Annotated in this window: 46 protein-coding genes, 1 tRNA gene and 1 pseudogene (1 of these 48 only partly in view); 21 read left to right on the forward strand and 27 right to left on the reverse strand. The window is 62.8% G+C overall.

Annotated elements, in window-relative coordinates; translation table 11 throughout:
- A protein-coding gene (locus tag EFD56_RS05345) for an NADP-dependent oxidoreductase (protein ID WP_126904878.1) crosses the window boundary here: on the forward strand, nt 1–83 show its final stretch. 922 nt of this gene lie to the left of the window's left edge; only the last 83 of its 1,005 coding nucleotides appear in the window; its start codon lies beyond the left edge, outside the window; the stop codon is at nt 81–83.
- A gap of 28 nt (nt 84–111) precedes the next feature.
- On the opposite strand, the gene EFD56_RS05350 is transcribed toward EFD56_RS05345, so the two are convergent.
- From EFD56_RS05350 to EFD56_RS05365, 4 genes are all read right to left on the reverse strand, one after another.
- Nucleotides 112–693, reverse strand: coding sequence for a TetR/AcrR family transcriptional regulator (locus tag EFD56_RS05350; protein WP_126904912.1), 582 nt, complete (start codon nt 691–693; stop codon nt 112–114).
- A gap of 264 nt (nt 694–957) precedes the next feature.
- Complete coding sequence (locus tag EFD56_RS05355; RefSeq protein WP_126904879.1) at nt 958–2,235, reverse strand: DUF892 family protein; 1,278 nt, start codon at nt 2,233–2,235, stop codon at nt 958–960.
- A gap of 358 nt (nt 2,236–2,593) precedes the next feature.
- Nucleotides 2,594–3,067, reverse strand: coding sequence for an RbsD/FucU family protein (locus EFD56_RS05360; RefSeq protein WP_037143085.1), 474 nt, complete (start codon nt 3,065–3,067; stop codon nt 2,594–2,596).
- Nucleotides 3,051–4,298 (reverse strand): ROK family transcriptional regulator, encoded by a 1,248-nt coding sequence (locus EFD56_RS05365; RefSeq protein WP_126904880.1) that lies wholly within the window; start codon nt 4,296–4,298, stop codon nt 3,051–3,053. Before EFD56_RS05365 ends, EFD56_RS05360 begins: the two co-directional genes overlap by 17 nt.
- A 328-nt stretch (nt 4,299–4,626) precedes the next feature.
- On the opposite strand from EFD56_RS05365, the gene EFD56_RS05370 reads away from it, so the two are divergent.
- The 7 genes from EFD56_RS05370 (at nt 4,627) to EFD56_RS05400 (ending at nt 11,558) form a co-directional block, all read left to right on the forward strand.
- On the forward strand, nt 4,627–5,646 hold the full coding sequence (locus tag EFD56_RS05370) for a sugar ABC transporter substrate-binding protein (protein WP_004676423.1): 1,020 nt from the start codon (nt 4,627–4,629) through the stop codon (nt 5,644–5,646).
- Between the two features lie 152 nt (nt 5,647–5,798).
- Nucleotides 5,799–6,863, forward strand: a complete 1,065-nt coding sequence (locus EFD56_RS05375; RefSeq protein WP_037143092.1) for an ABC transporter permease — start codon at nt 5,799–5,801, stop codon at nt 6,861–6,863.
- Nucleotides 6,864–6,865: 2 nt separating this feature from the next.
- A complete protein-coding gene (locus EFD56_RS05380) occupies nt 6,866–7,648 on the forward strand; it encodes an ATP-binding cassette domain-containing protein (protein WP_016734905.1) in 783 nt (260 codons plus the stop codon).
- A complete protein-coding gene (locus EFD56_RS05385) occupies nt 7,645–8,277 on the forward strand; it encodes a nucleoside triphosphate hydrolase (RefSeq protein ID WP_126904881.1) in 633 nt (210 codons plus the stop codon). The genes EFD56_RS05380 and EFD56_RS05385 overlap by 4 nt, the downstream gene beginning before the upstream one ends.
- Before the next feature lie 144 nt (nt 8,278–8,421).
- Complete coding sequence (gene pyrC / locus EFD56_RS05390; RefSeq protein WP_126904882.1) at nt 8,422–9,468, forward strand: dihydroorotase; 1,047 nt, start codon at nt 8,422–8,424, stop codon at nt 9,466–9,468.
- A gap of 171 nt (nt 9,469–9,639) precedes the next feature.
- A complete protein-coding gene (locus EFD56_RS05395; protein ID WP_126904883.1) occupies nt 9,640–10,818 on the forward strand; it encodes a GGDEF domain-containing protein in 1,179 nt (392 codons plus the stop codon).
- A gap of 203 nt (nt 10,819–11,021) precedes the next feature.
- Nucleotides 11,022–11,558, forward strand: coding sequence for a glyoxalase superfamily protein (locus EFD56_RS05400; protein ID WP_004676430.1), 537 nt, complete (start codon nt 11,022–11,024; stop codon nt 11,556–11,558).
- 389 nt (nt 11,559–11,947) lie between these two features.
- Here the strand turns inward: EFD56_RS05400 and EFD56_RS05410 are convergent, their stop codons facing one another.
- Nucleotides 11,948–12,430 carry an anthrone oxygenase family protein gene (locus EFD56_RS05410; RefSeq protein ID WP_126904885.1) on the reverse strand — a complete coding sequence of 161 codons (483 nt, stop codon included), beginning with the start codon at nt 12,428–12,430 and terminating at the stop codon, nt 11,948–11,950.
- A gap of 95 nt (nt 12,431–12,525) precedes the next feature.
- Here EFD56_RS05410 and EFD56_RS05415 point away from each other — a divergent pair, with 95 nt between their 5' ends.
- The 3 genes from EFD56_RS05415 (at nt 12,526) to EFD56_RS05425 (ending at nt 14,928) form a co-directional block, all read left to right on the forward strand.
- Complete coding sequence (locus tag EFD56_RS05415) at nt 12,526–13,176, forward strand: TetR/AcrR family transcriptional regulator (protein ID WP_126904886.1); 651 nt, start codon at nt 12,526–12,528, stop codon at nt 13,174–13,176.
- Between the two features lie 75 nt (nt 13,177–13,251).
- Nucleotides 13,252–13,941: an orotate phosphoribosyltransferase gene (locus EFD56_RS05420; protein ID WP_010005115.1), complete on the forward strand. Its 690-nt coding sequence runs from the start codon at nt 13,252–13,254 to the stop codon at nt 13,939–13,941.
- A gap of 60 nt (nt 13,942–14,001) precedes the next feature.
- The gene (locus EFD56_RS05425) at nt 14,002–14,928 is read left to right on the forward strand and encodes a carbohydrate kinase family protein (protein ID WP_126904887.1); all 927 of its coding nucleotides are present in this window, start codon (nt 14,002–14,004) and stop codon (nt 14,926–14,928) included.
- 295 nt (nt 14,929–15,223) lie between these two features.
- Here EFD56_RS05425 and otsA read toward each other — a convergent pair whose 3' ends face one another.
- From otsA to EFD56_RS05440, 3 genes are all read right to left on the reverse strand, one after another.
- Nucleotides 15,224–16,630 (reverse strand): alpha,alpha-trehalose-phosphate synthase (UDP-forming), encoded by a 1,407-nt coding sequence (otsA, locus tag EFD56_RS05430; RefSeq protein ID WP_126904888.1) that lies wholly within the window; start codon nt 16,628–16,630, stop codon nt 15,224–15,226.
- 567 nt (nt 16,631–17,197) lie between these two features.
- Entirely contained in the window at nt 17,198–18,823 is a 1,626-nt protein-coding gene (gene pgi / locus EFD56_RS05435; protein WP_126904889.1) for a glucose-6-phosphate isomerase, read from the reverse strand.
- A 137-nt stretch (nt 18,824–18,960) separates the two neighbouring features.
- A complete protein-coding gene (locus EFD56_RS05440) occupies nt 18,961–20,661 on the reverse strand; it encodes a long-chain fatty acid--CoA ligase (protein ID WP_126904890.1) in 1,701 nt (566 codons plus the stop codon).
- Nucleotides 20,662–20,923: 262 nt separating this feature from the next.
- Between EFD56_RS05440 and EFD56_RS05445 the strand changes: the two genes are divergently transcribed.
- Complete coding sequence (locus EFD56_RS05445) at nt 20,924–21,316, forward strand: PRC-barrel domain-containing protein (RefSeq protein WP_004668843.1); 393 nt, start codon at nt 20,924–20,926, stop codon at nt 21,314–21,316.
- A 98-nt stretch (nt 21,317–21,414) separates the two neighbouring features.
- Here EFD56_RS05445 and EFD56_RS05450 read toward each other — a convergent pair.
- The 7 genes and pseudogenes from EFD56_RS05450 to EFD56_RS05480 all read right to left on the reverse strand — a co-directional run bounded on the left by EFD56_RS05450 (nt 21,415) and on the right by EFD56_RS05480 (nt 28,650).
- Nucleotides 21,415–23,869: pseudogene (locus EFD56_RS05450) on the reverse strand (glycoside hydrolase family 2 protein).
- Nucleotides 23,870–23,936: 67 nt separating this feature from the next.
- The gene (locus EFD56_RS05455) at nt 23,937–24,332 is read right to left on the reverse strand and encodes a VOC family protein (protein ID WP_126904891.1); all 396 of its coding nucleotides are present in this window, start codon (nt 24,330–24,332) and stop codon (nt 23,937–23,939) included.
- Between the two features lie 44 nt (nt 24,333–24,376).
- Entirely contained in the window at nt 24,377–25,126 is a 750-nt protein-coding gene (locus EFD56_RS05460; RefSeq protein ID WP_126904892.1) for an ABC transporter permease, read from the reverse strand.
- On the reverse strand, nt 25,123–26,067 hold the full coding sequence (locus EFD56_RS05465; protein WP_004668850.1) for an ABC transporter ATP-binding protein: 945 nt from the start codon (nt 26,065–26,067) through the stop codon (nt 25,123–25,125). The genes EFD56_RS05460 and EFD56_RS05465 overlap by 4 nt, the downstream gene beginning before the upstream one ends.
- Entirely contained in the window at nt 26,064–27,230 is a 1,167-nt protein-coding gene (locus EFD56_RS05470) for an ABC transporter permease (RefSeq protein ID WP_126904893.1), read from the reverse strand. Before EFD56_RS05470 ends, EFD56_RS05465 begins: the two co-directional genes overlap by 4 nt.
- A 58-nt stretch (nt 27,231–27,288) precedes the next feature.
- A complete protein-coding gene (gene osmF, locus EFD56_RS05475) occupies nt 27,289–28,197 on the reverse strand; it encodes a glycine betaine ABC transporter substrate-binding protein OsmF (RefSeq protein ID WP_064826861.1) in 909 nt (302 codons plus the stop codon).
- Nucleotides 28,198–28,383: 186 nt separating this feature from the next.
- A complete protein-coding gene (locus EFD56_RS05480) occupies nt 28,384–28,650 on the reverse strand; it encodes an acetyltransferase (RefSeq protein WP_225882841.1) in 267 nt (88 codons plus the stop codon).
- On the opposite strand from EFD56_RS05480, the gene EFD56_RS05485 reads away from it, so the two are divergent.
- Nucleotides 28,618–29,847 (forward strand): LysR family transcriptional regulator, encoded by a 1,230-nt coding sequence (locus EFD56_RS05485; protein ID WP_126904894.1) that lies wholly within the window; start codon nt 28,618–28,620, stop codon nt 29,845–29,847. The two genes, EFD56_RS05480 and EFD56_RS05485, sit on opposite strands and share 33 nt — an antisense overlap.
- Entirely contained in the window at nt 29,844–30,572 is a 729-nt protein-coding gene (locus tag EFD56_RS05490; protein ID WP_126904895.1) for a copper homeostasis protein CutC, read from the forward strand. Before EFD56_RS05485 ends, EFD56_RS05490 begins: the two co-directional genes overlap by 4 nt.
- A 318-nt stretch (nt 30,573–30,890) precedes the next feature.
- Here the strand turns inward: EFD56_RS05490 and EFD56_RS05495 are convergent, their stop codons facing one another.
- The 7 genes from EFD56_RS05495 to EFD56_RS05525 form a co-directional block, all read right to left on the reverse strand.
- Nucleotides 30,891–31,907, reverse strand: a complete 1,017-nt coding sequence (locus EFD56_RS05495) for a zinc-binding alcohol dehydrogenase family protein (RefSeq protein ID WP_126904896.1) — start codon at nt 31,905–31,907, stop codon at nt 30,891–30,893.
- Between the two features lie 64 nt (nt 31,908–31,971).
- A complete protein-coding gene (locus EFD56_RS05500; RefSeq protein WP_126904897.1) occupies nt 31,972–32,946 on the reverse strand; it encodes an ABC transporter permease in 975 nt (324 codons plus the stop codon).
- 27 nt (nt 32,947–32,973) lie between these two features.
- Nucleotides 32,974–34,527 (reverse strand): sugar ABC transporter ATP-binding protein, encoded by a 1,554-nt coding sequence (locus tag EFD56_RS05505; protein WP_126904898.1) that lies wholly within the window; start codon nt 34,525–34,527, stop codon nt 32,974–32,976.
- Between the two features lie 119 nt (nt 34,528–34,646).
- Nucleotides 34,647–35,636 (reverse strand): ABC transporter substrate-binding protein, encoded by a 990-nt coding sequence (locus EFD56_RS05510; RefSeq protein ID WP_004676002.1) that lies wholly within the window; start codon nt 35,634–35,636, stop codon nt 34,647–34,649.
- Between the two features lie 206 nt (nt 35,637–35,842).
- Nucleotides 35,843–36,292: an RbsD/FucU family protein gene (locus tag EFD56_RS05515; RefSeq protein ID WP_004676000.1), complete on the reverse strand. Its 450-nt coding sequence runs from the start codon at nt 36,290–36,292 to the stop codon at nt 35,843–35,845.
- Nucleotides 36,293–36,302: 10 nt separating this feature from the next.
- Entirely contained in the window at nt 36,303–37,322 is a 1,020-nt protein-coding gene (locus tag EFD56_RS05520; protein WP_126904913.1) for an aldo/keto reductase, read from the reverse strand.
- A gap of 38 nt (nt 37,323–37,360) precedes the next feature.
- Nucleotides 37,361–38,863 (reverse strand): UxaA family hydrolase, encoded by a 1,503-nt coding sequence (locus EFD56_RS05525; protein WP_037143136.1) that lies wholly within the window; start codon nt 38,861–38,863, stop codon nt 37,361–37,363.
- On the opposite strand from EFD56_RS05525, the gene EFD56_RS05530 reads away from it, so the two are divergent.
- From EFD56_RS05530 to EFD56_RS05545, 4 genes are all read left to right on the forward strand, one after another.
- Nucleotides 38,856–39,050, forward strand: a complete 195-nt coding sequence (locus tag EFD56_RS05530) for a hypothetical protein (protein ID WP_126904899.1) — start codon at nt 38,856–38,858, stop codon at nt 39,048–39,050. The two genes, EFD56_RS05525 and EFD56_RS05530, sit on opposite strands and share 8 nt — an antisense overlap.
- A gap of 75 nt (nt 39,051–39,125) precedes the next feature.
- Nucleotides 39,126–40,025, forward strand: a complete 900-nt coding sequence (locus EFD56_RS05535; protein ID WP_064842203.1) for a GntR family transcriptional regulator — start codon at nt 39,126–39,128, stop codon at nt 40,023–40,025.
- A 179-nt stretch (nt 40,026–40,204) separates the two neighbouring features.
- The gene (locus tag EFD56_RS05540) at nt 40,205–41,332 is read left to right on the forward strand and encodes an MFS transporter (protein ID WP_126904900.1); all 1,128 of its coding nucleotides are present in this window, start codon (nt 40,205–40,207) and stop codon (nt 41,330–41,332) included.
- A gap of 88 nt (nt 41,333–41,420) precedes the next feature.
- Complete coding sequence (locus tag EFD56_RS05545) at nt 41,421–43,370, forward strand: ABC transporter ATP-binding protein/permease (protein WP_126904901.1); 1,950 nt, start codon at nt 41,421–41,423, stop codon at nt 43,368–43,370.
- Between the two features lie 113 nt (nt 43,371–43,483).
- Here EFD56_RS05545 and EFD56_RS05550 read toward each other — a convergent pair whose 3' ends face one another.
- A complete protein-coding gene (locus EFD56_RS05550; RefSeq protein WP_126904902.1) occupies nt 43,484–44,974 on the reverse strand; it encodes an MDR family MFS transporter in 1,491 nt (496 codons plus the stop codon).
- A gap of 226 nt (nt 44,975–45,200) precedes the next feature.
- The gene (locus EFD56_RS05555) at nt 45,201–45,569 is read right to left on the reverse strand and encodes a hypothetical protein (protein ID WP_126904903.1); all 369 of its coding nucleotides are present in this window, start codon (nt 45,567–45,569) and stop codon (nt 45,201–45,203) included.
- Nucleotides 45,570–46,110: 541 nt separating this feature from the next.
- On the opposite strand from EFD56_RS05555, the gene EFD56_RS05560 reads away from it, so the two are divergent.
- Nucleotides 46,111–46,296 carry a hypothetical protein gene (locus EFD56_RS05560; RefSeq protein WP_126904904.1) on the forward strand — a complete coding sequence of 62 codons (186 nt, stop codon included), beginning with the start codon at nt 46,111–46,113 and terminating at the stop codon, nt 46,294–46,296.
- Between the two features lie 487 nt (nt 46,297–46,783).
- Here EFD56_RS05560 and EFD56_RS05565 read toward each other — a convergent pair.
- A tRNA-Thr gene (locus EFD56_RS05565) sits at nt 46,784–46,859 on the reverse strand.
- 121 nt (nt 46,860–46,980) lie between these two features.
- Complete coding sequence (locus EFD56_RS05570) at nt 46,981–47,940, reverse strand: NAD(P)H-dependent flavin oxidoreductase (RefSeq protein WP_126904905.1); 960 nt, start codon at nt 47,938–47,940, stop codon at nt 46,981–46,983.
- Nucleotides 47,941–48,227: 287 nt separating this feature from the next.
- On the opposite strand from EFD56_RS05570, the gene EFD56_RS05575 reads away from it, so the two are divergent.
- A complete protein-coding gene (locus EFD56_RS05575) occupies nt 48,228–49,427 on the forward strand; it encodes a hypothetical protein (RefSeq protein WP_012482553.1) in 1,200 nt (399 codons plus the stop codon).
- 71 nt (nt 49,428–49,498) lie between these two features.
- Here the strand turns inward: EFD56_RS05575 and ppk2 are convergent, their stop codons facing one another.
- The gene (gene ppk2 / locus EFD56_RS05580; protein WP_010020420.1) at nt 49,499–50,380 is read right to left on the reverse strand and encodes a polyphosphate kinase 2; all 882 of its coding nucleotides are present in this window, start codon (nt 50,378–50,380) and stop codon (nt 49,499–49,501) included.
- Between the two features lie 228 nt (nt 50,381–50,608).
- On the opposite strand from ppk2, the gene phoR reads away from it, so the two are divergent.
- Nucleotides 50,609–51,829, forward strand: coding sequence for a phosphate regulon sensor histidine kinase PhoR (gene phoR / locus EFD56_RS05585; protein WP_126904906.1), 1,221 nt, complete (start codon nt 50,609–50,611; stop codon nt 51,827–51,829).
- Nucleotides 51,830–52,081 lie beyond the last annotated feature (252 nt).

Consider the following 52,081-nt stretch of genomic DNA (forward strand, 5'->3'; position numbering starts at 1 on the left):
CGTTTGAAAAGACTGGAGATGCGCTCGCCTATGTCGAGACCGGGCGTGCCAAGGGCAAGGTGGTCATCGCTGTCGCGAATTGACGAACGTCGCGCCGGCGGATACGTGGCCCTATCGTTGCCACATCCGGTTCTCAATGGCGTCGCGGCAATCCGCGCGGCAGGCGTCGAGCAGTTCGTCAGCCAGCGGGGAATCGTCCGGGCAGGCCCTCGAAAGCACGATGGCGCCAACGGCCTGAGCGAGAATGGCGATGGCTTGCGCGCGCCCCTCGGCGCCGGAAGGATCACGTTGCGCAATGCCACCCTCCACGGCGCGCACCAGCTTGTCTATTCCTGCAGCGAAAACGGCCTTGGTTGTCTCAGGCTGTCGGGCGGCATCGCAACTCAGTGCTGCGGCCGTGCACCCCTGGCCGCGCCCATCCCGGTGATCGCGTGCGAGATAAAGCTCCATGACGTCGAGGACGTCGTAACCGGCATAGCGCTGCAAGGTCTCGTTCAACCCGTTCTCGGTCGATTCGGCGATCAGTTCCTCCTTGGAGCGGAAGTGATTGTAGAAGCCGCCATGGGTGAGCCCCGCGCGCTCCATCAATTCCGCGACGCCCACGCCATCGAATCCACGCTCGCGAAACAGCTCTGACGCGGTGGCGATAATCCGGTCGTAGTTTTCCTGCTTCTGTTCCTTGGTGATCCGCACGTCACAGTCCTTTCCACAGCCATTTCCAGCTTTGATGGCGACGGTCATTATAGCTTACTTATTGATGATGCGCATCATTAATATGGTCGGTCAAAAACGGCATCCCGTTGTGACGGTGACGCACTTCATGCAGATGGCACCGCGTGCTTATTACGGGCGGTGCCATCTTCAGCAACTTTGAATGCGAGAAAAAGCGCCTCTCGGCATTGGCCTCAGACCGTTGCCGCGTCGTAGGTGGCAGCCACGTTCCTCGCTCCGCAACGGCTAAACTGTCACAAGGACGCTACTTGGCATTCTCGCCGCCGACATCAGAGGTTGGGCAACCTGATCCAGCAACTGGCCGGCATTCTGCTCTTCACCCAGCGACAGCGTTAGCAATTGAGCGACCGCCGGCTGCCCTAGTTGAAGTGCCATATTGCGAGCGGTGGTGTAGGCGGCAATCTCATAGTGTTCGACCCGCAATGCCGCTCCGATCAAAGACAGATCAGCGGGAGCGTCTTCCTTTTTCTTGCCTTCCGCCATCACTTCCTCGCCTTCCTCCACCAGGCCGGCCATGCCCTTGCATGGCTTGGCGCGAGCCGAGGTGCCAAGGATGCGCAGACATTCGTTCAAACGCTCGACCTGCGCCTCCGTCTCCGCAAGATGGTTGCGCAGCAAGGTCTGGAGCTGCTGCGTGCGCGCGGCTTTCTGCATCTTTGGAAGCGCCTTCAACAGCTGCTTCTCCGCATGCAGCAGGTCACGGAGCTCGTCCACAAGGACTTCCTGAATCGCTTCTGCTCCTTCAGGGGGAGCGCTTTGAGCGCGGATTGCCCTTCCGCCGTTTTCAGCGCCCGGGAGATCCTGGAAGGCCGGCGCCTCCACGAATTCCCAGGGTTCTCCTTCATTCCATGGACCGCGGCTGTCAACCTCACCCAAATCCCCTTGACCCGTGGAATCGTTGAAGAACTGATCGACCAGTCCTGCTGTCGGCGCAATCCTGCCGACGCTCAGCGGCGGCTTGCCCATGCTTTCGAGGGCCAGCGCGAAAGCACGCATATGGGTGATCTCTCTCGTCATCAGGAACTGTAGGGCATCCTTGGTTCCCGGATCGCGGCAGAAGTCGATCAGGCGTTCGTAGACGATCTTGGCGCGTGCCTCCGCGGCTATATTGCTTCGCAGATCCACATCCAGCTCGCCTGTTATTTTCAGATAATCGGCAGTCCAGGGGTTTCCCATTGAATTGAAAAGGTTCACGCTACCGCCGCCTGCAATGGCGATCAGCGGGTCGGCTTCCGCCTCCTCTCTGACTGACTTCAGCGGCTTGAGGTGCATTCTCGCAAGAGTACCGACGATCTCGAGGTGGCTGAGTTCTTCGGTCCCGATGTCCATCAGGAGGTCCTTCCGACCGGGATCCTCGCAATTCAAGCCTTGAATGGAGTATTGCATGGCCGCCGCGAGTTCACCGTTTGCGCCGCCGAACTGCTCAAGCAGCATATTGCCGAATTTTGGATCAGGTTCGTCAACCCGAACGGTATACATGAGCTTTTTTACGTGGTGATACATTGGGGTTCCTCCTGGATGGATGGCGACTAACCGACCTATCGCAGGAATGTTCCCCATCGGTGGCTGCTGCCGGCGCATCGGGTTGCGTCCTCATCAGCCCACACCGGTCGGTGCCGCTTCGGAGGCAGGCATGCCTGTGCGGACGTACCCCATGATAAGGAGCCCCATCAAATGCTGGCTTCCTCGACGGGATCATCGATACTCGCGCAGCAAATAGGGCGTGGGAATGCGGACAGCCGCGGCTGGCCGGATCGGCAGCTGAGCATCTTCGGCGTGGCTCAGCACGGATTGTGAGCGCCGCGCGTCTAGGCAGACGCGCAGCGAAATCGTGGCTTGAACGGCGGGACCAGACCCTTGGCTAGTAAACGAAAGGATCGACGTCGGCCGCCTGGGTGCCCGGCTCTTTCGGATAGATCACACCCTTGCGCAGGATCATGTTGGCGTAGAGTCTCGGCTCGCTGGTCTGGATCACCGCATGAGCGGCCTTTACCCGGCCGTAAAAATCCTGGCCGACGAGCGGCACCACCTGCCGGTGCGGCTCGTGCACCGCGCAGCAGTCGATCATCTCCTCATGCACCGGATCGAGCTTGTCGCGCTCAGCCTTGACGGTCGAGCGGAAGATCGCCTCGGGCACGAAATCGTCGATCGGCAGCACACTGAGCACGGCGTTGAGCACCGGAATGAGGCGATGGCCGTCGAGCCGGATCAGCCGGCGGGCATGTTCGACGCCGGGATAATTGCCGTCGACAATGGCGATTTCGTCGCCGTGGCCCATGGCGCGCAGCGTGAAAAGCAATTCCGGGCTGAGAAGCGGATCAAGTCCCTTCAGCATGGTCTATCTCCTTGAAGAGTACGTTCTGGTCTGTGAGATACCGCGCAAAGATCGGCAGGCTGGCGCCGCCGATGGCACGCGCCTGCGCGCCGACCGCGCCTTCGATGATTTCGGGCATGACGACGCCCTGCAGGTCGAGCTTGGCGGCTTCGTCGATCGTCGCCTGCACGATGCGGCTGCGCACCCAATGGGGAAAGCCGCCGTCGATGACGGCAGCGCTGAAATCGACGATCGAGGCGGCGGCGACGATCGCCTGCGCCAGCGCCTTGGCGGTGTCCTGGATCCAGATCTCCATCGGCTCGCCGAAATCCACCCAGTCGTCGGCGGAATACCAGAGCGGCTCGGGATCGATGCCGCGTTCGCGCAGCATGTTTTCCAAGACGAAGATCGAGGCGATTTCGAGCAGCTGCTTGGTTTCGCCGTTGCGGTCACGCACGGGCAGCGGCCCGATGGCGCCCGCCGTCCCGGTACGGCCGGAAAAGATCGCCGAATTCAACACGATGCCGCCGCCGATGAAGGAGCCGATGAAGAAATAGACGAAGTCGGGATAGGAGGGGCCGACGCCAAAGACGAGCTCGGCGCCACAGGCGCTGGTCGCATCGTTCTGGAGGAAGACGGGATGGGAGACACGCGCGGCGATATCGGCCTGCAGGTCGACATCCCGCCAGACTTCCATGGCGCCGGGCGGTGCGCCGACTTCCTCGGCCCAGTTCCAGAGCTCGAAGGGGGCGGCGATGCCGAGGCCGGCAATGCGGCTGCGCTGCCTGTCGTCGAGCCGGCTTTCGATCTCCTCGATGCCCGATGTGACGAAGGCGAGAATGTCGTCGGGCAGCGGATAGGCGTAAGTCTGGTGCAGTTGCATGCGGATGCGGCCGACGAAATCCATCAGCACCAGATCGGCGCTGCGCCGGCCCATCTTCAGGCCGAAGGAATAGACCGCGTCGGGGTTGAGATGCATCGGGATCGACGGCTGGCCGACCCGGCCGCGCACCGGCGCCCCGCGCGACAGCAGCCCTTCCTTTTCCAGGACCCGCATGATGACCGAGACGGTCTGCGCCGACAGGCCGCTGCGGCGCGCGATATCGGCCTTCGACAGGGCGCCGTAGAGGCGCACCAGCGACAGCACGAGCCGTTCGTTATAGGCGCGCACCCTGACCTGGTTCGCACCCCCGGCCGGATTGAGAATTGGCGGCGGGACCGGTGTGTGTTCCGGCCCATCCAAAGACGACATGGCCGCTCCTCCCGAGCGTTGGCCTCTTGCATGGTCCCTCGGTTCGGAATCGATCCAAGGGTGGATTGCGCAGCAGCTTAAAGCGGTACGGCGGCCGTCTCTGCGGTTGAACAGGCGAGACGCCGACCATCCTAATTCGGTTGAGCATGCCACATCGAATTAATAATTCAATTGGATTTATTTATTGACAAGCCGATTTCTTTCGCTCTTAATTGCCAGCGTCAAGGGCACGGGCGGCTTCGGAAGCGATGAGCAACCGAAGCGAAGTGTCACATCTCGAAAATTCCGGCCCGCGAGAGGCGGCGCCGGCAAACTCTGGGAGGAGTTCATGAAGAAATCAGTTCTCGCTTTCGGCGCGCTCGCGCTCGGCGTCGCTTTTTCCGCACCTGTCATGGCGGCTGACGTTTCCGCCTGCCTGATCACCAAGACCGACACCAACCCCTTCTTCGTCAAGATGAAGGAAGGCGCGACGGCCAAGGCCAAGGAACTCGGCGTTTCGCTGAAGTCCTACGCCGGCAAGGTCGACGGTGACAGCGAAAGCCAGGTTGCGGCAATCGAAAGCTGCATCGCCGACGGCGCCAAGGGCATTCTGCTGACCGCCTCGGACACCAAGGGCATCGTCTCTTCGGTCAAGAAAGCGCGTGATGCCGGCGTACTGGTCATCGCGCTCGACACGCCGCTCGAGCCCGCCGATGCCGCCGACGCCACCTTCGCCACCGACAACCTGCTCGCCGGCAAGCTGATCGGCCAGTGGGCCAAGGAAACGCTCGGCGACAAGGCCAAGGACGCCAAGGTCGGCTTCCTCGACCTGACGCCGTCGCAGCCGACGGTCGACGTCCTGCGCGACCAGGGCTTCATGATGGGCTTCGGCATCGACCCGAAGAACCCTGACAAGATCGGCGACGAAGACGACAAGCGCATCGTCGGCCATGACGTGACCAACGGCAACGAGGAAGGCGGCCGCAAGGCCATGGAAAACCTCCTGCAGAAGGATCCTGGCATCAACGTCATCCACACGATCAACGAGCCGGCCGCTGTCGGCGCCTATCAGGCGCTGAAGGCCGTCGGCATGGAAAAGAACGTGCTGATCGTCTCGGTTGACGGCGGCTGCCCCGGCGTCAAGTCGGTCAAGGAAGGCGTCATCGGCGCCACCTCGCAGCAATATCCGCTGCTGATGGCATCGCTCGGTATCGAGGCGATCAAGAAGTTCGCCGATAGCGGTGAAAAGCCGAAGCCGACCGAAGGCAAGTCCTTCTTCGACACCGGCGTCTCGCTCGTCACCGACAAGCCGGTTTCCGGCGTCAAGTCGATCGACACCAAGGAAGGCACGGACAAGTGCTGGGGCTGAGCCCGATCTATTGAAAGAGAAAGCGGCCGGGGCTTGATCCCCGGCCGTTTTGGACGGACGATGTGCCGTCACCCCACCGGCTAAGCAACGAACGGATGACAATGGGTGGCGGCCTCCGCGCGGGTTCGGCGCGCGGATGCGGAGGAGGAACCATGACCGGAGCACAGGAATTCGAACGCGTTCTCGACGGCAGCGACAAGAACGTCGCCTCCTTCGAGCACCAGGGCGTCCCGCTGATCAAGCGTGCGCAGCATTTTCTGCACTCGACGCCGGCGGCCGTGCCGCTCATCGTGCTGGTGCTGGCGATTATCATCTTCGGGATAGCGCTCGGCGGACGGTTTTTCTCGTCCTATACCCTGACACTGATCCTGCAGCAGATCGCCATCGTCGGCGTTCTCGGCGCCGCCCAGACGCTGGTCATCCTGACGGCCGGCATCGATCTTTCGATCGGCGTCATCATGGTGATCTCGGCGGTCATCATGGGCAATGTCGCCATCACCTACGGCATACCGACGCCGGTCGCCGTCATCGCCGGCCTTCTCGTCGGCGGTCTCTGCGGCTTGCTGAACGGCTTCCTCGTCGCCTTCATGAAGCTGCCGCCGTTCATCGTCACGCTCGGCACCTGGAATATCGTCATGGCGACGAATTTCATCTATTCCGCCAATGAGACGATCCGCGACGCCGATGTCGACGCCCAGGCGCCTTTGCTGCATCTCTTCGCCGCAAGCTTCAGGCTCGGCACCGCCGTGCTCACCCTCGGCGTCATCGCCATGGTGCTGCTCGTCCTGCTGCTCTGGTATGTGCTCAATCACACCGCCTGGGGCCGGCATGTCTATGCGGTCGGCGACGATCCGGAAGCGGCCAAGCTGTCCGGCATCCAGACCAAGCGGGTGCTGCTCACCGTCTACACACTGTCCGGCGTCATCGCCGCCTTCGCCGCCTGGGTCTCGATCGGCCGCAATGGCTCGATCTCGCCGTCCTCGGCCGTCACCGATTATAACCTCCAGGCGATCACCGCGACCGTCATCGGCGGCATCTCGCTCTTCGGCGGCCGCGGCTCCATCCTCGGCACCCTCTTCGGCGCCATGATCGTCGGCGTCGTGTCGATGGGCCTCAACATGCTCGGCGCAGACCCGCAATGGAAAGTTCTTTTGACGGGCGTGCTGATCATCGCCGCCGTCGCCATCGACCAGTGGATCAGAAAGGTTTCGGTGTAATCATGGCTCACGAACCCATTCTCACTGCCCGCGGACTCGTCAAGCGCTATGGACGCGTGACCGCGCTCGACAATGCCGATTTCGACCTCTATCCGGGTGAAATCCTTGCCGTCATCGGCGATAACGGCGCCGGCAAGTCCTCGCTGATCAAGGCGATTTCTGGCGCCGTCACGCCCGACGAAGGCGTGATCACGCTCGAAGGCCGGCAGGTGCAGTTCCGCTCGCCGATGGAAGCGCGCGAAGCCGGCATCGAGACTGTCTACCAGAACCTTGCCCTGTCGCCGGCGCTCTCGATCGCCGACAACATGTTCCTCGGCCGCGAGATCCGCAAAAAGGGCCCGCTCGGCTCGCTGTTCCGCATGCTTGACCGGCCGGCGATGGAAAAGCTGGCGCGCAACAAACTTTCCGAACTCGGCCTGATGACCATCCAGAACATCAATCAGGCGGTGGAGACGCTGTCGGGCGGTCAGCGCCAGGGTGTCGCCGTCGCCCGCGCCGCCGCCTTCGGCTCGAAGGTCATCATCATGGATGAGCCGACCGCGGCGCTCGGCGTCAAGGAGAGCCGCAAGGTGCTGGAGCTGATCCTCGATGTGCGCGCCCGCGGCCTGCCGATCGTGCTGATCTCGCACAACATGCCGCATGTCTTCGAAGTGGCCGACCGGATCCATATCCATCGCCTCGGCCGGCGCCTGACGGTGATCAATCCGAAGGAATACACCATGTCGGACGCCGTCGCCTTCATGACCGGCGCCAAGGCGGTGCCGACGGAGCCTGTTGCGGCATGAGTGCACGCATCGACGAAATCGCCGGCGAGGTTCTTGGCCGCGCCGGCGATGCCAGACGTTTCCTGATCGGCATTGCCGGGCCGCCGGGTTCGGGAAAATCGACCATGGCCGACAATCTGGCGGCGGCGCTGAAAGCCAAGGGCGAAAGCGCTGCGGTCCTGCCGATGGACGGCTTTCACATGGACAATGCCATCCTGATCGAACGCGGCCTTTTGGCTCGCAAGGGCATTCCCGAAACGTTCGACGTCCGTGGCTTCCTCGATATCGTCCGGGCCGTCAGGCGGGCTGACCAGGAGGTTCTGGTGCCGGTCTTCGATCGTGCGCGTGAACTCGCCATCGCCTCGGCCCGGCCGATCGATCCCAAGGACCGGTTCATCATCGTCGAAGGCAATTATCTGCTGTTCACACAGGGAAAATGGGCCGAACTCGACGGCATCTTCGATTTCACCATCATGCTGGCGCCGCCGATCGAGGTGCTCGAGGAACGCCTTTGGGACCGCTGGCGCGGCTATAATCTCAGCGAAGAGGCGGCCAGCGCCAAGGTCTATGGCAACGACCTGCCGAACGGCAGGCTGATCCTCGAAAACCGCCGCCCGGCCGATGTGACGCTGGAGATCGCGCTGGCGTAATGCATGTCATCAGGAAGTGTACCGCGGTTCCGGGAGAACGACATGCATCAAAACAAAGAGCGAAAGCGCGGCGCATGAATCGATTTCAATGCGTCGCACTTTAGTGCTATCGAGGCCGCAGACGCATCGCTTCGGAGGCCTGCCATGCAATCGATCACCATCCGCCGTCCTGACGACTGGCACCTGCATCTGCGCGACGGCGCCATGCTGGAGGGCGTGATCGCCGATACGAGCCGCACCTTCGCACGCGCCATCATCATGCCCAATCTGGTGCCGCCGGTTGTCACCACGTCGGATGCCACCGCCTATCGCGAGCGCATCCTCAAGGCGTTGCCGGCCGGCCATCGCTTCCAGCCGCTGATGACGCTTTATCTCACCGAACACACCAGCCCCGACGATGTCGAGGCGGGGGCGGAAAGCGGCCTCATCACCGCCGTCAAGCTTTACCCGGCCGGCGCCACCACCAATTCGCATGGTGGCGTGCGCGACATGGAAAAGGCGGTGCCGGTACTGGAGCGCATGGCGAAGATCGGCCTGCCGCTCTGCGTCCACGGCGAAGTGACGACGCCTGATGTCGATATTTTCGACCGCGAGGCCGTCTTCATCGACACCGTGCTCGATCCGCTGCGCCGGCGCCTGCCGGAGCTGAAGGTGACGATGGAACATGTGACGACAGCAGACGGCATCGATTACATCAAGGCGGCCAAGGGCAATCTCGCCGGCTCGATCACCACTCACCATCTGATCATCAACCGCAACGCCATCCTCGTCGGCGGCATCCGCCCGCATTATTACTGCCTGCCGGTCGCCAAGCGCGAGAACCACCGCCTGGCTTTGCGCGCCGCCGCCGTGAGCGGTGATCCGCGCTTCTTCCTCGGCACCGATTCTGCCCCGCATGTCGATCCCTTGAAGGAATGCGCCTGCGGCTGCGCCGGCATCTACACCTCGATCAACACGATGAGCTGCCTTGCTCATGTCTTCGAGGAGGAGGGTGCCCTCGACAAGCTCGAAGCCTTCGCCTCGCTGAACGGGCCGGCCTGGTATGGGCTTCAGCCGAACGAGGAACGCATCACCCTGGCAAAGCAGGCCGAGCCCGTCGTCTTTCCCGCGAAGATTGAAACCGGCGCCGGACCAGTTACCGTCTTCGATCCGATGTTTCCCCTGCACTGGCAAGTGGTGCCGCAGGCGTAATCGTCAGGATTTCAATTTTAAATCGAAAATTCATCTAAAATTTCAGCGCGACGTTAAACGCGTAACATTTGCATTGTGCGGTGCATCATTTGTTAACGGATGCGTAAGACAGTCCTCGTCGCGGACCCCATGAGTTGCCGATATTCGGCGCAGCTGCGGAGACTGAAGAGCATGACGCTTGACTATAACTCCCTGCTGCTGGCGCTCGGTGTCTCCGCAGCATGCCTTGCCGTGACCCTGATGGGCAGCTGGCTGGTGCGCCGGGCCGAAACCGTCCTGCTGACCGCTACGATCGGCCTCGTCCTCGTCGTCAGCGGAATCTTCGTCTACAGCGCCTATGTTAACCGGCCGGAAGCAGCCTTCGCCATTGGCAGCTTCGTGCTGTTCCATGCCGGTTTTTCCACCATCTGGGGCGCCGGCAAACAGTTCCTCACCGGTTGCCTGTCGATCCCGGCCATTGCCATCCGCGCGCTGGCCGCGATGATCTCTTCCACCGTGCCGATGCTGGCGGGCTATGACGGCCTGGCCTTCATCGCAGACAATCTTGCCATCGCGCTGCTGCTCTTTGCCACCGCCCGGCAATATTGGCTCGCTCGCGCCGAAGCCCCGGCGCCGATCCTCGGCATTGCCGCGCTCTATACCGCCACGGCAATCTCCTTCGTGCTCTGCGCCGGCGTGCTGATTGCCGACGGCAAGCTGGTGCTCGGCGCAGCGCCCAACAACTGGGCCGAGGATCTGAGCCTTGCCGTCTGCATCGCCGGCATGACCGGAATCGGCGCCTTGTCGCTGGCGCTGCATCAGTGGCGTCTTGCCGCCCGCCATCGGCTCGAGGCGATCACCGATCCGCTGACCGGCCTGCTCAACCGCCGCGCCGTCTTCGACCAATACGGCACGCGTCCCATGGGAATGACCACCGCCGTCATCGTCTTCGATATCGACCATTTCAAATCCGTCAACGACCTGTATGGCCACGCCGCCGGCGACCGCGTGATCATGGTCTTCGCCGAGGAACTCCAGGCCCATTGCAGCGCCGGCGACACCGCCGCCCGGCTCGGCGGCGAGGAGTTCGCGCTGGTGCTGAAAGAGATCATGCCCGGCCGGGCCGAACTGGTCGCCGAACGCATCCGCCGGGCCTTCGAGGCGCGCGAGATCGACATCGACGGCCAGATGCTGAGATGCACGGTCAGCGTCGGCGTCGCTCCCGGCCGCTCGCAGATGCCGGATTTCGACACCATGCTGAGTGCCGCCGACAAGGCGCTCTACGCCGCCAAGCGCGGCGGCCGCAATCGCGTCGAGCTTGCCGCCCACCTCAGAGCGGTTCCGGCCGAGGTATCGCGCACCGCGTCTTGATTCCGGCCGCATCCTCTCATAACTTTGCCTTCGGCCGGATGCAGCCAGCCGCCCCGCGACGCCCGACATTTGACAGTTCGGCGTTATGGTGAATGCATCCCGGAATCAGCCTTCACATCCCTTGCCGTTTGGCGATCGATGGCGAACGGGTCAGCAGACGCGGGCACTGATCTTCCTGTTTGCCGCCAACGGAAGGATGACATATGCGCGACTTTCGCGATGCCAAGCTCATGGCAAAGACTTTGCGGCAGGCCCTTGCCGACCGCGATATTTCCTTGACCCATAGCGAGACGCTGGAAATCGTCGCCCGGCAGTTCGGGCTCGATCAATGGAATATCCTCTCGGCCAAGATCGAGGCGGCGGGCGCTTCGCCCTCGGCGATCGGCATCGAGCCGCCGACGCCGATTTTCCGCATCTTCTCGGTCGAGAAAGCCATGGAATTCTATTGCGGCTTCCTGGGCTTCCATCTTGACTGGGAGCACCGCTTCGACGAAAACTCCCCGCTCTATTGCCAGGTCTCGCGCGACGGCATGGCGCTGCACCTCAGCGAACATTCCGGCGACGCCAGCCCCGGCGCCAAGGCGTTCGTGCGCGTCGCCAATGTGCGCGCCTACCACGCCGAACTCGCCGGCAAGGACTACCGCTACATGAAGCCCGGCGTGGAAGAGGCGCCCTGGGGGCTGGAAATGACCGTCATCGACCCCTTCAGCAACCGCATCGCTTTCTGCGAGCAGAGATAGGGACGGCTGACAATGTCAGCCGACTCTTCTTTCGTCATGCTCCCATATCCCATCCTCCTGTGACATCCCTCGGGTCGAATCCCCAGGATAGGAGGGAGGGCGCCGCAAGTGTCGGCCTGATGAAGCATCCGTGGTGGTGTGTCTCTCTACGCTGGCGGCGCGTTTGGCGAGAATGCCAACCACACTCTCCGTCATCCCAGGCCTTGAGCCTGGGATCCATGCGGCTGCTGCTGTTGGATGCCGTGTGGATGCTTGGCTCGAGTGCCGAGCATGACGGAGAGTGGGGTGGGCAGGAGAGACCCATTCGGAAACGGAATACCCGCCTCGTCCTTCGAGCCCCCTGCGGGGCACCTCAGGATGAGGCTCTCTTGAACGGCGGCGCTTATGTTTCAAACAATCATCAACGCTCTGACGAAAGCCACCGAAGCCAGCAGCGAGGCCACCGTTCGCACATGGTTCCACCAGGTCCAGTCTTTGAGATAGGTGCTCCACAGCGCAACCGCTTCCGGCCCGCTGCCGCTCACCTTTTCCAGCGCATCGTTCATCGGCACGTTGAAGATGATGGTCGAAAGGAAGGAAGCGACGACATAGAGTGCGGCTCCCGCCAGCATCAGCGCCGACGCCCCGCCGCGCCAGTTGATCACCGCCAGCACTGCTATGACGAGACAGAGGATCGCCGTCGGTACGAACAGCGCCATGAAGGGCGAGCGGACGATCGCCACATTGATGGAGTTCATCGCGGCAATGCCCTGTTCCGCAGGGATGCGCGAAAAGGCGGTCATGATGAAGGTCGAGAAGGCAAAGAAGATACCGGCGATGAGGCCGCTGCCGAGCGCCGCGGCGACGAGGGAAAGGATAAGGACGATCTGCATGTCGAAGCTCCTTCCGAGAAAATAAGAGAAACTCTCTCATTTGCGAAATGAGATAAACTCTCTTATTTTAATTGTCAACCATGAAGGAGAGAGCATTGTCGGAACAGGCCGTCGCGCCGCGCAGGCGTCAGCAGCATACGGGGCAGCCGCGCCGGATCCCCAGCCAGCAGCGCGGCCGCGAACGCTTCGAAAAGATCCTCGCCGTCGCCGCCGAGCTGATCGAAAGCCACGGCAGCGACGGCCTGAAGATGAGCGAGATCGTCGAGAAGGCCGGCATCTCCTTCGGGGCGCTCTACCAGTATTTCCCGGATAAGAGCGCGATCATCCGGACCTTGGCCGAACGCTTCAACGACGAGGGCAGGCGCTGTGTCGCGGCGGAATTGGCAAAGGTCGCGGACGCCGCCGCCTTGCAAGCTGCGCTCGCCAATATCGTCGACGAATATTATGCCTTTTTCCGCCGCGAGCCCGTCATGCGCGATCTCTGGCATGCGACCCATACCGACAAGCTGCTGCAGCAGATCGATGCCGAGGACATGGAATTCCACGCCCAGGCGTTTCTCGCCGTGCTCGTCCGCCTGTGGCCCGATCGCGACCACGGCGAGCTTCTGGCGATTGCCCGGCTGACGATGCAGCTGCTGGCCGCGGCCGTGCGTTACGCCGTATCGCTGGATGCGGAGGAGGGGGCTCGGGCGATCGCTCTGTTCAAGACGATGCAGCTCGTCGATTTCAGCCGGCTGCTGCGCTGATAGAGCCGTGTTGCGTCTGGAAACTCGGAGCTCTTGCTGCTATTGCCGCAGAGAGCAAAGTTGAAGGAGAGCCGCATGATCCAGACCACGTTTCCCGACCGCGCCGTAATGGCCGAACTGGTGGCCAGGATGCTGTGGGAGATCAAGGCGGTGCATTTCAATGCGGGTGAGCCTTACAAACTCTCCTCCGGCATGGCGAGCCCGGTCTATATCGACTGCCGCAAGCTGCTCTCCTATCCGCGAATCCGTTCGACGGTGATGGATTTTGCCGCCAGCACGCTGATGCGCGATGCCGGTTTCGAGCAGTTCGACTGCATCGCCGGCGGCGAGACGGCCGGCATTCCCTTCGCCGCCCTGCTCGCCGACCGCCTCGGCCTGCCGATGATCTATGTCCGCAAGCAGCCGAAGGGCCATGGCCGCAATGCCCAGATCGAAGGCAATATGCCGGAAGGCTCGCGCGTGCTCGTCATCGAAGACCTGACGACGGCGGGCGGCAGCATGTTCAAGTTCATCGATGCGGTCCGCGCCGCCGGCGGCATCGTCGATCACGGCATCGCGCTGTTCTTCTATGACATCTTCGGCCAACAGCGGTTTACCGACGGCAAGGTCCGGCTGCATCATATCGCCACCTGGCGCAATGTTCTGGCCGTCGCCAGGGCGCAGAAGCTGTTCGACGACAAGACGCTCGAAGAAGTCGAGGCCTTCCTCGATGCGCCGCTCGCCTGGTCGGGAAGGAATGGTGGCGTCAGTGAGCTTTCGCTCTAGCCTTTTGACAAAAGCTCGCTTAAATCGATTGAAGAATGTAGGCCCTGTGGGAGGAATTCGATGATTTTGTGCTGCGGCGAAGCCTTGATCGACATGCTGCCGAGGGACACGACCCTGGGTGAAAAGGGTTTTGCGCCCTATGCCGGCGGGGCGATCTTCAACACCGCGATCGCGCTCGGCCGCCTCGGCATCCCGACCGCCTTCTTCACCGGCATCGCCGACGACATGATGGGCGAAATCCTGCTGGCGACGCTGAAGGCCGCCAATGTCGATTACAGCCACTGCGCCATCACGCAGCGCCCGTCGACCATCGCCTTCGTCAAGCTCGTCAATGGCCAGGCGACCTATGCCTTTTACGACGAGGGCACTGCCGGCCGCATGATCACCGAGGCCGACCTGCCCGTCCTCGGCGACGATTGCGAAGCGCTGCATTTCGGCGCGATCAGCCTGATCCCGAGCCCCTGCGGCGAAACCTACGAAGCGCTGCTCGACCGCGAGGCCGAAAAGCGCGTCATCTCGCTCGATCCCAACATCCGCCCCGGCTTCATCAAGGACAAGCCGGCGCATATGGCCCGCATCAAGCGCATGGCGGCCAAATCCGACATCGTCAAATTCTCCGACGAAGACCTCGACTGGTTCGGCCTTGAAGGCGACCACGACGCACTCGCCGCCCACTGGCTTGCCCACGGCGCCAAGCTCGTCGTCATCACCAAGGGTGCCGAAGGCGCTTCCGGCTACACCCAAGAGCGCAAGGTGACGGTCCCGAGCGACCGCGTCACGGTCGTCGACACGGTCGGCGCCGGCGACACCTTCGATGCCGGCGTGCTGGCCTCGCTGAAGCGGGATGGCCTGCTGACCAAGGCGCAGGTCGCCTCGCTCGACGAACAGGCGGTGCGGAACGCCCTGACACTCGGCGCCAAAGCCGCCGCCGTCACCGTCTCCCGCGCCGGCGCCAACCCGCCCTGGGCGCATGAGATCGGGCTTTAAGGCAACGCCTAGCCTCTCGATTCCCCCTTCTCCCCAGCGGGGAGAAGGTGCCCGTAGGGCGGATGAGGGGGCCGCATATGCCGGTTTTGATAGCCTTGCGGATCCAACCGCGCCGGGCGGCGCGGTATGGAGTTTGGAATGCTGTGAGGCTTGTGCCGGGCGGCCCCCTCATCCGCCTGCCGGCATCTTCTCCCCGCGGGGGAGAAGGGGATATGCCGCAACGCCTGCGCCCCGGTTCCCGTGCCAACCAGCACTGATTTGCCAGAGATTTCATTCTTCGCGCGCGCTGAAGAAACTACCCCTCTGCCCCGCTCCGATCGGAGCTCGGAGCGGTCACCAGGTCCCGCAGGAATTCTTTGCACCATAGCGAGACGTCGTGCGAGAGCAGATGTTCCATCATCATGCTCCAACGGTCGCGACGCTCCTCAAGCGACATGGCAAGCCCTCGCGCAATCGCATTGCCCGTGCCTTCGACATCATAAGGATTGACCAGCAGCGCCCCCTTCAGCTCGCGTGCGGCGCCGGCGAAGCGTGACAGCACCAGGACACCAGGGCGATCCGGGTCCTGGGCGGCGACATATTCCTTGGCGACGAGGTTCATGCCGTCGCGCAAGGGTGTGACGAGCCCGATCGTCGCCAGCCGGAAAAGCCCGGCGAGCACGTTGCGGCTGATCGATCGGTTGACATAGCGGATCGGCACCCAGTCGACCGTTCCGATGGCGCCGTTGACGCGGCCGGCCTGTTCGGCGACCATCTTCTGCATCTGCTCGTATTCGGGCACTTCCGATCGCGATTTCGGCGTGACCTGCAGAAAAGTCACCTTGTTCTGGTAGGCCGGATTACAGGTGATGAAGCGCTCGAAGGCTTCCAGCCGCTGAATGATGCCCTTCGAATAATCGAGCCGGTCGACGCCGATGATCATGTCCCGGCCTTCGATGCTGCGCCGGGTCTTCTGGACCATGACGTTGCTTGCCGCCTGTTCGGCGAATTCGGCAAAGGCTGCGGTCTCGATGCCGATCGGATAGGCGCCGGCCTTGAATATCCGCCCGTGCGAATCGAACAATCCGTTGCCGAGGTCGTCGCCAATGCCCTCCCGTCTGAGATAGCCGGCGAAATTCTGCAGGTCATAGTCCGTCTGGAAGCCGACGAGATCGTAATGCGAGAGCCCACGCATGATCTCCTCGTGGACCGGCATGGTGACGAGTATGTCGGCCGGCGGCCAGGGAATGTGCAGAAAGAAGCCGATCCGGTTCTTCAGCCCCATCTGCCGCAGTTCGGCGGCGAGCGGAATGAGGTGGTAGTCGTGAACCCAGATGATGTCGTCCGGCTCGATCAACGGCGCCAGCCGGTGCGCAAAGAACCGGTTGACGCGGAAATAACCGGCCATTTCCTTCCGGCCATATTCGGCGAGATCCAGGCGGTAGTGGCAGATCGGCCAGAGAACGCGGTTTGCAAAGCCGCGATAATATTCCTCGACGTCGGTGTCGGTGAGGTCGGTCAGGGCATAGGTGATGTTGCCCTTCTGCTGCAGCGACAGCGCGCCCGGTTCCCTGTCGCCGCTCGATTCTCCCGACCATCCCATCCAGATACCGCCACGCTCCTGCAGGGCTGCCTGCAGGGCGACGGCGAGGCCGCCGGCAGCAGCACCGCCATCTTTGCTCGGCACGGGAACGCGATTGGAAACGACGATAAGACGGCTCATAAGCTTCCTTCAGTGAAGATGGATCGTGAAAACGCTCTGTGCCGGCGTTCCGGGGAGCCTCCGGGACGGGGGCGGGCGCCGCCATCAAAAGAGCAGATCCGGATGCGAGTTGCCCGGTGTATAGACCAGCGGAAACAGTGGAACGGGGTGTCGTCCCGGGTTTGATAGGCCATGTCGTCGGAAGTACCCTGCGCACAGATTTTGCTTGAATTTAGGGCGATAGCGGCGAATTGAAAGAATTCTTTCTACGATTTTCTATTAGTAGAACATTCAATCCGGTTTTGCGCGACGAGCATGCCGACGGGAATGCACTGGGAGATCGATATTAATTCAGCGTTGGCGGCCGCCATAATGAAGTTGCGCCGACCCGGCTTGGCGTGAGATTAGGCTTAAGGCTGTCGCCAGCCTCTGCCCCTCATCCGCCTGCCGGCACCTTCTCCCGCCTGCGGGGAGAAGGGAATATGCCGCAACCTCTCCGTTCCTCGCACAGTTTTCGCAAGGCACGTTCCCTCTCCCCGTCAGAACGGGGAGAGGGTTAGCGTGAGGGGCGAGCCCGGCTTTCGACACTTACTTCGCAAGCTTCGCCAGCGCCGCGACCAGCCCTTGCGTCGAGGAATCATGGCCTGCCGCGCTCTCTTTGCCTTCGACAACAGGCAGCAGGCCCGTCGCCAGTTCCTTGCCGAGCTCGACGCCCCACTGGTCGAAGGAGTTGATGCGGAAGAGCACGCCTTCGACGAAGACGCGGTGTTCGTAAAGCGCGATGAGGCGGCCGAGCGCGTAAGGCGTCAGCTTGTCGTAAACGAAGGTGATCGACGGCCGGTTGCCCGTAAAGACGCGGTGCGGGGCGATGAAATCGGCCTTCTTGTCGTCCATGCCCTTGTCGGTCAGCTGCTTCTTGGCTTCATCGAAGGTGCGGCCCTTCATCAGCGCTTCCGACTGGGCGAGAACGTTGGAGATCAAGAGCTGGTGCTGATGGCGCAGCTCCGGCTCGAAGGCATTGGCGGCGATCATGAACTCGGCCGGGATGATGCTCGTGCCCTGATGGATCAGTTGATAGAAGGCGTGCTGGCCATTGGTGCCGGGTTCGCCCCAGACGACCGGGCCGGAATTGCCCTCGACCGGCGTACCGTCGACGGTCACGCCCTTGCCGTTGGATTCCATGTCGAGCTGTTGCAGATAGGCCGGGAAACGCGACAGGCGCTGGTCGTAGGGCAGGATGGCGCGGGTCGGGTAGCCGAGCACATTACGGTGGTAGAATCCGATCAGGCCGAGCAGCATCGGCAGGTTCTCGGTAACCTGCGCCTTACGGAAATGATTGTCGACCGCGTGCGCGCCGTCGAGAAACTTGCCGAAATTCTCCGGGCCGATGGCGATCATCAGCGGCAAGCCGATCGCCGACCAGATCGAATAGCGGCCGCCGACCCAGTCCCAGAAACCGAAGACACGGGCGCTGTCGATGCCGAAGGCGGCGACCTTGTCGAGCGCCGTCGAGACGGCGGCGAAATGGTGCTGCACGGCTGCTTCGCCGAGCGCCTTGGCAATAAAATTGCGCGCCGTCTGCGCATTGGTCATCGTCTCGACTGTCGTGAATGTCTTAGAGGCGACGATGAAGAGCGTCGTCTCCGGCCGCACCAGCTTCAGGATATCGGCGATATGAGCGCCGTCGATATTGGAGACGAAATGGGCGCGCGGGCCGTCATGGAAGGGGGCAAGCGCCAGCGTCGCCATAACGGGGCCGAGATCCGAGCCGCCGATGCCGATATTGATGACATCGGTGATCGCCTTGCCGGTGGCGCCCTTCAGCGTGCCGGAGCGGATCTCGTCGGCAAACTTGCCCATGGCGGCAAGCACGGCGTTGACGTCAGGCATGACGTCCTTGCCGTCGACGAGGACAGGCGTGTTGGACCGGTTGCGCAGCGCGGTATGCAGGACGGCGCGGTCCTCGGTGAAATTGATGGCCTTGCCGGAGAACATCTCCTCGCGCTTCTTTTCGACGCCGCCCTCTTCGGCGAGCTTGACCAAGAGCTTGAGGATCTCGTCGTTCACCGCCGTCTTGGAATAATCCATCAGCAGATCGTCGAGCGAGACGGAAAAGCGCGAAAAGCGCTGCGGATCGGCGGCGAAGGCGGCGCGGAGATCGGTCGCCTTGGTGGCGTCAGCAGTGCTTTTCAGCTGTTCGACGATGGCGTTCATGGGAGGCTCCTTTTGAGGCGGAAAGGTTGCGGAAACTATTCGCTTTCTCAGGCGCAAATCAAGTTCAGCCGTCACTCCAATATGAAAAAAGCCACCCGGGGGAAGCGGATGGCTTGAATTTCATCACAGTGTCAAATTCAGACGCGCAGGTCCTTGCGCAGGATCTTGCCGACAGGCGATTTCGGCAGTTCGGTGCGGAATTCGATGAAGCGCGGGCGCTTGTAATTGGTCAGGTTGGCGATGCAATGGGCCTTTACCTCCGCTTCCGTCAGATTCGGATCCTTTCTGACGACGAAGAGTTTTACCGCCTCGCCGGAATGGCCGTCCGGCACGCCGATCGCCGCGGCTTCGAGGATGCCGGCATGCATGGCGGCGACTTCCTCGATCTCGTTCGGATAGACGTTGAAGCCGGAGACGAGGATCATGTCCTTCTTGCGGTCGACGATCTTGGTATAGCCGCGCTCGTCCATGAAGCCCATGTCGCCCGAGCGGAAGTAGCCATCTGATGTCATCACCCGCGCCGTTTCATCCGGCTTCTGCCAATAGCCGGCCATCACCTGCGGCCCGCGGATGCAGATCTCGCCGATTTCCCCAAGCGGCAGCGAACGGCCCTCCTCGTCGCGAATGTCGAGTTCGGTGGAGGGCAGCGGCAGGCCGATCGAACCGGTGAACTCGGCCGAATCGAAGCGGTTGGCGGTGGCAACGGGCGAGGTCTCGGAAAGACCGTAGCCTTCCGTTATCGAAGTGCCAGTCATAGCAAGCCAGCGCTCGGCGACCGGGCGCTGGACGGCCATGCCGCCGCCAAGCGACATGACGAGCGAGGAGAAATCGAGCTTGGCGAATTCGGCATTGTTCATCAGCGCGTTGAACAGCGTGTTGAGGCCGGGGAAGATGTGAATGTTGGACTTTCCGAACTCCTTAACGAGGCCGGGAATGTCGCGCGGATTGGCGATCAGGATATTGTGGGCGCCGAGCGACATGCCCATAAGCGAATTCACCGTCAGCGCGAATATGTGGTAGAGCGGCAGCGCGCAGAGGAAATTCAGCACCTCCGGCTGCTTCTTGCGCTGGAAAGCCGACCGCAGCCACAGCGACAGCTGCAGCTTGTTGGCGAGCAGGTTCTGATGTGTCAGCACCGCGCCCTTGGCAACGCCCGTTGTGCCGCCGGTATATTGCAGGAAGGCGACGTCGCCGCCGGCAAGCGTGACCGGCTGGAGGCTCTTCTTCGCGCCTTCGCGCAGTACCTGGCTGAAGCTCTTATGCTGCGGGATCGACCAGGAGGGAACGAGCTTCTTCACCTTGCGCACGACGAAATTGACGATCAGCCCCTTCGGCCCCAGCATCTCGCCGAGCGAGGTGACGACGACATGGCGCAGATCGGTCTTGTTCAGGACCTGCTCGACCGTGCGGGCGAAATTCTCCAGCACGAAGATCGCCTTGGCGCCGGAATCGCGCAGCTGGTGTTCGAGCTCACGCGGCGTATAGAGTGGATTGACGTTGACGACGACGAAGCCGGCTCTGAGGATGGCATAGGTCGCGACCGGATTCTGCAGGACGTTCGGCATCATCACCGCGACGCGGTCGCCCTTCTCGAGCCCGATGCTCTGCAGCCAGGCGGCGACCTTGCGCGTCTGGTTCTCCAGCTCGCGGTAGCTCATCGCCTTGCCCATGCTGGAAAAAACCGTCCGGTCGGCGTAACGGGCGCAGGACTTTTCCAGTAGTTCGGCAAGAGAGGCATGTTCCAGCGGCGGGAGTTCGGCCGGAACCATTTCGGGATAGGTGGCAAGCCAGGGCTTGTCGGCTTTTGCTCCGTTCGGATGGACGGAAATGCTGCTCATCGTGTCTCTCTCTCCCTTGCGGCCGCTGCGCCGGCGCCGAGCCACTATCGGCTGGCCCGCAATTGACCGGAAGCATCCTCCATCTTCCTGTCCGGCAGCTTATGCCATTGCCTGAACGGTTCAAGCCGAATGACGCTATACTAACCTTGACGTAAACGTCAACATTGGCTCGCCGCGCAGCGCTCGAAAGGCAGGGAACTTTGAGTCCGCCATGGCGTTGACCTTCACACCAACCATGAGGAACACCAAAAAGGAGGTTTCAATGCTGAACCAGGATACTGACGCCAGCCGCCGCGACCCTGACACCAAGGAAACGCATTCGCTGATCGCCAGCGACCGGGTCGAAGGCACTCGGGTCTATGGCTCCGATGGCCGGCATATCGGCTCGATCGAACGCCTGATCATCGGCAAGCGCGATGGCCGCGTTGCCTATGCGGTGCTGAGCTTCGGCGGCTTCCTAGGCATCGGTCACGATCACTATCCGTTGCCCTGGGAAAAGCTGAATTACGACACCCAGCTGGACGGCTATCGCATCGACCTGACCAAGGAGCAGATCGAAGGCGCACCCAGCTATTCGGACGATGATGACACCTGGTACAACGATAATGGCCGCCGGGTCTATGACTACTACGGCGTGCCGCCCTACTGGATGTAAGTCGTCCGATGGACCGAGCTGGAAGGGCCCCGTGCGATGCGGGGCCTTTTTGGTGTGCCCCGAGGGGAGAAGAGGGAGTCGAGACGTTGCGGCCGCCTTTATTGTCGACCCGCGACAAGATCATTGGCCGACCGCAGCACTGTACCGACGACAATGTCATTGGCCGAAATCAGCTTTGCCGTCTTCACCGCAAACACATGGCTCTCGCCCGGCAGCAGCGTCACCAGCATCGTATCCACCACAGCATCCGGATCCAGCCGATCCGCCATCAGGCAGAGGTCCTTGAGGAAATTCTCAGCCGTCACCTTCACGGCATAACCGCCCGCAGTGCCGGTCACATCGACCGCCAGCCGCGGCACCGGCAGGGCGAGCTCGATATCCTCGACGAAATAATGCAACGCTCGCCGGTCGAGCATCTCGACGACGATGACCTCGTCCTTTGGTAAGTCCGGCCTGACGATATTCTCGGGCAGCGGAAATTCCTTGGCTTCGAAGCGGTCGCAGAGCAGGCGCCAGAATTCGAATTCGGCCAGCACCGTGCCGTCGAGCTTCAAACGTCTGCCGCTGATCTTCGCCCGCCAGAACAATGTTCTCTCGTTGACCGCCACTGCCGCAAGTCCGCCGCCGCGCGGCTGGATGGTCAGCAGGCGTGGATCATAAGCGGCCTGCAGCGCATACCAGAGCGGCTTGCGGCGCCCCGGCCGAATCGACCGCCGCCCAGGAGGTCACCGGCCAGCAATCGTTGAACTGCCAGACCACCGCACCCTTACAGATCTCCCGATGCGAGCGCATGTGCTCGATGGCGAAGCGGATGGCGCGGGCCTGGGTGAGCTGGGTGGCGAAGTGCCAGTCGTCCATCGTCTTCGGCTCCGGCAGATGGCCGGCGAGGCCGCGGATCAGCTTGTCATTGCCGAGCGTCGCCTTCTGATGGTGGAAGACGCCGTTCGATTGCGGCGTCAGCGGCTGATCGTGCACGCTTTCGGCGATCGTCGCCCAGGCCGCCGGCGCCTGCCAGCCGAATTCGGAGCAGAAGCGGGGAATATAGTTGCGGTAGACCTCGTAACCGACATCGTTCCAGACGTCCCAGATATGTTTGCAGCCATGCGCGTCGGCATTGGGCTCGATCTCCATCGGGCCGGAATAGGGGCTGCCGGGATAATAGGGCCGATCGGAATCGAGTTCGGCACAGAGCCGCGGCAGCAGGTCGAGGTAATAGCCGAGCCCCCAGCTCTCGCCGGCCTTGATGATCGGCCGCCAGCCCCATTCGTCGAAGCCCCAGATATTCTCATTGTTGCCGTTCCAGAGAATCAGGGAGGCATGCGACATCAGCCGCACGACATTGTCGCGCACCTCGGCCTCGACCTCGCTCTTCAGCGGCTCCTCCTCCGGATAGGCGGCGCAGGCAAAGAGAAAATCCTGCCAGACCAGCATGCCCATGCGATCGCAGGCCGCGTAGAATTCGTCGTGCTCGAAGATGCCGCCGCCCCAGACGCGCAGCATGTGGATATTGGCGGCCTTCGCCTCCTCGATCCGGGCGGCATAGCGCTCGGCCGTCACCCGCGAGGGGAAACAATCGTCCGGAATCCAGTTCGCGCCGGCAATGAACAGCGGCACGTCGTTGATGATGAAGGTGAAGGCCGAGCCGTGCGCGTCGGCCGAGGTGTCGAGCCGCAGCGAGCGGAAACCGAGCTCCCGCTCGTAACTGTCGAGCACGCCGCCGGCATCGTCGAGGAGCTCGAGCGTCAGGGCATAGAGCGGTTGCGCCCCGAGATGGTGTGGCCACCAAAGCTGCGGCGAGGGGAGGCGAAGCTCGAAGGCGAACTCGTCTTGCCCGGCGCCGATTGCCACGGTCTTCGTGATGCCGCCGATTGTCGCGACGAGCCGGCATGGCGCGCGGTCGCCATGTCGTGCCACCTTCGCATGGATCTTCACCAGCCCGTCGCCGCCGGAAAGGCTTGCCGAGACCCGTGTTTCGGCAAGCCGCGCCCGGTCCCAGCTTTCCAGCCGCACCGGTTTCCAGAGACCTGCGGTCACCAGCGTCGGACCCCAGTCCCAGCCGAAATTGCAGGCCATCTTGCGCATCAAATTGCCCGGTCCCGGATAGTTGTTGGGCCGGTAGCCGTAATGTTTCTCCATCTCCGCGCCATAGGCATAGGCCGAGCGGAAGCTGACCGTGAGTTCATTGGCGCCTGTTTTCAGCAGCCCGGAAACATCGAAACGATAGGTGCGATGCATGTTGAAGCTGCGGCCGATCTCTTCGCCGTCCAGCGCGATGACCGCGACCGTATCGAGCCCGTCGAAGACGAGCTCCTGCACCCTGTCATCATCGGGTGCGGCCTCGAAGCTGCAGCGATAGGTCCAGTCGGTCTTGCCGATCCAGTCATTGGTGATCTCGTTGACGTCGATATAGGGATCGGGGATCAGTCGGCTGGCGAGAAGGTCGAGATGCACGCAGCCCGGCACCGTCGCGGCGATTGTTTCCGGCAGGCCCGGTCTTGCTGTATCGTTGCAGGAGAGCGTCCAGCCGGAATTGAGCACGGTCTTCTCGATCATGGCGGGCTCCTGATTTATGCCGCTCGAAACTGTGGTGGGGTGGCTTTAGGAGGGGCGCCGCGGCGCGTCAGAGAAACCGGCCGTGGCGCTGCAGCACTTCGATCTTGTAGCCGTCGGGATCGCTGACGAAGAAGAACAGGCCGAAGAGCCTGCCGTCGCGATTGAGCTCCACCAGCTCACCCGGCTTAAGTCCGAGTTTCAGCATGCGCTCGCGCTCGACCGCCACTTCTTCGACCGAGATGGCGAGATGGCCATAGGCATTGCCGAGATTATAGGGCTCGGTCCGGCCCTTGTTGACGGTCAGCTCCAGTTCGAAGCCGGTCTCGGCATTGCTCAGATAAATCAGCGTGAAGGTTTCGAAATCGACGCGATCGGCGATCGAAAGGCCAAAAGCCTTGCGATAAAAGTCGACCGAACGCGCCTCGTCGAGAACGCGGATCATGGAGTGGATCATCTTCGCCAATTCTGCCTCCCATTCTTTCGGTCACGCCTGTGGTAGCGGTCCTTTCACGCCGCGCGCAAGCCGATTCTTCGGGTGATCGCCGCTTCGACGAGGCCCATGGCGTCATAGATCAGCACCGCCATCAGCCCGACGATCAGCCCGCCCTGCAGGATGAAGGCGGTATTGTCCGAAATGAGCCCGGCGATGATCACCTCGCCGAGGCCCTGGGCCGCCACCGTCGAGCCGATCGTCGCCGTGCCGATATTGATGACGGTCGCGACCTTCAGCCCTTCGAGGATCAGCGGCAGGGCAAGCGGCAGCTCAACCCGCAACAGCCGCTGGGTGGCACTCATGCCCATGCCGTCGGCCGCATCGAGCACCTGCGGCGACACCTGCTTGAGTCCGGCGACGGTATTTTCGAAGATCGGCAGCAGGCCATAGAGAAACAGTGCGATCAGCGTCGGCATGGCGCCGAAGCCGGTGGCGGGGACGGCGAGCGCCAGCACCGCGACCGGCGGAAAGGTCTGCCCGGCATTGGCAATCGCCCGCGACAGCGGCAGGAAGTCGGCGCCGCTTTCGCGGGTGACGAAGATGCCGCCGAGCACGGCGAGCACGGCGCTGCAGGCGATCGATCCGACGACGAGCTGCAGATGGCCGGCAGCCAGCGACGCAAGGCTATTCTGCGTATAGACGGCGGGCGCATTGTTGCTGGTCAGCGGCGTCAGCAGGAAGGAAAGCCACTCTGTCCTGAACAGCAGGATGAGCAGCAGGACGAGCGCCGCCAGGCGGAAGAGATTGGCGACGACGAGTTTCATGCCTTGCGGCCCAGTTCAAGCAGCCGCGTCATCGAAATCGATCCGACAGGCGCCTTTTCGCCATCCTGCACGGCCGCCTCGTCGACCCCTTGCCAGATCATTTCGGCGAGCGCGTCGCGCAGGCTGAGCGACTGCGGCAGAGCATAGGCAAGGCCGCTCTTGGCCGGCTCCATGCTCTCCTTCAGCGGCAGCAGCGACATCAGCTTCAGTGCCCGGTCGGAGGTGCCGGTCAGTTGCTGGACGAAGGGATCGGCCGGTTCGGTGAGGATCTTTTCCGGCGTCGAGCATTGCAGCAATCTGCCCTGGCTCATCACCGCGATCTGATTGCCGAGATGGAAAGCCTCGTCCATGTCGTGGGTGACGAGAATGATGGTGGTGCCGAACTGCTTCTGGATCGCCAGCAGGTCGTCCTGCGCCTTGCCGCGGATGACGGGATCGAGGGCGCCGAAGGGTTCGTCCATCAGCAGCAGTTCCGGTTCGGCCGCCAGCGCCCGGGCCACCCCGACGCGCTGCTGCTGGCCGCCGGAAAGCTGGTGCGGATATTTGTCGGCGAAAGTTGCCGGATCGAGGTTGAACAGTCCGAGCAGTTCTTCGACGCGGGCGGCGATACGCGTCGAATCCCATTCGAGAAGCTGCGGCACGGTGGCGATATTCTGCGCGACGGTGCGATGCGGAAACAGGCCGTGCCCCTGGATGGCGTAGCCGATCCGGCGGCGAAGCTCGGTCACTTCGACGTCCATGACATTCTGGCCGCCGACGAAGATCTCGCCTTCGGTGATCGGCACCAGCCGGTTGATCATCCGCATCAGCGTCGATTTGCCGGAGCCGGACGTGCCGACGATGACGGTGATCGAGCCCTTTTCGACCTGCATCGAGACATTGTCGACGACGGTGGCGGCACCATAGCGCTTGGTAACGTTGCGGATTTCGATCATGCTCATGCGGCAGGCCCCCGGATGCTGTCGATGACCGCATCGAGGATGACGGCCGATGAGAAGGCGAAGAAGACGGTCGGCACGGCGCCGAGCAGCACCAGATCCATCGCGGTCTGGCCGAGCCCCTGGAAGATGAAGATGCCGAAGCCGCCGCCGCCGATCAACGCGGCGATCGTCACCATGCCGATCGCCTGCACCAGCACGATGCGGATGCCGGTAAGAATGACGGGAAAGGCGAGCGGCATGTCGATACCAACAAGGATCTGCCGGCGCGTCAGCCCCATGCCGGCCGCAGCATCGCGCACCGACGGATCGACGCCCTGCAGGCCGACGACGGTATTGGCAACGATCGGCAGCAGCGAATAGAGCACCAGCGCAATCAGCGCCGGCGCCGTGCCGATGCCGCGAATGCCGATCGCTGATGCCAGCGGCACATGCGTGGCGAGATAACCGAGCGGCAGCATCAGCAAGCCGAAGAGCGCCAGGCTCGGGATCGTCTGGATGAGGCTCAGACCCTGCAGCACGACGGCCCGCAGCCGCGGCACCCAGAAGCAGAGGATGCCGAGCGGCAGGCCGAGAATAATGGCGACGGCAAGCGAGCCGAGCGCCAGCAGCAGATGCGAAATCGCTTCCGTCTCGAATTGCGGCGCCCGCGTCGCAAACTCCTTCATGATCGACAGGCTGTCGAGCAGGCCGGAGGCAAGCGAGATGAACAGCAGCGCCGCATAGGCGGCGAGCGCCGCCACCCGCATCCACGGCGCCAGCCTTATCTTCACCAGCGCATCGGAGATGATGAGCCCGATCACCGCAAACAGCACCCAGAAACCACCGCCCGGGGTCATGCGCGCCACGGTGCTGCCGGGCGGCGTCGCCGCGCTCGAGACCAGGCCGATCGCAACGACCAGCGCCACAAGGCAGAGCGTGGCGATGACAAGCCGCGCCACTGCGCTGCGCAGAAACAGCGTCGCCAGGGCGGTGAGAATAAGCAGGGCGGTCAGGATGACGACGGAAGGCTGGGGAAAGAGCTGGGTCAGCAACATCGGCTTGCCGGCGGCGATCCGGTTCGCCTTGACGTAGATGAAGGGCATCAGTGCGGTGGCCGCAATGCCGCCGGCCACCAGAACCACGCCGAGCCGGTCCAGCCTGCGGACCGCTGAGGTTTCGTCCATCGATCCAACCTTATGGGGAAAGGACGCTCCGCCCGCTGCCGGGCGGAGCGGGCGATGATTACTTCAGGAAGCCTTTTTCCTTGAGATAGGCCTCGGCGACGGATTTTGCCGGCTCGCCGTCGACCTGGATCTTGGCGTTGAGCTTGCGCAGCTCGTCGGCGCTGAGGCTTTTGAAGATCGGCGAGAGGATTTCCTCGATCTTCGGATTGGCCTTCAGCACCGCTTCGCGGATGATCGGGGTCGGCGCATAGACCTGCTGCACACCCTTGTCGTCTTCGAGAACGGTGAGTTCGGCCGCTTCGATCGCGCCGTCGGTGCCGTAGACCATGGCGGTGTTGACGCCGTTCGTCTGGTCGGCCGCCGCCTTGATCGTCGCCGCCGTGTCGCCGCCGGAGAGAACGACCATCTGGTCGGGTTTCAACTGGAAGCCGTAGGTCGTCTGGAAGGCGGGAAGCGCGCCGGCCGAATTGACGAATTCGGAAGAGGCCGCAAGCTTGGCGGTACCGCCGCCGGTAACCCACTTGCCGAAATCGGACATGGTCTTCAGCTTGTTCGGGCTGGCGACGTCGTTGCGCACGGCAAGCGCCCAGGTGTTGTTGGCGGGCGAGGGCGTCAGCCAGACGATCTTGTTGGCGTCATAATCGAGCTTCTTCGCCAGCTCATATCCCTGGTCGTTGTTCTTCCAGGCCGCGTCGTCGGCCTTGTTGAAGAAGAAGCCGGCATTGCCGGTATATTCCGGGTAGATATCGATTTCGCCTGCGGTGATCGCCTTGCGCACCACGGGTGTGGCGCCGAGCGCGATGCGGTCCTGCGTCTTGATGCCGTTTGCTTCGAGCGCCAGTGCGATGACGTTGCCGAGCAGCGTGCCTTCCGTATCGATTTTCGACGAGACGACGACGTCTGCGGCCTGAACCGCACCCGCCGCGAAGGCGGAGAGCGAGACGGCAAGTGCGAGTTTCTTCAGCATGGAATATCCCCTGTTTTAACACCGTTGACGTGGCGCAGCCCCCCGGCGGGAGGCGTCTGCGCAGGAAATCCGCCGGCGAAGGCGACAAGGCCGCCATCATGCCGGAATTGCGTGCGTCATGGAAATAGCGTGCACGCTCGAAAAATCGATGCAGGCCCCCTCCAGTATTTGCGTTCGCGCCGGTGATTATGGCGGCGAACGTGGCCCGGCGCGCGGAAAGGCATTCCCTTTTCCAGGGCCGGCGCGATTTGTTTTTGTTCCCTTGCGTGTTTCCGCGATGGTTCCGGTGCTCTTCTGCGGATAACCGCCGCCCGGATTTTTATGACGGCGACGATAGCCCGGCTCTGTCGAGGCAGGGATATCTTTTTTCGCGAACACATCATATCGTCCGGTTTTTAAAGCGCTTTCCGGAGCCAGCCTTTGCATCTCGGCGCCCTGTTCATCATCCGCCACGTCCTGACCTCGGCTTCGGTCCGCGAGACCGCGCGCCGATTCCAGCTGTCGCCCTCCACCGTGTCTGCGGCCATCCGCAATGCCGAGACCGAGCTGGCAATGAAGCTGACGGAACGCGCCTCCGGCGAGCTGGTGACGCTGATCGCAAGCGCCGGCGTGCTCGAAGGCCTGGAGCCGATCACGGTCGCAATCGGCGAACTCTGCCAATTCGCCGGCCAAGCCGGCGCCGGCGGCATCGATGAGGCCTGGGCTGCCCGCATTCCCGTCAAGATCGGCGCGATCGAGCGGTTCCTCGAGGTCGCCGACCAGGGCAGCATCAACCGCGCCGCCCGCCGCCTGCATCTCGGACAGCCGCAGCTTTCGCTGCAGCTTGCCAATCTTGAAAAATTTCTCGGCCGCCGGCTGTTCGAGCGGCAGGCGCAGGGCTCGGTGCTGACGGAGGAGGGCCGGCGCGCCTACCAGATCTTCATGGCGATCAGCCAGGCGTGGAACGATCTGAAATCGGCCGCCGGCGAGCGCTATCGCCGCACCGCCCGGTCGCTGCGCATCGGCTCGATCATTCCGACCGGATCGGAAAGCTGGGTGGCGCGCTGTCTCGGCCTGCTGGTCTCCGAATGGAATGCGCGCCGCAGCAACAATGCGATCTCGCTAGTCTCGATGACCGCCGACGATCTGCGCGAGGCGCTGAAGAGCGGCCGCATCGATGTGGCGATCCTGGATTCGGTCTTCGGGCTGGATGACTTCCGCCACCGCGAACTGCTGCAGACCGACATGGTGGTGATCGCCCCGCCGCAAAGCACGGAGACGACGGTCGCCGATCTGGTCGCCGGTCATGCGATCTGCATGCCGAGCCCGCGCACCGGCCTCGGCCATGCGGCCATGGCCTTCAGCCACGAACGCGCACCCGATCGGCGCTTGCGCAGCCGCGATATCACCGCGGCGGATTCGCTGCCGGTGATCGTCGACCTCGTCGCCAATCACGGTTACGTCTCCTTCCTCGGCCGTGTCAGCGCCATGCCGATCGCCGACAAGGTGCGCATCGTCGATCTCGACGAGGCCCTGCTGATGTCCTATCACGTCGCCTTCAATCATCGCAAAGCCGCCGCTGATGCCTCTGCCGTCATCATCGCGGCGGCGGCGAGAATAACGTCGGAGACCGTCGCGAAAACCGACGCAGTCAGGGAGAGCGCCGCATGACGATCCTGCTGGAGGTCTGTGTCGACAGCGCCGAGGGCCTTGCCGCCGCCATCGAAGGCGGCGCTGGCCGCATCGAGCTCTGCTCGGCGTTGGAGCTCGGCGGCCTGACGCCGCTGCCGAGCCTGATGCGGATCGCCGCCCGGGCGCCCATTCCTGTTTACGCGATGATCCGCCCGCATGCCGGCCCCTTCATCTTCGGCAGCACCGACGAGGAAGCGATGCTGCTCGATATCGACGCCGTGCGCGCCGCCGGCCTCGCCGGCGTCGTCATCGGCGCCAACCGGCCGGACGGCAGGCTCGACATGCCGCTGATCCACCGCCTGAAAGCGCATGCTTCAGGCTTGGGATCAACGCTGCACCGGGCTTTCGATCTGGTGCCGGATGCCGACCAGGCGCTGGAGCAGGCGGTCGAGCTCGGCGTTGAGCGCATCCTGACCTCGGGCTGTGCGCCGAAGGCGGCCGACGGAACCGAAACCCTGAAACGCCTGTCGGCAAAGGCCGCCGGCCGCATTTCGATCATGCCCGGCAGCGGCATCCGCCCCGCCAATGTCAGCGCCATCTTGCAGGCAACCGGCGCCCGCGAGGTCCATGGGTCCTGCAGCTCGCCGGTTGAAAGCGTCGACCCCCGCGCCGTTGCCTTTGGTTTCGAAGCGAAGAGCGCGAACCGGACGGATAGTGCGGTGGTCAGGGAGATGTGCCGGGCGATTGCGTCAATGGAGCGTTAGCGGTCTCGCAATTCCGGACGGAAAGCGTTTTGCGCTTTTGAAACGCGAATGCAGTGCTTGCCGCATGGGTCCTCGGGTCAAGCCCGAGGACGACGGAGGGTGGGGGAGCCAATGTGGCAAGGACCGCAAGGGTGTGTGGTTCTATTGGAATTGCCGTCTTTGTTTAAGCGATCCACACACAAAACCACCCGCACATTTTGCTGGGGTTCTTCCGGATCTCCCGCTTCTTGCCGCACAGGCTTCCCCACCCTCCGTCATACTCGGGCTTGACCCGAGTATCCATGCCGAGCACTCCACGCGCATGTTCTGCGCCGTACCTTAACCAACCCTGATCACCGCCTTGATCAACCCGCTCTTCTCATGTGCCCAGCGGGCGAGGTCGCGCGGTGCGTCGGCGAGCGTCGTGCGGTGGGTGATGAGCTTGTCCACCGGCACAAGGCCCTTGGCGATCGAATCCGCGACATGTTCGAAATCGGCGCGGGTGGCGTTGCGGCTGCCGATCAGCATCATCTCGCGCTTGTGGAATTCGGGATCGGAGAAGCGGATATCGTCCTTGACGACGCTGACCAGCACCAATGCGCCGCCATGGGCGACGAAGGAGAAGGCTTTTTCCATCGACGGGCCGTAGCCGGTCGCATCGAACACCACGTCGAAACCGTCGTTATTGGTCTTTTCCTTGACGGCCTCGGCCGTCGCCTCGTTGGCGACGATGCCGGAGGTGAAGCCGAAGCGCTCCGATGCCATCTGCAGCCGTTCGGCACTGGTATCGAGCAGCGTCACCTCGTGGCCGGCAATGCGCGAGAAGATCGCCGCGCCGAGGCCGATCGGGCCGGCGCCGATGACGAGTGCGCGCTGGCCGGCGCCGGCCAGAGAGCGGCGCACCGCATGGGCGCCGATCGCCAGAAATTCCGTTGCCGCCGCCGCCTCCAGGCTGAGGCCCTTGGCGGGATAGAGATTGCCTGCCGGAACAGAAATCTCCTCGCAGAAGGCGCCGTCGGTATGGACGCCGAGCACCTTGATCTTGGTGCAGCAATTCGGCTTGCCCTTGATGCAGGCGACACATTGGCCGCAGGAGAGATAGGGGTTGACGATAACAGGTGTGCCGGCCGCAAGCGTTACGCCGTCACCGGCTTCGATGACCGTCGCCGAGATCTCGTGCCCCATCACGCGGGGGTATTCGAGGAAAGGGTGCTTGCCCTCGAAGATATGATAATCCGTGCCGCAGATGCCGACATGGCTGACGGCGAGCCGCACCCAGCCGGGCGCCGGCGCGGCGGGGGATGGCCGTTCGACGATCTCGAGCACGCCGGGCTCGCGGCAAACAACTGCTTTCATGACAGGTCTCGCATTCCTGGAAATTGAAGAAGCCGGCCTTCTGGACTGGCTTTCTCTGTGTTTCTCAACTGCTCTTGCGGCGGCGCAGCTGGTCGAAGAAGACGATCACGATGATCAGGAGACCGGTGATGATGCGCTGCCAGAAGGAGTTGACGTTCAGAAGGTTGGCGCCGTTGTTGATGGTGGCGAGGATGAAGGCGCCGATCAGCGGACCGTGCACCGAGCCGACGGCGCCGAACAGGCTGGTGCCGCCGATGACCGAGGAGGCGATCGCCTGCAGTTCCCAGCCGTCAGCCTGCGTCGCGTTGCCGATGGCGATACGCGAGGCGAGCAGCACGCCGACGAAGGCGGCGAAGCCGGCCGACAGGATATAGGCAAGATAGATCATGCCCTTGACGTTGACGCCGGAGAGGCGCGCCGCTTCGGCGTTCGAGCCGACGGCGAAGAGATAGCGGCCCCAGCGGCTCAAATGCAGGAAGACGAAGGACGGCACCGCCACCAGGATGACCATCCAGAACAGGCTCGGAATGCCGAGGAAATCGGCGCGGGCGAAATTGCTGAAACTCTCGTCGGTGATGCTGATCGTCGAGCCGTTGGTGATCAGCAGGCCGATTCCGCGCAGCGATGTCAGGGTCGCCAGCGTGATGATGAACGGCGGCAGGCCCATATGCACGATGCCGAAGCCGTGGAAGGCGCCGATCGCCACGCCGATGGCGAGTGTCAGCACGATCGCCCCCCAAAGCGGCACGCCCGCCTGCAAAAGCCAGGCGATGATGACGGTGCAGAAGCCGACGATGGCGCCGACCGAAAGATCGATGCCGGCGGTGATGATGACGAAGGTCTGACCGAGCGCCAGGATCGCCGTCATCGCGCCTTGACGCAGCAGGTTGGAGATGTTGAGCGGCGTCCAGAAGCTCTCGGTAACGAAGCCGAGCACGATCCAGAGGAAGATCAGCAGTCCGATCAGGGTCAGGCCGAACAGGATGTTCATCTTCCGGCGTGGCGGCGGCGCGACGATTTCGGTGGGGGTGGCAGTCATGAAATTTCTCCCTCTTATTCTTCTGGCTCAGACGCCGATCGCTTCGCTGAGCACTTGTTCATGCGTCGCCGCATGGAAATCATGGCTGGCGACGAGCCTGCCGCCGCGGAACACGTGCAGCCGGTCGGCCAGCTCGTAGACCTCGGGCAGGTAGGAGGAGATCAGGATGATGCCCGCCCCCTCCTTCAGAAGTTTGGCGAACAGCCGGTAGATTTCCGCCTTGGTGCCGACGTCGACGCCGACGGTCGGCTCGTCGAAGATGAACAGCCGGGCACCATGGCTCAGCCACTTGCCGATGACGATCTTCTGCTGGTTGCCGCCCGACATGCTGGAGGCCGGGACCCGCCGGCTCGGCGTCTTGATGCTGAGATCGCGGATCTGTCTGTCGGCATTGGCCGATTCCCGCGCGTGGTTGATGACGGGACCGTGGCTCAACCGCCCGAAGACCGGCAGGTTGATGTTGAGGCCGATCGGCAGGTTGAGGCAAAGCCCCTGGTCGCGTCGGCTTTCCGGCGCCAGCGCAATGCCGAGTTCCATCGCGGTGCGTTCGTTGCGGATATCGACAGGTTTGCCCATCCATTCGATCTCGCCGGCGCTGATCGGCTGGCGTCCGTAGAGGCCGAGCGCAAATTCGCTGCGACCGGCGCCGATCAATCCGTAGAGACCGACGATCTGCCCTGATTTGACGCTGAGCGACACGTCCTCGAAGCCCGGACCCGAAAGACCCTTGGCCTCGACGATCGTCTGGCCGATCGCAATCTCTTCCTTGTGGTAGATCTGCTCGATCGAGCGGTTGATCATCAACGCGATCAGCTCGGCATCGTTGGTCTCGCCGATCAGCCGCGTGCCGACATGGGTGCCGTCGCGCAGCACCGAGACACGGTCGGCCAGTTCGAAGACTTCCTCCATGCGGTGGCTGATATAGACGATGGTGACGCCTTCGCCCTGCAGGCGGCGGATCAGCTTGAACAGCTGCGCCGATTCCTGGCGCGTCAGATAGGCGGTGGGTTCGTCGAAGATCAGGAACTGGGTGCCGCGCATCGCCGCGCGTGCCGTTGCCACCAGCTGCTGCTGGCCGATCGTCAGCGAGCTTAAGAGCGCGCCGGCCGGGAGGCCGAAGCCGAGATCGTCGAGAACGGCCTGCGCCATCTTCTCCATCTGCTTCTTGCGCATCAGGCCGTAACGGTTGACCTCGTCGCCGAGGAAGAGATTGGCGGCGACCGTCAGGTGCCGGCAGAGCACGACTTCCTGGTGGACGGCATTGATGCCGCGGGCGATCGCCTCGTTCGGCGACGACAGCCCCACCGGATGGCCGCACCACAGGACCTCGCCGGCCGTGCGAGTGATGACGCCGGTGAGCAATTTGATGAGGGTGGATTTGCCGGCGCCGTTTTCGCCGACGATGGCGTGGATCTCTCCGGCCAGGAAGGTCAGCGTCGCCGGCTTCAGCGCCTGCACATGACCGTAGTTCTTCTGCAGGCCTTTCAGTTCGAGGATAGGCGATCCGGCGGGAATGCGATTGGCTTCTTTCAGCGTGGCGCTGTCATCATGGCGATGACTGACCTCTTCCAGTCCGGTCATGGACCTCTCCTCCTCTTGTCGTCTCTCGCTCCATCCCTGCTGAACCATACCATGGCCCCTGATAACATGGATAGAAAAGGCCGCGCCGGTTTTTGAGCCGGCGCGGCCGTCTTGTCTGCTTACTTGATCTTCGGGTTCAGGAGCGCGTCGATCTTCGGATCGGCCATGTTCGCCTTGGTGACGAGGTTGGCGCCGGTATCGACATTCTCAGGAACCTTCTCGCCCTTGGAGACGGCAAGCGCGGTCTTGATGCCGTCATAGCCCATGCGATAGGGGTCCTGAACGACGAGGCCGGCAATGGCGCCATCCTTGAGGAAGCCGACCGTCTTGTCGTCGCTGTCGAAGCCGATGACCTTGATCTTGTCGCCGAGCTTGTTTTCGGCGATCGCCTGGCCAACGCCCTGCGCCAGGATGAGGTTCGAGGCGAAGACGCCGACGAGCTTCGGGTTGGCGGTGATCAGGTCCGTCATCATGTTGAGGCCGGTCGTCGCCTGGCCGTCGCCATACTTGTCGGCGATGACCTTCAGGCCGGGATGCTTGGTCTTGATCTGATCCAGGAAGCCTTCGCGGCGCTGCTCCAGCGAGCCGACGCCGGGAAGATTGGTCAGGATGACGATGTCGCCTTCTTCCTTGCCGGTCATCTCCTTGATGGCAGCGGCAAGACCGTCGGCGGCGATGCGGCCGCCCTGGACGTTGTCGGTCGTCAGGAACGACTTGAACGCCTTGGAGTCGGCGCCCGAGTCGATGCCGATGATCGGAACCGACTTGGCGGCTTCATCGATCGGCTTGCCGAGCGCCTTGAATTCCGTCGGCGAGATGACGATGGCGGCCGGCTTGCCGGCAACGGCGTTCTCCAGGATCGAGATCTGACCGTTGATGTCGGATTCTGCCTGGGCGCCGAGTTCCGGCACCTTGACGCCGAGATCCTGGCCTGCCTTGCGGGCGCCGGCCAGAACGATCTGCCAGTAGAAGGACGTCGTGTCCTTGACGATGATCGGGATCGTCACCTCGGCGGCGAAAGATGTGACCGGCATCGCCGTGGCGATGACAGCGGCCCCCGCAAGCGCGGTGAAGGCGCGGCGGGACAGAAGGGATTTCACGATGCTCATAAAGGTTCTCCTCTCAGGATGCGTTCTCCTCCAAATAAACCGGACCGCTGAACGCAGGCGGACGATTTTTATCGATAAAAAACATTTGCAGGCAGAAGCTAGCCGAGGCGCAATCAAATTGCAAGGGTGTCGATCTCGCTTTTTCGCTTCGGAAAACTCCTTCCAAGCTACTGATTTTATTTCCATACAACGATAGCCTAAAATAGCTATCGGCCGAATTCAACCTCATGGGGATGAACGACACCCTTTTTCAAAATCAGGTTGCCGTACAGTCGGAATTCCGTCGTCGCGACAATATAGGCGGCCTTGCGGGCCATCGCGTAGAAGGCGAAGCGCTCCACCGGCACGATGGCAAAATCGCCGGCGCGCCTTGAGACGATCTCCTGGAATTCGGCGCAGACCTCGGGCACCGCCTGGGGATCGCCGACCACCTCCATCCGCCATGCCGTTTCCGGCACGAAGGTGTCGAGCGGCATATGGGTCAGGATCGCTTCGGCCATCGCTGTGGCGCTGACGCCGTCGGCGCGGATGACCGGCGGGCCCATCGAGCCCGAGGGAAAATTGGCGTCCGATATGACGATGTCGTCGCCATGCCCCATGGTCTTCAGCGCATGGAGCAGGTCGGGGCCGAGCAGCGGATGAATTCCTCTAAGCATATTCTTTCCCTCAGACCCGGACCGCTTCGGCGCCGAGCGGCGGCGCGACCAGCGTATAGGGCTCGAATTCGCCGTAGATGTTGTCGGAAAGCGGCGGCTCGACGATTTCCATGTTGCGCGTCACGCTCGAAGCCTTCGCCGTGCCGATCAGCACTGAGGCGACGATCGGCTCGCGCAGCGGAAACTGCATGGCGGGAGCCGCGAGCGGCACGCCGTGGCGCTTGGCGATCGCCTCCATGGCGCCGACTTTGGCGAGCACCTCTTCGGTGGCCGGCATATAGTCGAAATGCGAACCGGGCACCGGACCGGTGGCGAGAATACCGGAGTTGAAGACGCCGCCGACGACGAGCGAGGTCCCTTTCTGCCGGCAGAGCGGCAGCAATTCGGCGACCGCCGAGCGGTCGAGCAGCGTATAGCGGCCGGCCAGCAGGATGCAGTCGAGATCGGCATGGCGCATGACCTCGAGGCAGACCGGAACCTCGTTGACGCCGAGGCCGAAGGCAGAAATCGCGCCCGAGGATTTCAGCTCTTCGAGCGCCTTCACACCGGAATCGAGAAGCTGCTTCTGGTAGACCGCATTCTTCGCCGCGCCATGCGTATAGCCGCCGATATCGTGCACGTAGAGAATATCGATGCGGTTGAGCCCGAGGCGGGCATAGCTGAACTCCACCGAGCGCATGATGCCGTCATAGGAATAGTCGTAATCGGCATCGAAGGAGAGCGGGTCGACATAGCTGTAGTCGGGCACCGTTCCGGTCGGTACCGGCCGCAGCAGCCGGCCGACCTTGGTGGAGAGCACGTAGGAACCATCCGGCTGATCGCGCAGGAAATCGCCGACCCGCCGTTCGGCAAGGCCGAGGCCGTACCAGGGGGCGACGTCGAAATAGCGGATGCCGCTGTCCCAGGCGGCCTGCAAGGTTTCCATCGCCTGCTCGCGCGGGCAGGCGCGGTAGAGACCGCCGAGAGCGGCCGCGCCGAAGCTGATTTCGGTGACCTCGAGCTTGGTCTTGCCGATCCGTCTCGTCTTCATCATGCGTCCTCGTCAAGCCTTGGGATTTTCATTTCAGATCAGAGCGTTGCGCCGAGATGCCAGGGCACGAATTCATTGTCGCCGTAGCCGAAGAGCTCGCTCTTCGTCCTTTTGCCGGAGGCCGTATCGATGATCAGCTCGAAGATCTCACGGCCCTTGCCGCTGATCGTTGCATCGCCGGTGGCAATCGTGCCGCAATCGATGTCCATGTCCTCTTCCATCGCCGCATAGAGCGCCGAATTGCTGGAAAGCTTCAGCGACGGCGCCGGCCGGCAGCCGAAGCAACTGCCGCGGCCGGTGGTAAAGGCGATCATGTTCGCGCCGCCGGCCACCTGGCCGGTTGCCGAGACCGGGTCGTAGCCGGGCGTATCCATGAAGACGAGGCCGGGGGCCGTCACCCGCTCGGCATAACCATAGACCGCCGTCAGCGGCGAACGCCCGCCCTTGGCGACGGCGCCGAGCGATTTTTCCAGGATGGTGGTCAGGCCGCCGCGCTTGTTGCCGGGCGAGGGATTGTTGTCGAGTGAGGCGCCGTGCAGCGCCACATACTCTTCCCACCAGGCGATTTTCTCGTCGAGTTTTTTCGCCACGTCGTCGCTGACGGCGCGGCTGCGCAGCAGATGTTCGGCGCCATAGATTTCCGAGGTTTCCGACAGGATCGCCGTGCCGCCGGCCGCAGCCAGCAGATCGGCGGCCACACCCAGCGCCGGATTGGCGGTGATGCCGGAAAAGCCGTCCGAGCCGCCGCATTGCAGGCCGATGATGATCTCGCCGATCAGGATCGGCACGCGCTTTTCCCGGCCGACATCGGCGGCGATTTCGCGCAGCATCCCCATGGCGCGCTCGACCGCGCGGCGCGAGCCACCGGCATCCTGGATGTTGAAATGCCGCTTCGAGGCGCCGGCACCGCTCTGGCCGTACAGCGTCAGCTGGTTGACCTCGCAGCCGAGGCCGATCATCAGCACGCCGCCGAAATTCACATGCCGTGTATAGCCGGCCAGCGTCCGGTGCAGCACATTCATGCCGTCGCCGGTCGAGCTCATGCCGCAGCCCTGGTCGTGCACGATCGGCACGAAACCGTCGATGCCGTCATAATGCGGCAGGATCGTGCGGTTCGCCTCGTCGGCGATTGCCCGGCAGACCGTGGTGGAACAGTTCACGCTGGCGATGATGCCGATATAATTGCGCGTCGCTGCCCGGCCGTCGGCGCGGCGATAGCCCATGAAGGTGCGCGCCTTGTCTTCGGGCGTTGCCGTCTCCGGCGCCGAATTGGCGGTCGCCGCCAGCCGGTCGTTTTCGAAATGCAGATTGTGGCTGTGCACATGGTCGCCGGCTTTGACCTCCGCCGTGGTGCGGCCGATCGCCTGCCCGTATTTGACCACGGGTGACCCGAGCGGAATATCCGCAATCGCTACCTTGTGGCCGGGATCGATCTTCTGGCGGGCCTCGATACCGGCAACCGTCGAACCCGGCGCAATGGCCGCCGTTGCGACCGCGACATTGTCGCCGGCCGACAGGATGATCCAAGGCTGCTTGTCCAATCTCTTCTCCCTAGAGCGCGATGCCGAAAGTGTGAGCTGTTTTCGGGAGCGCCTGCCGCACGGCAAATGCGCATTGATTTTGTTTTTTATCTACAATAAACATTTTCAAGTCAACGGGAATATTGATCCTGTGGACGAGGGAGGCGATGCGCCGCAGGCGCGCGGAAATACGCTAATGGTCGTTTGAACACGCTCCGGCCTGACTCTCTTCCGCCTTTTGGCGGTGGGGCGTCGTGGCGCGCGGGCGAAAAGCGGGGGTCTGATGGCAAGGCAGAACACGGTCTTCAAGGAAGCCTATAACAGGTATGCCGCGGCCCTGCGCACGGATACCGCGCTGCCCTCGGAGCCGGAAATCGCCGCCCAGCTCGGCGTCAGCCGCTCCACCGCGCGCGCCATCCTGACGCGTCTGAGCGAGGAAGGCATCATCCGCTGGAACAAGCGCCAGAAGATCGTGCTGCGCCAGCCGACCGACCGCGATCTCTTTCCCTCCGAAGAAACCGACTCCCTGCACGACATCATCGAGCGCAGCTTCATGCAGCGCATCCTTGCCGATGATGCGGCGCCCGGCATGCAGATCAACGAATTGGAGCTTGCCCGCGAGATCGGCACCGGCACGACAAGCGTGCGCGAATTCCTGATCCGCTTCTCCCGCTTCGGCCTCATCGAGAAGCGGCCGAACAGCCACTGGACGCTGAAAGGCTTTACCCGCGAATTCGCGCTCGAACTCGCCGATGTCCGCGAGATGTTCGAGCTGCATTCGGCCGCCGAGTTCGGCCGGCTTCCGCGCGACCACCAGGCCTGGACCGATCTTGCCGCCATCCGCGACGACCACCACGCCATGCTCGCCGACATCAACCAGCGCTTCAAGGATTTCTCCGTCCTTGATGAACGTTTCCACCTCCTGATCCACCGCGCCTCGAAGAACCGCTTCATCGCCGATTTCTACGACGCGATCGCCATCGTCTTCCACTATCACTATCAATGGAACAAGACCGCCGCCCGCGAGCGCAACGAGCGCGCCATCCACGAGCATCTGGACTATATCGCCGCACTCGAATCCGGCGACCAGGCGGCCATCGAAAAAGCCTGCCGGATCCACCTGCGCTCCGCCCGCCAGACCCTGCTGCAATCGCTGCCGCAGATCGCGACGGAGAGCGCGTGAGCGTAAGCGAAGGGCGAAAATGTCGTGCCGAGGGGCACACGCACGTCATCATGCTCCGTCGGCAAAACTCTGGGTTGATCAAACTGCAGCGTCAGCGTTATTGAAATAACCAGGCGCACAGTCGGCCTCCACCGCCGCGACAAGGATGAGCGATGGTCAACGGAGAGCAAGTTTCACCGATGCAAAACACCTCTGCCCCATCCAGCAATGGCGAATGGACGTTCGCCGATTTCCTCGGCACCTATCGCTATTGGGCCGTCTTCCTTTCCTCGCTTCTCATCGCCGTCGGCGGCCAGGGCCTGAGCACGGTCTTTCCCGTGATCGCGCAAATGACCGGCAGCAGCGCCCAGACGATCGGGATCTTCTATTTCGGCTCCACCCTCGGCTGGGTCGTCGGCGCCTTCCTCGCCTTTATCGTCGCCGGCCGCCATGGCCGCTCGGCACTGATCTCCCCCATTCTCGTCTGTGCCATCGTCGCCGTCGCTGTTCTGCCGGCGCCTGACCTGTGGGGCTCGCCCAGCTTTCTGCTTTTCTTCGGCCTTGTGCTCGGCGCAGTTCGGGCGGTCTTCCCGCTCGCGAGTGCGATATTTCTGGTCGGCGGGCGTCCAGGCAAAATCGACTTCGGCTGCGCTCTGACACTGATGTCGACGACGATATTGATCTCGGCCTTTGCGCCGGTCGGCGCGTCGTGGCTGTACGAGCTCGATCTCGGCGCCGTGCCGGTCGTTTCCGCTTTTCTGGGCTGCCTGCTCCTTGCTGTCATTTTGCTGGTGCCGGCCGGCAATCTCGCCTTCGACGACGCGCCGCGCCCGCGGCACAAGCCGCTTGCGCCGCGGCAGCGCTCACCTCTTCTCGTTGCCGTCATCCTGATCACCCCGCCGATTCTCATCCTGCTGGCGGCAATCGGCTTTCGTCTGTTCCAGGCAAACGATGTCGGCGTCGGCGATTCTCCGATCGCGCTGCTCTTGGCGCTTCTGGTCTTCGCCATTGCGCTCGCCGCCTTTATCTATCTGGCCTATTGGGTCTACCGCATCCATGGCGAGCTGGCGGGCGCGGCGCCGTCGCAGCACCTGCTCACGCCGCTTGCCGCCATGGTGATCGCGATCCTCGTGCCGCTCGGCTTGCCGGTTCTTCTCATGACCCTTGGCGATCTCCTCAACGAGAGGGCCCGCGACAGAGGCGAGGGAAACGCCGTTTCGATTGCCTGGCTCGGCATCTGGAGTTTCATCCTTCCGCCGGTCGCCATCGCGATGATCCAGAACGCGGCGAATGACAGTTATGTCATCGGCGCAGACAAGGCGTCGTAACGGCCCTCGCGTCTCCTTGAGACCTCCAATTGCCGCGCCCGGTACCGGCCGCATGAAACCTTTTGATTTGTAAGCCGTTGTGAGGCTTATGACCGACGCTACACTCAAACCGAAATCGGTCGACGGCACCGAGGAGCACGGTGCCGAGAAGTCGCGCCCCGAGAAGGCATCGACTGTCGAGGCCGCCCCGCCGCCAGATGCCATCGAACCCAATCCGGATCTCACGCCTGAGGAGGCCGAGCAGGCGCGCAAGCGATATTTGCTGCGGCGTTTCTGGATCAGCGCCCGCCGCTACTGGGGCAGCAGTGGCGACCGGCTTGCCTGGCCGTGCTCGATCGGTCTGCTGGCGATGATCTGCATGAATGTCGGGTTTCAATATGGAATCAATCGCTGGAACCGCGGCATCTTCGACGCCATAGAGCGGCACGATGCCGGTACGGTCTATTACCTCAGCGCCGTTTTCGTGCCGCTGGTGCTTGGAAGCGTCGCGCTTGTGACCGCCCAAGTCTATGTCCGCATGATGATCCAGCGCCGCTGGCGCTCCTGGCTGACGGCGGCGGTGATCGCACGCTGGCTCGCCAACGGCCGGTATTATCAGCTGAACCTGATCGGCGGCGATCACAAGAATCCCGAGGCGCGCATCTCGGAGGATTTGCGCATTGCCACCGAAGCGCCGGTCGATTTCATCGCCGGCGTCATTTCCGCATTCCTGTCGGCCTCGACCTTCATCGTGGTGCTGTGGACGATCGGCGGAGCGCTCGAGCTGCCGGTCGCAGGCATGACCATCACCATTCCCGGCTTTCTCGTCGTCACGGCGGTTCTCTATGCCGTGATCACCTCAACCGTGATCGCGATCATCGGCCGCCACTTCGTCCAGGTCTCGGAGGTCAAGAACCAGGTGGAGGCCGAGCTCCGCTACACGCTCACCCGTGTGCGCGAAAATGGCGAGAGCATCGCCTTGCTCGGCGGCGAGGAAGAGGAACGAAACGACCTCGACAAGACGTTTTCCAACGTGCTCAAGCAATGGGCGCTGCTTGCGCGCCAGCACATGCGCACGACCTTCGTCTCGCACGGGTCGATGCTGATTGCGCCCGTCGTGCCGCTCCTGCTGTGCGCTCCGAAGTTTCTCGCCGGCGGCATGACGCTCGGCGAGGTCATGCAGGCGGCCTCCGCCTTCGCCATCGTTCAGACCGCGTTCGGATGGCTGGTCGACAACTACCCCCGCCTTGCCGACTGGAACGCCTGTGCGCGGCGCATCGCCTCGCTGATGACGTCGCTCGACGGGTTGGAGCGCGCCGAACAGAGCGATGCGCTGAGACGCATCAAGCACGGCGAAACCCAGGGCAATGCAATCCTGAACCTCGACGATCTCTCCGTGTCGCTCGACGACGGCACCGCCGTGGTCAAGGAAACCCAGGTCGAGATCGCGCCCGGCGAGCGGGTGCTCGTCGCCGGGGAATCCGGCTCGGGCAAGAGCACGCTGGTGCGCGCCATTGCCGGTCTCTGGCCCTGGGGTCACGGCAGCGTCGATTTCCACGCCGACCGCCGCCTCTTCATGCTGCCGCAGCGCCCCTATATTCCGTCCGGCACGCTTCGCCGGGCCGTCGCCTATCCCCGCGCCGCCGACAGCTGGACGGCGGCGGAGGTCAAGGCCGCGCTCGCCAAGGTGGGACTGGATTATCTGAACGAGAAGATCGAGGAAGACGCGCCATGGGACCAGATCCTCTCGGGCGGCGAAAAGCAGCGGCTCGCCTTTGCCAGGCTGCTGCTGCACCATCCCGATATCATCGTGCTCGACGAGGCGACCTCGGCGCTCGACGAGAAGAGCCAGGACAGGATGATGGAAACATTGATCGAAGAAATGCCGACGGTGACCATCATCAGCGTCGCGCACCGCGCCGAGCTCGAAGCCTTCCATAGCCGCAAGATCACCCTGGAGCGGCACAAAGGCGGCGCCAAGCTGGTCAGCGATATCGATCTTGGCCCGCGCAAGGCAAGGCGCAACCTGATCATGCGCGTTTTGGACAACCGCCGCTAGAGCATGTCGCGCAAAAGTGTGCAGCGGTTTTGCGGCAACGACATGCGCAAAGAGCTAAAGCGCGAAGAGCGAATCGCTACGCGCTTGAGGCTGCGAGGAGGAAAACGCGGCGGTCAATGCGAGGTCGCTTCGCTTGCCGCCGCCGGCTCTTCGCGCTTCCTGACATGGCCGACCGGGATCAGCCAGGTGGTGAAGAAGGTCAGCACCGCGACGACGACCACGCCCCAGAAGCTCCAGTGCAGGGCCGCGTCGAAGATGCTGCGGATATCAGGATCGGCGGCGAGCGCCGAGAGCCCGGTCGGCTGGTTCAGCGCCTTATGCAGCGCCGCCGCCGTCTCGCCGCTCGCATAATGGCCGATGCCGGCATTGAGGATGGCGCCGAGCACGGTGGCGCCGAGCGTATTGCCGAGGCTGCGGGCAAAGATGATCGAGGCGGTGGCGCTGCCGCGCATCGACCATTCGACGCTATCCTGCACCAGCACGATGCTGGTCAGGCTGATCAGGCCCATGCCGAAGCCCATGAAGAAGGAGCCGGTGCCGGCGAGAACCGGCGAGCTTTCCGGCGTCAGGAACAGCAGGAAACAGGCGCCGAACGGAAACATCAGGCTGCCGACGCGCAGCGTCCGGCGGATGCCGAAAGCCTTGTAGAAGCGGCCGGAGAGCATGACGGCCAAAGGCCAGCCGACGATCAGCATGGTCAGCGTGAAGCCGGCGACAACAGGCGAGCGGCCGAGCACACCCTGCACATAGATCGGCAGGATGGTGGAAAGCCCGATCAGCGCCATGCCGGCAAGCAGCGTCGCCGCATTGCTGGTGGCGATCAGCCGGCGGCTCCAGAGCGCGATCGATATGATCGGCTCCGGCGCCCGTTTCTCCTGGGCGAGGAAGAGAATGCCCGCGACCACGAAGACGGCGAAGAGGGCGAGCAGGATAAAGCCACCGGCATCGGTCTCCGTCAGCATCACGAGCAGGGCGACGATCGAGATCGAAAACAGCACCGATCCGAGATAATCGATCCTTGCCTGCTTGTGCGCGACGTCTTCCTTGAGGAAGATCATGAAGGCGATGATCGAGACGATGCCGATCGGCAGGTTGATCCAGAAGATCCAGGCCCAGGAGATATTGTCGACGATGATGCCGCCGGCAAGCGGCCCGACGACGGCCGAGGTCGCCCAGACGGTCGCCATCGCGCCCTGCACCCGGCCGCGTTCCTCCAGCTTGAAGAGATCGCCGATGATCGTCATCGTCACCGGCTGGATGGCGCCCGCACCCAGCCCCTGCAGCAGCCGGAACAGCACCAGCGACATCATCGACCAGGCAAAGCCGCAGAGCGCCGAGCCGGCGAGGAAGATGATAATGCCGCCGATCAGCACCGGCTTGCGCCCGAAAATATCCGAAAGCTTGCCGTAGATCACCGTCGTCGTCGACTGCGCCAGCAGGAAAGCGGAAAACACCCAGCTGTAATAGGAAAAGCCGCCGAGCTGGCCGACGATCCGCGGCATCGCGGTCGCCACGATCGTCGCCTCGATGGCAACCATGAAGGTCGCGACCATGATGGTCGCGACGACAAGCACGCGGTTCGAGCGATGCGCAGCATTCGACATGACGATCCTCTTCGGGTGCTCCGCGGACGCCGGATAACGGCAGGCTGGCTGAGGTGTGGGGCGATGCGCCATGTGCGGAGGGATGCAGCACTTCTACGACCTGAAAGCCGGTCGGTAAAGCAATTCTCGCGGCAGCCATTGCTTTTGCGCGACGTCAGCCGAAATGAAGGCCCGGCACGAGCGCGGCCGGGCCTTCATTCTATCGGAGGCGGACGCTCGCCCGTCTTCACTGCTGGCATGCCTCGGTGAGTGAGCCGGTACCGGCGGTGCAGCCCGGCACCTGCTGAAGATCCGGATTGACGCCGCCTGGATTGATCGTGCTGCGGTCGCGGTTGAGATCGACGCCGCCCGTGCCAGTCGTGCTGCCGGTGGTGCTGCCGGTCGTACCGGGATCGGTGCCGACAGCGCCGGTACCGGCCGAGCCTGAACCGACGGATCCGGTGCCGGCCGAACCCGTGCCCGAGCTTCCCGAGCCGCCGATGACAGGCGCCACCGAAAGCCGCCCACTGGAATTCGCGCCCCCGGCCGTCTGCGCCACCGCCGAGCCGGCAAGACCGATGGAAAGAAGCGAGACAGCGATGAGTTTGCAGGACATGGTTTGCTCCATCCTTGTTATCTCAAGGGGAGAACCAGTTCGGGAGCGGCAGGTTCCTTGCGGATAGTTCGCAATCGAAAGACGCAACGGCCGCCCTGATGCCCTGCCCTCCATGGACTGCACCCGCTTAAGTTGTGATACAGCCCAGCATTCCCATCCGAGTAGACGAGAAAAAATCGCTGAAGGCTGCGCCGATCGCGACGCTGGTGCTGATTCGGTGATTTTGGCCCTCGGCTGGCGCTGGATTCTCTTTGTTTTCTGGGCACTTGCGGCAGGGGGCGGATGGTATTTGAGTCTGTGAAAAGGGCTGTCAATCGATACTTTTACCGCGAATAAATCTTGTGATACACAAGTCTGTGGAAAACTAGGAATCCATGAAACATTTCAGCGTCTTGAGAGAAGATGGCGTAAATAGGCGGGTTGCTGAAGCCTTAACAGCCGGTATTGTCTCGGTACCGGGCCTATTGCAGGAATCAAACGATTCTGTTTAATGCGTAGCAGTAGCAGGCGGCTCTTTCTTTTATTAAGGAGAAATGCGCCGATGCAGGAAAATGAAAACTCCCTCATCCTTGATTTCAAGAACAGGACTGCGACGGCCAAGGGTCGGTTCGCTATTCTGTCCGTGCTAGCGTTCGTGTTGGTATTCGTGGGTGGCGTCACCTACTTCGGCGGAACTCAGCTGATGGATCGTGTTTCGCCACAGGCCACAGCCTCGATCGCAAAATAAACCCCGCCGTAGCGGGGATTGTGATGTCGCGGTAGCAGAGCAAACGGCCAAGTAGTCCTAGCGCTCCATCACCATCCCCGTTGCTGGACACGGTGGGCTTTCTGTGAGCCTCGACCGACTGTTCACATGGCGTGGCCGTTGTCGATCTTGGTCGTTTCCGTGCTTGTATAGCTAGGCCGGAACAAAAATAGCTTGGCACACCGAAAGGGTGTACCAAGCAATATTCGTTATTCGGCAGCTGTGCTGGCTGTTGGCAAGGCTGCTATCAATCGAGCATTCAAGCGTGGCGAGCTAACCCGCGTTCCACACATTCTGATGATGAAGAAACAGGATGCCGGTCCACGCGGCGACCCGAACTATCTTAAGAGCGCTTGTGCCTCGTTAGACGCTCTTGTGCGTTAAGTCGTCGCCAACGCGCCGGTTACGCGCCACCGTGTTCGCCGGCTAACGAAAGCAAGGCCAAAAACACAGTGGTTTCAGAGGGAAGTGGTGCCGCTTACGTGACTCGAACACGTGACCCCATCATTACGAATGATGTGCTCTACCGACTGAGCTAAAGCGGCATTTGGCGGCCGAAGCGTGCGGCCTGCGATTTGCATGGCGCTGATACAGGCATTGTCCGAAGATTTCAAGCACCCTGTCATGCCTTTGGCAAAAAAGAAGGCAGGTTGTGGAAGGCCGCCTTCAGAGCGAAAGCCGGGCGCGGGCGGCTTTATATTCCGCCTCCAGCCGGTCGACGAGTTTGGCCACCGGCTCGACGGCCTTGACGGCGCCGATGCCCTGGCCGCTGCCCCATATGTCCTTCCAGGCCTTGGCGCCGCCGGTCGCCTGTTCGAAATCCATCTTCGAAGGGTCGGCGACAGGCAGGTTGTCGGGGTCCATGCCGGCGGCGACGATCGAGGGCTTGAGATAGTTGCCGTGCACGCCGGTGAAATAGTTGGAATAGACGATGTCGGCCGCGGCCCCTTCGACGATCGCCTGCTTGTAGGCGTCGGCGGCGCGCGCCTCTTGCGTGGCGATGAAGGGCGAGCCGATATAGGCCATGTCGGCGCCCATCGCCTGCGCGGCGAGAATGGCGCCGCCGGTGGAAATGGCGCCGGCCAGCAGCAGCGGCCCGTCGAACCATTCGCGGATTTCCTGGATCAGCGCGAAGGGCGACAGCGTGCCGGCATGGCCGCCGGCGCCCGATGCCACCGCGATCAGCCCGTCGGCACCCTTGCGGATCGCCGAATGGGCGTGGCGGTTGTTGATAATGTCGTGCAGCACGATGCCGCCATAGGAATGCACGGCGGCGTTGACCTCGGGCACTGCGCCGAGCGAGGAGATGACGATAGGCACCTTGTATTTGACGCAGAGCGAGAGGTCATGCTCCAGTCGCTTGTTCGACATGTGGACGATCTGGTTGACGGCAAAGGGTGCTGCCGGCCGCTGCGGATGGTCGGCGTCGTGGCGGGCAAGCTCCTCGGTGATCTCGGCCAGCCATTCGTCGAGCTGGCTTTCCGGCCGGGCGTTCAGCGCCGGAAAGGCGCCGACGACGCCTGCCTTGCATTGCGCCAGCGTCAATGCCGGATGCGAGATGATGAAGAGCGGCGAGCCGATCACCGGCAGTCGGAGTTTGTCCTTGAGGATCGGGGGCAGGGCCATGGTTCACCGCTCGCATTGACGTTTACGAAAACGTCAATCTCATAACAGAGAAGAAAAGCCGATAAAAGGGCGGCTGCCACGCCTTCGTCGATTTCAGGCCGATATATAAGCCGCGCATAACGGATAGGGTAAGGCCCGCACGCCCGTCAAAGCTGGCGAATATCGCCGGAGATCAACGGCGGGCGGGCCTGCAAGGCTTGCGGTTTGCCGCACTTGCCGCTACCGAATTTTGATGGAGAACGGCGGGGATTGCGGTCCGACGCCGGGTTCAAGGTGAAGGACGTGAAGTGAGCGGATTAGAAACGGCCATCAGAACAGCGCTCGAAAATGCCGATCGCGACAATCCGGAAGTCCGAGCGAGGATCTACCAGTCGGCCCGCCAGGCGCTGGAAGCCGGCTTGCGCAAGCAGGATATTACCGATGCCGACGCCGTCGCCCATCACCGCCACCGCCTGGAAAGCACCATTCATGCCATCGAAGGCGAGGAGCGCGATCGGCTCCACCCCCGCCAGCGGCCGCCCGAGGTGCCGGTGCCGCCGGTTGTCGAAATGCCGGCGCCCCCGGTTCATCGCGGCGACGTCACCGATATCGACAGCCTGATCGACAGTCCGGTGGCCGCCGGCGAAGCCCGCTCTCCCGAGGTGGTCATGCACCGCAGCGACGAGTCGAGCCTCGGCAACGTTCATGCCGGCGATGCCGATCATCTCTCGGCCGCCCCCGCCGGCGAAGAACGGCTGACGCGCGGCGAACGTGCGACCAGCATGGATTTCCGCCCGGAACGGGCGGCGGGCCGCCGCAAGCCGCGCAAGTTCTTTTCGCGGCTTCTCGTCTGGTGCGTGCTCTTCGCCTTCATCGGCATCGGCGCCTGGTGGGCCTATACGTCGGGCCTGCTGTTGACGGCGGCCGAGCGCGACACCAGCGTCGCCAATCCGCCGGCGAGCACCCAGCCGGAGGATTTCACCGGCAATGACGACAGCGCCGGTGATGCCGCCACCCACACCGATCAGCCGGTGACCATCGATCCGCAGAACAGCTTTTCGGCCGACTGGATCCCGGTGTTCAAGCCTGACGAGGCCGACAAAATCAAAAGCGGCCCGCGGGCCCGCACCGAAAATATCACCGAGAATGACGGTCCTGCCGTGCGCCTGATTTCCGAAAGCGGCGCGGCTGACGGCAATATCTCCGTCAGCGTTCCCTCTTCGGTGCTGCAGCAGCTTGCCGGCAAATCCTCGACCATCGCGCTGACGCTGCAATCGACCACCGACGAGCCGACGCAAGTGACGGTGGAATGCGATTTCCAGTCGCTCGGCAACTGCGCCCGCCATCGCTTCAACGTCACCCGCGAAAAATCGGATGCATTGCTGCAGGTAAAGTTCGACCGCTCGCTCGCCCCGAATTCGCCGGGCACGTTGACGATCAACAGCGATCTCGACGGCAAGGCGCGCGGCATCAACCTCTTCGCCATCCGCATCCTGCCGGGGCAGTGACGGCGCTTTTTACAGCGCTACACCTGAGAAGGGGCGGCGCTGTAAGGCATCAGGCAGCTGCGGCAGAGGATCTATTTCAGGAAGCCGGGGCCGGAGCCGATGATCTCTTCGTCGACCTCGCCGAGCGCCGTTTTGTCCTTGCCGTCATAGTCCATCCTGTTCAGCATGTGACGGATGAGCTGCAGACGCGCCCGCCGCTTGTCATTGGCGCGGATGACGGTCCATGGCGCGAAATCCGTATGCGTTTCCTTCAGCATCCGGTCGCGTTTTTCGCTGTAATCGCCCCATTTGGTCAGCGCCGCGATGTCCATCGATGACAGCTTCCAGACCTTCAGCGGATCGTGCCTGCGGTCGTGGAACCGCTTGAGCTGCATCTCCCGGCCGATATCGAGGTAGAATTTGAACAGGAAGATGCCCTCATGGGCGATGATCTTTTCGAGCTGCGGCGCCTGTTTGAGGAAGCCTTCATATTGCTGCGGCGTGCAGAAGCCCATGACCGGCTCGACGCCGGCGCGGTTGTACCAGGAGCGGTCGAACAGCACGAATTCGCCCGATGTCGGGAACTGTGCGACATAGCGCTGGAAATACCATTGCCCCTGTTCGCGTTCGGTCGGCTTGGCGAGCGCGACGACGCGGGCAAGGCGTGGGTTCATATGTGCCGAGGAGGCCGAGATCGCGCCGCCCTTGCCGGCCGCGTCCCGTCCCTCGAACAGCGCCATCACCCGTTTGCCTGATGCCTGCAGCCAGAACTGCACCTTGACGAGTTCCACCTGCAGCTTTTCCAGCTGCGCGAGATAGTCCTCCTCGTTGAGCTTCTTCTTGTAGGGAAACGCGCCGGATTCCAGCGCCTGTTCCTCCACCCAGTCCGGCAGAACCGGGTCGTCGACATCGAAGATGCGCTTCTTGCCGCGGATATCGAGCTCAACGGCCCTGCTTTCGACATCCTCGCCCATATGCTCCTCCATCGCTGATGGTTTATCCCTACGCAGGCGAACATATTTAACGTTGAAAATCAAATCTTTCGCTTGACGCCGGCGATTTTTTCTCAAGCTTTTGCTGTGGCCGGCGCCAGCCGAAAACTTCTGTCATGAATCGCCGCTATCAGGCAGAGTTCAATAAAGAAAATCGAATCGACGCCGCGAGGGCACTTGCAAGACGAAATCCCATGGAGAAAAAGCCTGTTGGCGCGCATCCGGCGTGAACGGCCGGTGCTGCTTGCGGCCATCCTCAGCGCCTTGATTGCTCTTGCCGCCGGCATGAACAAGTGGGTCGTGCTCGTGCTCCTGCTCGTCATGAGCTTGACGGCGCTGTTCAACGAGGCGCCGGTGCTGAAAGCGGAGCCCGCCGAACGGGAGGAGACAGCGCCGGAAGCGCCGCCGAGCCGCCTGCCTGATGTTTCCGCCACGCTTGCCGGCCTCGATATTCCCGTCATGGTGCTGTCGGACGACGCCTCGGTGCTCTTCCAGAACCGCGCCGCCGAAAAGGCCTTCGGCGAAGTGGCGCTCGGCGCCCATATCTCGGCCCGGCTGCGCTCGCCCGGCGTGCTCGACATGGTGCGCGAAACCATCGCCACCAATGCGCCGAACCAGATCGAGCATGCCGAACGGCTGCCGTCCGAGCGCGTCTATATCGTCCGCAGCGCGCCTGTCGAATTCCAGGCCGACGGCCAGCGTGAGCGGTTCTTCATCCTCTCCTTCCGCGACATATCGGAGGTCCGGCGCATCGACCGCATGCGCTCGGATTTCGTCGCCAATGCCAGCCACGAGCTGCGTACGCCGCTTGCCTCGCTGCGCGGCTTCATCGAGACCATCCAGGGGCCGGCGAAGAACGATCAGAAGGCGCAGGCGCAGTTCCTGGGCATCATGTTCGACCAGACGACACGCATGAGCCGGCTGGTCGACGACCTCCTGTCGCTCTCGCGCCTGGAGCTGAAATCGCATATCGCGCCGGATGAGAAGGTCGATCTGGTGCCGCTGCTCGGCCATGTCCGCGACTCGCTGGTGCCGCTGGCCAGAGACGTCGGCGTCGAGATCAACCTGCATCTGCCCGACGGCAAGGTCGAGGTGCTGGGAGACCGCGACGAGCTCGTCCAGGTCTTCGAGAACCTGATGGAAAATGCCTGCAAATACGGCCAGGAAGGCAAGGTCGTCGACGTCCGGCTGAAGAACGGCGCCGGCGGGCCGGTGGAGGTCAGCATCATCGACAAGGGGCCGGGCATCCCGGCCGAGCACGTCCCGCGTCTGACCGAACGCTTCTACCGCGTCAGCATCGAGGACAGCCGCTCGAAAAAAGGCACCGGCCTCGGCCTCGCCATCGTCAAACACATCCTCACCCGCCACCGCGCCCGCCTGATCGTCAAATCCGAAGTCGGCAAGGGCACGGATTTCACGGTGCGGTTCTGACCGGACGGAGAGGTCTGCCCCTCTCCCGGTTCGGACGGGGAGAGGGGACGTGCCAGACGAGGGGCCGAGTTAAAGTCCCCTCTCCCCGTTTGCGGGGAGAGGGTTAGGGTGAGGGGCAACACCCAGGTACAGCCCGGGCAGATCCCTGACAGAATGAACCGGGTTGATGGTTGACAAGTCATAGTGCGTCGGAGGGAGGGCTTCCGATGCCATTTGTGGAGACTTGTCGCATGGAAGAACGTGTTCGGATGC

This window comes from Rhizobium phaseoli (assembly GCF_003985125.1).
GTDB classification, from domain to species: Bacteria; Pseudomonadota; Alphaproteobacteria; order Rhizobiales; family Rhizobiaceae; genus Rhizobium; species Rhizobium phaseoli.

Excerpts from the sequence above, each read along its gene's own strand:
- EFD56_RS05395 (WP_126904883.1), top strand. The coding sequence starts at position 9,640 with ATGACGCTTGACTATAACTCCCTGCTGCTGGCGCTCGGTGTCTCCGCA.
- EFD56_RS05440 (WP_126904890.1), bottom strand. The coding sequence starts at position 20,661 with ATGAGCAGCATTTCCGTCCATCCGAACGGAGCAAAAGCCGACAAGCCC.
- EFD56_RS05380 (WP_016734905.1), top strand. The coding sequence starts at position 6,866 with ATGGCTCACGAACCCATTCTCACTGCCCGCGGACTCGTCAAGCGCTAT.
- EFD56_RS05520 (WP_126904913.1), bottom strand. The coding sequence starts at position 37,322 with ATGAAGACGAGACGGATCGGCAAGACCAAGCTCGAGGTCACCGAAATC.
- EFD56_RS05460 (WP_126904892.1), bottom strand. The coding sequence starts at position 25,126 with ATGAAACTCGTCGTCGCCAATCTCTTCCGCCTGGCGGCGCTCGTCCTG.
- pyrC (WP_126904882.1), top strand. The coding sequence starts at position 8,422 with ATGCAATCGATCACCATCCGCCGTCCTGACGACTGGCACCTGCATCTG.
- osmF (WP_064826861.1), bottom strand. The coding sequence starts at position 28,197 with ATGCTGAAGAAACTCGCACTTGCCGTCTCGCTCTCCGCCTTCGCGGCG.
- EFD56_RS05510 (WP_004676002.1), bottom strand. The coding sequence starts at position 35,636 with ATGAGCATCGTGAAATCCCTTCTGTCCCGCCGCGCCTTCACCGCGCTT.
- EFD56_RS05500 (WP_126904897.1), bottom strand. The coding sequence starts at position 32,946 with ATGACTGCCACCCCCACCGAAATCGTCGCGCCGCCGCCACGCCGGAAG.
- EFD56_RS05470 (WP_126904893.1), bottom strand. The coding sequence starts at position 27,230 with ATGGACGAAACCTCAGCGGTCCGCAGGCTGGACCGGCTCGGCGTGGTT.
- EFD56_RS05365 (WP_126904880.1), bottom strand. The coding sequence starts at position 4,298 with ATGTCGTCTTTGGATGGGCCGGAACACACACCGGTCCCGCCGCCAATT.
- EFD56_RS05355 (WP_126904879.1), bottom strand. The coding sequence starts at position 2,235 with ATGTATCACCACGTAAAAAAGCTCATGTATACCGTTCGGGTTGACGAA.
- EFD56_RS05540 (WP_126904900.1), top strand. The coding sequence starts at position 40,205 with ATGCAAAACACCTCTGCCCCATCCAGCAATGGCGAATGGACGTTCGCC.
- EFD56_RS05385 (WP_126904881.1), top strand. The coding sequence starts at position 7,645 with ATGAGTGCACGCATCGACGAAATCGCCGGCGAGGTTCTTGGCCGCGCC.
- EFD56_RS05490 (WP_126904895.1), top strand. The coding sequence starts at position 29,844 with ATGACGATCCTGCTGGAGGTCTGTGTCGACAGCGCCGAGGGCCTTGCC.
- pgi (WP_126904889.1), bottom strand. The coding sequence starts at position 18,823 with ATGAACGCCATCGTCGAACAGCTGAAAAGCACTGCTGACGCCACCAAG.
- EFD56_RS05560 (WP_126904904.1), top strand. The coding sequence starts at position 46,111 with ATGCAGGAAAATGAAAACTCCCTCATCCTTGATTTCAAGAACAGGACT.
- EFD56_RS05555 (WP_126904903.1), bottom strand. The coding sequence starts at position 45,569 with ATGTCCTGCAAACTCATCGCTGTCTCGCTTCTTTCCATCGGTCTTGCC.
- EFD56_RS05375 (WP_037143092.1), top strand. The coding sequence starts at position 5,799 with ATGACCGGAGCACAGGAATTCGAACGCGTTCTCGACGGCAGCGACAAG.
- otsA (WP_126904888.1), bottom strand. The coding sequence starts at position 16,630 with ATGAGCCGTCTTATCGTCGTTTCCAATCGCGTTCCCGTGCCGAGCAAA.
- EFD56_RS05425 (WP_126904887.1), top strand. The coding sequence starts at position 14,002 with ATGATTTTGTGCTGCGGCGAAGCCTTGATCGACATGCTGCCGAGGGAC.
- EFD56_RS05465 (WP_004668850.1), bottom strand. The coding sequence starts at position 26,067 with ATGAGCATGATCGAAATCCGCAACGTTACCAAGCGCTATGGTGCCGCC.
- EFD56_RS05545 (WP_126904901.1), top strand. The coding sequence starts at position 41,421 with ATGACCGACGCTACACTCAAACCGAAATCGGTCGACGGCACCGAGGAG.
- EFD56_RS05420 (WP_010005115.1), top strand. The coding sequence starts at position 13,252 with ATGATCCAGACCACGTTTCCCGACCGCGCCGTAATGGCCGAACTGGTG.
- EFD56_RS05535 (WP_064842203.1), top strand. The coding sequence starts at position 39,126 with ATGGCAAGGCAGAACACGGTCTTCAAGGAAGCCTATAACAGGTATGCC.
- ppk2 (WP_010020420.1), bottom strand. The coding sequence starts at position 50,380 with ATGGGCGAGGATGTCGAAAGCAGGGCCGTTGAGCTCGATATCCGCGGC.
- EFD56_RS05370 (WP_004676423.1), top strand. The coding sequence starts at position 4,627 with ATGAAGAAATCAGTTCTCGCTTTCGGCGCGCTCGCGCTCGGCGTCGCT.
- EFD56_RS05505 (WP_126904898.1), bottom strand. The coding sequence starts at position 34,527 with ATGACCGGACTGGAAGAGGTCAGTCATCGCCATGATGACAGCGCCACG.
- EFD56_RS05570 (WP_126904905.1), bottom strand. The coding sequence starts at position 47,940 with ATGGCCCTGCCCCCGATCCTCAAGGACAAACTCCGACTGCCGGTGATC.
- EFD56_RS05550 (WP_126904902.1), bottom strand. The coding sequence starts at position 44,974 with ATGTCGAATGCTGCGCATCGCTCGAACCGCGTGCTTGTCGTCGCGACC.
- EFD56_RS05400 (WP_004676430.1), top strand. The coding sequence starts at position 11,022 with ATGCGCGACTTTCGCGATGCCAAGCTCATGGCAAAGACTTTGCGGCAG.
- EFD56_RS05495 (WP_126904896.1), bottom strand. The coding sequence starts at position 31,907 with ATGAAAGCAGTTGTTTGCCGCGAGCCCGGCGTGCTCGAGATCGTCGAA.
- EFD56_RS05410 (WP_126904885.1), bottom strand. The coding sequence starts at position 12,430 with ATGCAGATCGTCCTTATCCTTTCCCTCGTCGCCGCGGCGCTCGGCAGC.
- EFD56_RS05445 (WP_004668843.1), top strand. The coding sequence starts at position 20,924 with ATGCTGAACCAGGATACTGACGCCAGCCGCCGCGACCCTGACACCAAG.
- EFD56_RS05515 (WP_004676000.1), bottom strand. The coding sequence starts at position 36,292 with ATGCTTAGAGGAATTCATCCGCTGCTCGGCCCCGACCTGCTCCATGCG.
- EFD56_RS05360 (WP_037143085.1), bottom strand. The coding sequence starts at position 3,067 with ATGCTGAAGGGACTTGATCCGCTTCTCAGCCCGGAATTGCTTTTCACG.